At 32.1% G+C, this 57,671-nt stretch carries 47 protein-coding genes and 1 pseudogene; 21 read left to right on the top strand and 27 right to left on the bottom strand.

Features of this window, described 5'->3' with window-relative positions; all coding sequences use genetic code 11:
- Positions 1-70: 70 nt before the first annotated feature.
- Together HMPREF2629_RS08205 and HMPREF2629_RS08200 are read right to left on the bottom strand one after the other, a co-directional pair.
- Positions 71-451 (bottom strand): GtrA family protein, encoded by a 381-nt coding sequence (locus HMPREF2629_RS08205; RefSeq protein WP_017174977.1) that lies wholly within the window; start codon positions 449-451, stop codon positions 71-73.
- 2 nt (positions 452-453) lie between these two features.
- The gene (locus tag HMPREF2629_RS08200; RefSeq protein ID WP_017174978.1) at positions 454-1,950 is read right to left on the bottom strand and encodes a hypothetical protein; all 1,497 of its coding nucleotides are present in this window, start codon (positions 1,948-1,950) and stop codon (positions 454-456) included.
- 150 nt (positions 1,951-2,100) lie between these two features.
- Between HMPREF2629_RS08200 and HMPREF2629_RS08195 the strand changes: the two genes are divergently transcribed.
- From HMPREF2629_RS08195 to HMPREF2629_RS08175, 5 genes are all read left to right on the top strand, one after another.
- Positions 2,101-3,246, top strand: a complete 1,146-nt coding sequence (locus tag HMPREF2629_RS08195) for a glycerate kinase (protein ID WP_070813276.1) — start codon at positions 2,101-2,103, stop codon at positions 3,244-3,246.
- Between the two features lie 15 nt (positions 3,247-3,261).
- Positions 3,262-3,984 (top strand): hypothetical protein, encoded by a 723-nt coding sequence (locus HMPREF2629_RS08190; protein WP_002488783.1) that lies wholly within the window; start codon positions 3,262-3,264, stop codon positions 3,982-3,984.
- A 140-nt stretch (positions 3,985-4,124) separates the two neighbouring features.
- Entirely contained in the window at positions 4,125-5,321 is a 1,197-nt protein-coding gene (locus tag HMPREF2629_RS08185; RefSeq protein WP_070813275.1) for a putative multidrug effflux MFS transporter TcaB, read from the top strand.
- 225 nt (positions 5,322-5,546) lie between these two features.
- Positions 5,547-6,212 (top strand): iron-sulfur cluster repair di-iron protein ScdA, encoded by a 666-nt coding sequence (gene scdA / locus HMPREF2629_RS08180; protein WP_017174980.1) that lies wholly within the window; start codon positions 5,547-5,549, stop codon positions 6,210-6,212.
- 539 nt (positions 6,213-6,751) lie between these two features.
- A complete protein-coding gene (locus HMPREF2629_RS08175; protein WP_017174981.1) occupies positions 6,752-7,363 on the top strand; it encodes a C39 family peptidase in 612 nt (203 codons plus the stop codon).
- Between the two features lie 51 nt (positions 7,364-7,414).
- Here the strand turns inward: HMPREF2629_RS08175 and HMPREF2629_RS08170 are convergent, their stop codons facing one another.
- Positions 7,415-8,227, bottom strand: coding sequence for a metallophosphoesterase (locus HMPREF2629_RS08170; RefSeq protein WP_019834814.1), 813 nt, complete (start codon positions 8,225-8,227; stop codon positions 7,415-7,417).
- Between the two features lie 306 nt (positions 8,228-8,533).
- Here HMPREF2629_RS08170 and HMPREF2629_RS08165 point away from each other — a divergent pair, with 306 nt between their 5' ends.
- Together HMPREF2629_RS08165 and HMPREF2629_RS08160 are read left to right on the top strand one after the other, a co-directional pair.
- Complete coding sequence (locus HMPREF2629_RS08165) at positions 8,534-9,934, top strand: amino acid permease (protein ID WP_017174983.1); 1,401 nt, start codon at positions 8,534-8,536, stop codon at positions 9,932-9,934.
- Between the two features lie 134 nt (positions 9,935-10,068).
- Complete coding sequence (locus tag HMPREF2629_RS08160) at positions 10,069-12,165, top strand: cation:proton antiporter (protein ID WP_049416287.1); 2,097 nt, start codon at positions 10,069-10,071, stop codon at positions 12,163-12,165.
- Positions 12,166-12,218: 53 nt separating this feature from the next.
- On the opposite strand, the gene HMPREF2629_RS08155 is transcribed toward HMPREF2629_RS08160, so the two are convergent.
- Positions 12,219-14,045, bottom strand: coding sequence for an APC family permease (locus HMPREF2629_RS08155; protein WP_070813274.1), 1,827 nt, complete (start codon positions 14,043-14,045; stop codon positions 12,219-12,221).
- A 272-nt stretch (positions 14,046-14,317) separates the two neighbouring features.
- Between HMPREF2629_RS08155 and HMPREF2629_RS08150 the strand changes: the two genes are divergently transcribed.
- Positions 14,318-15,811 (top strand): serine hydrolase domain-containing protein, encoded by a 1,494-nt coding sequence (locus tag HMPREF2629_RS08150; RefSeq protein ID WP_070813273.1) that lies wholly within the window; start codon positions 14,318-14,320, stop codon positions 15,809-15,811.
- 96 nt (positions 15,812-15,907) lie between these two features.
- Positions 15,908-16,750 carry a membrane protein insertase YidC gene (gene yidC / locus HMPREF2629_RS08145; RefSeq protein WP_048762182.1) on the top strand — a complete coding sequence of 281 codons (843 nt, stop codon included), beginning with the start codon at positions 15,908-15,910 and terminating at the stop codon, positions 16,748-16,750.
- 56 nt (positions 16,751-16,806) lie between these two features.
- On the opposite strand, the gene HMPREF2629_RS08140 is transcribed toward yidC, so the two are convergent.
- The 3 genes from HMPREF2629_RS08140 to HMPREF2629_RS08130 form a co-directional block, all read right to left on the bottom strand.
- On the bottom strand, positions 16,807-17,280 hold the full coding sequence (locus HMPREF2629_RS08140) for a DUF1440 domain-containing protein (protein WP_048762183.1): 474 nt from the start codon (positions 17,278-17,280) through the stop codon (positions 16,807-16,809).
- Between the two features lie 100 nt (positions 17,281-17,380).
- The gene (locus tag HMPREF2629_RS08135; RefSeq protein ID WP_017174989.1) at positions 17,381-18,313 is read right to left on the bottom strand and encodes a 2-dehydropantoate 2-reductase; all 933 of its coding nucleotides are present in this window, start codon (positions 18,311-18,313) and stop codon (positions 17,381-17,383) included.
- Positions 18,314-18,569: 256 nt separating this feature from the next.
- The gene (locus HMPREF2629_RS08130) at positions 18,570-19,970 is read right to left on the bottom strand and encodes an MFS transporter (RefSeq protein ID WP_049379311.1); all 1,401 of its coding nucleotides are present in this window, start codon (positions 19,968-19,970) and stop codon (positions 18,570-18,572) included.
- Between the two features lie 264 nt (positions 19,971-20,234).
- Between HMPREF2629_RS08130 and HMPREF2629_RS08125 the strand changes: the two genes are divergently transcribed.
- From HMPREF2629_RS08125 to lrgB, 4 genes are all read left to right on the top strand, one after another.
- Positions 20,235-21,989 carry a sensor histidine kinase gene (locus HMPREF2629_RS08125; protein ID WP_069723821.1) on the top strand — a complete coding sequence of 585 codons (1,755 nt, stop codon included), beginning with the start codon at positions 20,235-20,237 and terminating at the stop codon, positions 21,987-21,989.
- Complete coding sequence (locus tag HMPREF2629_RS08120; protein WP_017174992.1) at positions 21,990-22,760, top strand: response regulator transcription factor LytR; 771 nt, start codon at positions 21,990-21,992, stop codon at positions 22,758-22,760. It begins immediately after the preceding gene.
- A 235-nt stretch (positions 22,761-22,995) separates the two neighbouring features.
- A complete protein-coding gene (gene lrgA / locus HMPREF2629_RS08115; protein ID WP_017174993.1) occupies positions 22,996-23,451 on the top strand; it encodes an antiholin-like murein hydrolase modulator LrgA in 456 nt (151 codons plus the stop codon).
- The gene (lrgB, locus tag HMPREF2629_RS08110) at positions 23,451-24,152 is read left to right on the top strand and encodes an antiholin-like protein LrgB (RefSeq protein WP_002448343.1); all 702 of its coding nucleotides are present in this window, start codon (positions 23,451-23,453) and stop codon (positions 24,150-24,152) included. The genes lrgA and lrgB overlap by 1 nt, the downstream gene beginning before the upstream one ends.
- A gap of 63 nt (positions 24,153-24,215) precedes the next feature.
- On the opposite strand, the gene HMPREF2629_RS08105 is transcribed toward lrgB, so the two are convergent.
- The 4 genes from HMPREF2629_RS08105 to HMPREF2629_RS08090 are packed head-to-tail and all read right to left on the bottom strand — an operon-like array spanning position 24,216 to position 27,792.
- Entirely contained in the window at positions 24,216-24,893 is a 678-nt protein-coding gene (locus HMPREF2629_RS08105; protein WP_049382406.1) for an ABC transporter permease, read from the bottom strand.
- Positions 24,894-24,895: 2 nt separating this feature from the next.
- Positions 24,896-25,834, bottom strand: coding sequence for an osmoprotectant ABC transporter substrate-binding protein (locus HMPREF2629_RS08100; protein WP_049382407.1), 939 nt, complete (start codon positions 25,832-25,834; stop codon positions 24,896-24,898).
- 24 nt (positions 25,835-25,858) lie between these two features.
- Positions 25,859-26,494: an ABC transporter permease gene (locus tag HMPREF2629_RS08095; RefSeq protein ID WP_017174996.1), complete on the bottom strand. Its 636-nt coding sequence runs from the start codon at positions 26,492-26,494 to the stop codon at positions 25,859-25,861.
- On the bottom strand, positions 26,494-27,792 hold the full coding sequence (locus HMPREF2629_RS08090; RefSeq protein ID WP_049382408.1) for a betaine/proline/choline family ABC transporter ATP-binding protein: 1,299 nt from the start codon (positions 27,790-27,792) through the stop codon (positions 26,494-26,496). Before HMPREF2629_RS08090 ends, HMPREF2629_RS08095 begins: the two co-directional genes overlap by 1 nt.
- 447 nt (positions 27,793-28,239) lie before the next feature.
- Here HMPREF2629_RS08090 and HMPREF2629_RS08085 point away from each other — a divergent pair, with 447 nt between their 5' ends.
- From HMPREF2629_RS08085 to HMPREF2629_RS08075, 3 genes are all read left to right on the top strand, one after another.
- Entirely contained in the window at positions 28,240-29,295 is a 1,056-nt protein-coding gene (locus HMPREF2629_RS08085) for a 2,3-butanediol dehydrogenase (protein WP_029376761.1), read from the top strand.
- A gap of 298 nt (positions 29,296-29,593) precedes the next feature.
- Complete coding sequence (locus tag HMPREF2629_RS08080) at positions 29,594-31,237, top strand: APC family permease (RefSeq protein ID WP_049413714.1); 1,644 nt, start codon at positions 29,594-29,596, stop codon at positions 31,235-31,237.
- Between the two features lie 101 nt (positions 31,238-31,338).
- The gene (locus HMPREF2629_RS08075) at positions 31,339-32,688 is read left to right on the top strand and encodes a carboxylesterase family protein (protein WP_049413713.1); all 1,350 of its coding nucleotides are present in this window, start codon (positions 31,339-31,341) and stop codon (positions 32,686-32,688) included.
- A 48-nt stretch (positions 32,689-32,736) separates the two neighbouring features.
- Here HMPREF2629_RS08075 and HMPREF2629_RS08070 read toward each other — a convergent pair whose 3' ends face one another.
- The 5 genes from HMPREF2629_RS08070 to lnsB all read right to left on the bottom strand — a co-directional run bounded on the left by HMPREF2629_RS08070 (position 32,737) and on the right by lnsB (position 37,219).
- Entirely contained in the window at positions 32,737-33,912 is a 1,176-nt protein-coding gene (locus tag HMPREF2629_RS08070; protein WP_070813272.1) for an MFS transporter, read from the bottom strand.
- Positions 33,913-34,043: 131 nt separating this feature from the next.
- Positions 34,044-34,820, bottom strand: coding sequence for an ABC transporter permease (gene fetB, locus HMPREF2629_RS08065; RefSeq protein ID WP_019835004.1), 777 nt, complete (start codon positions 34,818-34,820; stop codon positions 34,044-34,046).
- Complete coding sequence (locus HMPREF2629_RS08060; protein ID WP_019835003.1) at positions 34,813-35,475, bottom strand: ABC transporter ATP-binding protein; 663 nt, start codon at positions 35,473-35,475, stop codon at positions 34,813-34,815. Before HMPREF2629_RS08060 ends, fetB begins: the two co-directional genes overlap by 8 nt.
- 129 nt (positions 35,476-35,604) lie before the next feature.
- Positions 35,605-36,414, bottom strand: coding sequence for a CPBP family intramembrane glutamic endopeptidase (locus HMPREF2629_RS08055; RefSeq protein ID WP_049434362.1), 810 nt, complete (start codon positions 36,412-36,414; stop codon positions 35,605-35,607).
- 22 nt (positions 36,415-36,436) lie between these two features.
- Complete coding sequence (gene lnsB, locus HMPREF2629_RS08050; RefSeq protein WP_049434364.1) at positions 36,437-37,219, bottom strand: CPBP family lipoprotein N-acylation protein LnsB; 783 nt, start codon at positions 37,217-37,219, stop codon at positions 36,437-36,439.
- Positions 37,220-37,402: 183 nt separating this feature from the next.
- Between lnsB and HMPREF2629_RS08045 the strand changes: the two genes are divergently transcribed.
- The gene (locus HMPREF2629_RS08045; protein ID WP_049434366.1) at positions 37,403-38,983 is read left to right on the top strand and encodes an FMN-binding glutamate synthase family protein; all 1,581 of its coding nucleotides are present in this window, start codon (positions 37,403-37,405) and stop codon (positions 38,981-38,983) included.
- A gap of 53 nt (positions 38,984-39,036) precedes the next feature.
- Here the strand turns inward: HMPREF2629_RS08045 and HMPREF2629_RS08040 are convergent, their stop codons facing one another.
- Positions 39,037-39,495, bottom strand: coding sequence for a DUF1307 domain-containing protein (locus HMPREF2629_RS08040; RefSeq protein WP_064617396.1), 459 nt, complete (start codon positions 39,493-39,495; stop codon positions 39,037-39,039).
- 164 nt (positions 39,496-39,659) lie between these two features.
- On the opposite strand from HMPREF2629_RS08040, the gene HMPREF2629_RS08035 reads away from it, so the two are divergent.
- Positions 39,660-40,736 carry a M42 family metallopeptidase gene (locus HMPREF2629_RS08035; RefSeq protein WP_049379304.1) on the top strand — a complete coding sequence of 359 codons (1,077 nt, stop codon included), beginning with the start codon at positions 39,660-39,662 and terminating at the stop codon, positions 40,734-40,736.
- A gap of 387 nt (positions 40,737-41,123) precedes the next feature.
- On the opposite strand, the pseudogene HMPREF2629_RS08030 reads toward HMPREF2629_RS08035, so the two are convergent.
- Positions 41,124-41,943 (bottom strand): annotated as a pseudogene (locus HMPREF2629_RS08030) (SDR family oxidoreductase).
- 215 nt (positions 41,944-42,158) lie between these two features.
- On the opposite strand from HMPREF2629_RS08030, the gene ppx reads away from it, so the two are divergent.
- Positions 42,159-43,700 carry an exopolyphosphatase gene (gene ppx / locus HMPREF2629_RS08025; protein ID WP_070813271.1) on the top strand — a complete coding sequence of 514 codons (1,542 nt, stop codon included), beginning with the start codon at positions 42,159-42,161 and terminating at the stop codon, positions 43,698-43,700.
- A 102-nt stretch (positions 43,701-43,802) separates the two neighbouring features.
- Positions 43,803-45,968, top strand: coding sequence for an RNA degradosome polyphosphate kinase (locus HMPREF2629_RS08020; protein ID WP_017175012.1), 2,166 nt, complete (start codon positions 43,803-43,805; stop codon positions 45,966-45,968).
- A 56-nt stretch (positions 45,969-46,024) separates the two neighbouring features.
- On the opposite strand, the gene HMPREF2629_RS08015 is transcribed toward HMPREF2629_RS08020, so the two are convergent.
- The gene (locus HMPREF2629_RS08015) at positions 46,025-47,257 is read right to left on the bottom strand and encodes an acetylornithine deacetylase (RefSeq protein ID WP_070813270.1); all 1,233 of its coding nucleotides are present in this window, start codon (positions 47,255-47,257) and stop codon (positions 46,025-46,027) included.
- 124 nt (positions 47,258-47,381) lie between these two features.
- Positions 47,382-48,077: an SDR family oxidoreductase gene (locus tag HMPREF2629_RS08010; protein ID WP_070813269.1), complete on the bottom strand. Its 696-nt coding sequence runs from the start codon at positions 48,075-48,077 to the stop codon at positions 47,382-47,384.
- Between the two features lie 156 nt (positions 48,078-48,233).
- Between HMPREF2629_RS08010 and HMPREF2629_RS08005 the strand changes: the two genes are divergently transcribed.
- The gene (locus HMPREF2629_RS08005; protein ID WP_049382416.1) at positions 48,234-48,515 is read left to right on the top strand and encodes a DUF1413 domain-containing protein; all 282 of its coding nucleotides are present in this window, start codon (positions 48,234-48,236) and stop codon (positions 48,513-48,515) included.
- 155 nt (positions 48,516-48,670) lie between these two features.
- On the opposite strand, the gene HMPREF2629_RS08000 is transcribed toward HMPREF2629_RS08005, so the two are convergent.
- The 7 genes from HMPREF2629_RS08000 to HMPREF2629_RS07970 all read right to left on the bottom strand — a co-directional run bounded on the left by HMPREF2629_RS08000 (position 48,671) and on the right by HMPREF2629_RS07970 (position 57,531).
- Complete coding sequence (locus HMPREF2629_RS08000; RefSeq protein ID WP_002448449.1) at positions 48,671-48,862, bottom strand: hypothetical protein; 192 nt, start codon at positions 48,860-48,862, stop codon at positions 48,671-48,673.
- Positions 48,863-49,196: 334 nt separating this feature from the next.
- A complete protein-coding gene (locus HMPREF2629_RS07995; protein ID WP_061544298.1) occupies positions 49,197-52,028 on the bottom strand; it encodes a DEAD/DEAH box helicase in 2,832 nt (943 codons plus the stop codon).
- On the bottom strand, positions 52,028-52,423 hold the full coding sequence (locus tag HMPREF2629_RS07990) for a (deoxy)nucleoside triphosphate pyrophosphohydrolase (RefSeq protein WP_048762213.1): 396 nt from the start codon (positions 52,421-52,423) through the stop codon (positions 52,028-52,030). Before HMPREF2629_RS07990 ends, HMPREF2629_RS07995 begins: the two co-directional genes overlap by 1 nt.
- Before the next feature lie 443 nt (positions 52,424-52,866).
- Positions 52,867-53,733, bottom strand: a complete 867-nt coding sequence (gene galU, locus HMPREF2629_RS07985; protein WP_048680479.1) for a UTP--glucose-1-phosphate uridylyltransferase GalU — start codon at positions 53,731-53,733, stop codon at positions 52,867-52,869.
- A 157-nt stretch (positions 53,734-53,890) separates the two neighbouring features.
- Positions 53,891-55,246, bottom strand: coding sequence for a gluconate:H+ symporter (locus tag HMPREF2629_RS07980; protein WP_070813268.1), 1,356 nt, complete (start codon positions 55,244-55,246; stop codon positions 53,891-53,893).
- A gap of 43 nt (positions 55,247-55,289) precedes the next feature.
- On the bottom strand, positions 55,290-56,828 hold the full coding sequence (gene gntK / locus HMPREF2629_RS07975; RefSeq protein WP_049413701.1) for a gluconokinase: 1,539 nt from the start codon (positions 56,826-56,828) through the stop codon (positions 55,290-55,292).
- Positions 56,829-56,850: 22 nt separating this feature from the next.
- The gene (locus HMPREF2629_RS07970) at positions 56,851-57,531 is read right to left on the bottom strand and encodes a GntR family transcriptional regulator (protein ID WP_049379289.1); all 681 of its coding nucleotides are present in this window, start codon (positions 57,529-57,531) and stop codon (positions 56,851-56,853) included.
- Positions 57,532-57,671: the final 140 nt, after the last annotated feature.

Raw genomic sequence — 57,671 nt, 5'->3', positions numbered from 1 at the left:
TAGTCAAACCTAATTTCCTATTTATAAAAAAAAGAGCTAGAAGTACACAATTCTAGCTCTTTTTTAAATTTTAGTCTTTTAAAATCCATTTAGATAATATAAAAGTAATCGGAATTGTAACGATAAGTCCTACAAACGGTGCAATTTCAGAAGGGAAATTAAACCATCTTACAAAGATATATAAAAACAAAGATTGCATTCCCATATTTACTACTTGTGTTAATGGAAAACTTAAAAATTTCTTAAGGGTTGGTTTAACTCTATAAACGAAATAACAATTTAAATAATAAGAAATAATAAAACTTACTATAAATCCAATAATATGACTCACCATATAGTGAATGTGTAATAATTTTAGTAAAATGAGATACACTAAATAATAATCAAGTGTATTAATCCCACCCACTATGACGAATTTAATTATTTCATAGTGCGTTTGTTTTAACTTCATAGTTAATCTCCTCTGTCTTCTATTACATTAATATCAAACGGCAATATTTTAAGTTGTTTATTATTTGAAATTTGATAGTACTCTTTGAAATTTTCCTTTTCGATTTCTTCAGTTGGAGTCATTTCATAGAAATATGTCTCAAATGGCAAATGTTTTACAATAATTTCATTTCTATGTTGTTGAATTTGAGTTTGAATATTATTTAATCTAGCTTCATATTTAAAATGCACAATCGTAAAAATAGCAATAAATACGAATAATAAACATCCTACACAAATTTTAAGAATATTATCATAGCTTTGTTTTAAAGTATGTAATTCAGTAACTAAAGTAATCAATATCACACACCACATTATATATACAATAAAGAACTGTTGAGACGTTACCTCTGAAATGAAAAAGATAGGTATAGCACTTAAAATAATAGAAATAAAAGCAACTATTAAAATAATACGATAGTAGCTATCTGTAACTATAATAAAACTAGCCATACTTATACTGACGAAAAAGCTAAAACATAATAAGAAATTAATTAGACCATAACTTGTAATCAAAGTTGTTTGATTAAAATTAAAGGGTTCAAAAATAAATATCTTGTATATAGGCAATACAAGTATACCAATCATTAATATCATTTGTCTGATTTTAGAAAACGTTTGAAAGCGAGTATTTTTTATAAGTAACCCAATTATAACAATCGCAATCATAGACACTATGATAATATGATTAAAAAACATATAACGTGGAAGGTCATTTAATATTGTAACTCTTAATTTATGAACATAACCTAAGCCATCAATGTGTGCTCTCATTGCTTGAATGTCACTTAGATAATTAATGTACGTCTGGTTAATCAACATGATTAATGTACCACATAATGATAATAGAAACCCTATTAATAAATTAAAGTTAATTTTACGTTTTAACACAAAATAAGCAATTAATGTCGTGAATAAAGCCAAATTAACGAAAAAAGTTAATGATTCAGCAAATAATTGCCCACTGAAACAACTGATCCAAAATAAAATGACATTGTACATTTTTAGTTCATCTTTTATAAATAAAATTTGACTTATAAAATACAAATTATAGAGAACACATATCATTCCAAAAGCATAACTAAAAAAGTAGCCAAAGCTTCCATAACTCTCTGAAAAAACTGAATTAGGTATAATAAGCAATAACATAGTTGCAAGCATGAGATGACGGATTGAAAATGTTTGGCGTATCAATTTGAGTATTAATAAAATAATGCTTACTGATATTATTGAATACATAATCATACGTAATATTACCGAACGCACTGCTACAAGTTCAATTAAATTACTAATATAACGTCCATTCAAATTATCAAAATGATGATAAAAGGTACTTATGCCTTGATGACTTCCAAAAAACCAATCGATTCCATGTAAAGGAATAATTAAACCTAAGTAACCGTAAAATAATAATAACCCTATGACCCAGATGTAAAATTCGTGTTGTTTAAAGTTAGACATTTACACTACTCCTCCACTACAATAATGTTACATTATAGTGTTTAATCAATTCTATTTAATTAAATACCATTATATACTTTTTTTATATTTTAAACATTAAATCATTTTAATTTAGTTTTTTATTTATAATTTTAATCAGAAGTGATCTCGTTGAACATAAACAAAATGGTTATTGCGCCAGATTCATTTAAAGAGAGTATGTCTGCTAAACAAGCTGGATTAGCTATAGAACAGGGTTTTAAAAATATATTCGGTGATGCGCTTAAAACAGAGGTTATCCCTATGGCAGATGGTGGCGAAGGTACAACCGAAGCTTTAATAGAAGCATTAGATGCGACAATTCATAGCATTAAAGTACATGATCCACTTTTTAGAGAAGTGACTGCATCTTATGCTCGTTCGAGAGATAATCATGTGGCTATTATTGAAATGGCAGCAGCTTCAGGATTAGATTTAATTCGTACAGATGAACGTAATCCTTTAATTACTACAACATTTGGCGTTGGCGAATTAATTAAAGATGCTCTAAACCATAATGTGACTAAAATTATATTAGGCATAGGGGGGAGTGCAACAAATGATGGTGGTAGTGGTATGCTGACCGCTCTTGGCGTAAAATTTCTAAACTCTGATAATGAAGAAATTGAACTTGGTGGTGGCGCTCTTGCTCATTTAACTCATATAGATGCGTCAAAATTAGATTATAGATTAAACGACGTTACCTTTGAAGTGGCATGTGATGTTACAAATCCTTTATTAGGTTCTAATGGTGCAACATATATTTACGGACCACAAAAGGGAGCAACTGAAAAGATGATACCAAAGTTGGATTCCGCACTCGCAAATTATCATGATATGATAGAGAAAGCATATCATATCAGTGTTAAAGATATACCTGGTGCTGGAGCTGCCGGTGGATTAGGAGCTGGTATTCTCACTTTCTTCAATGCGTCATTATCTAATGGCATCGATATTGTCTTAAAAGAAACGCAATTTCTTCAAAGCATTAAAGATGCCGATTTAGTTATTACAGGAGAAGGAAAAATAGATGTACAAACGATTTATGGTAAAACACCTATCGGAGTGGCAAAAGCAGCCAAACAATTCGACTTACCTGTTATTGATATATGCGGTAGTTTAGGAAAAAATTATCAAGCCGTATATCAACATGGAATTGATACTGTGTTTAGCATTATAGAAACGCCATCAGAACTCCCCTATTTATTAGAAAATGGAGAACGATTCTTAACACAAACTGCTGAAAATATTGCTCGATTAATTAAGTTAAATGATTAAAAAGAGGTGAAATCTATGAAACGTACTGAAAAATACAAAGATTCATATCAATACGATGATCAATATCAACAACGTAATCAAAAAAGTCGCGAGTATCAACAACGTCAACAGAGACGTCAAAGTGAAGAAAATTACAGAAGAAATGAACCTCGTCAAGAGTATCATCATCAAAATCAGGGCGATTATGATGAAAATGCTAACCGTTACTATAACGATCGTGACTTTAGACGTGAACAATTACTAGAAGAAGAGAATGAAAAAAATAAAAAATCAAAACGTTGGTTAATCGCTATTATTGCAATTCTTCTTTTAATTATTGGCATTTTTGCGACTAAATCTTATATTGATCATAAAAAGGAATCGGACAATAAACAACATACGTATAATGCAACAAATGATGTATCTAAAAATTATCAACAAGAAGTTCAAAATCAAAGCGATAATATCAAGAAACAAGTTGAAGATGCAAAAAATGATATTAAAGATAAAATAGACACTGAATCACGTCTTAGACAAATACAATCTCAAATTGATAAATTAAAAAATAATGAGATTACTAAAGAAGACTCTAAATTAACTCAATTTTATCAAGACCAAGTTAATAAGTTAAAAGAAGCAAATAATGCACAACAAAACAACGCAAATGAAAACAAAGTGAATGCGCTATTAGATGATGTCAATAATAAAGTAGATGATATCAAGAAAAAACTAAACAGTATTCTTGGTAATAATAATTAATATTCTTATGTATTGTGACAAATTTCAGCTCTAAAAAGATTGATTAAATCAATCTTTTTAGAGCTTTTTATATTTGAAATTACATATTTTCTCAAAAACCTATATAATGTACATTGCAAATCTTTTCAAGGAGTACAATTATGCATAACTCAACACATACTAAATTGCCGATGCTATTACTCATTGTTCTAGGAACAATGACAGCATTTGGTCCAATGATTATAGATATGTATTTACCCGCTTTACCAGCAGTTCAGCAACAATTTAATACATCAACGTCAAGCATACAACTTACCCTATCCTTTGCAATGATTGGCCTAGCACTTGGACAGTTTATATTCGGACCTTTATCAGATGTATTCGGTCGAAAAAAAATTGCACTAATAATTCTTAGTGTATTCGTTTTAGCTTCATGTGGTGCGATATTTATTACAACATTTCCACTATTTTTATTGATACGTTTGGTACAAGGATTAACTGCCGGAGGTATTATTGTTATCGCTAAAGCTTTCGCAGGAGATTATTACCAAGGAAATACTCTAGCTAAATTTCTTGCTTCTCTTATGGTTGTAAATGGTATAGTAACTATTTTAATGCCATTACTTGGAGGTTTATCGCTTTCTCTTGGCTCATGGAGAATTATCTTTGTTATTTTAACAGCTATTAGCATAATCATGTTATGTGGCGTTACTTTCAATATGCCGACCACACATCATTCTGAGCATGTTACTGCCAATTTCAAACATATATTTTCTGACTTTGGACGTTTGCTTAAACGACCAAGATTTATTATTCCAATGTTTTTACAAGGATTAACTTATGTTATGTTATTTAGTTTTTCATCTGCTTCTCCGTTTATCACTCAGAAAATATACCATATGACGCCTCAACAATTTAGCGTAATGATTGCAATCAATGGCATTGGTTTAATTGTTGTGAGTCAAATCGTTGCTTTGCTTGTTGAACGTATACATCGCTTTAAAATCTTAATTTATTTGACTTTCATTCAACTTATTGGTGTACTTCTCATTGTATTTACTTTGATATTACAAGGTCCATTGTGGCTCTTATTAGTCGCTTTCTTTTTAAATGTTTGTCCTGTCACTTCAATCGGCCCCTTAGGATTTTCAATGGCTATGGAAGAACGTACTGGTGGAAGTGGAAATGCTTCTAGTTTACTAGGTTTATTCCAATTTATCCTTGGTGGTCTAGTGTCTCCTTTAGTTGGTCTTAAAGGACAGTATAATGTAATGCCTTATCTCACAGTAATTGTTATCACAGCAATTCTCATAGTTTTACTTCAATTTTTATATTTTAAAAAATATCAACGTATCTAATATATTCTTATATTAATAAACGTAATCTAGCATCCATTTTTAATATAAACATCGACTGCTAATATGTTAAAAAATATTTGAGACAATTATTATATCTCAAGTATTTTTTAACATTCACAAATTTGTAATGACTTTTCAACAAATACATGACAACTTATTCTTCTCTAATTGAAAATGATTATTATTTACTATAATAAACTATAGTTAAATAAGGAGGATTTATTTATGGTCACTAAAGATTCAATTGTTGCTAATGTCGTTACTGATTTTCCATTAAGTTCGGATGTTTTCAGAAAATACGGAATAGATTTTTGTTGTGGTGGAAATATCTCAATTAAAAATGCAGTAAAAAATAAAAAAGTAAATGTCGATACAATTATAGAAGAAATTAATCATTTACCTGTACATTCAACAGGAAATATCAACATTAAATATTTAGATGTCCCTTCCTTAATTCAATATATTCAATCACGTTACCATGAAACAATGCGTGAAGAATTTAAAAACCTTTCACCTTATGTCACTAAAATTGCAAAAGTTCATGGACCAAACCATCCATATTTACTTCAATTACAAGAGTTATATCGCCAGTATCGTGATGGTATGCTTGAACATATGGATAAGGAAGATAATCATGATTTTCCATTACTCATTAAAATTGCACGTGGTGAACAAGTTAAGAATGCGCATCAAGTTATTGAAAGTTTAGTTGAAGATCATACTCAAACTGGACATCTATTAGAAGAAATGAGCGATTTAACAAATCAGTATCAGCCACCTAGTGAAGCATGTAATACTTGGCGTTTAGTCTACACACGCCTTGAACATTTAGAACGTGAAACACATGAACATGTACATCTTGAAAATCACGTATTATTTAATAAATTTTAATTTGTATTAACGATAACATGCATCCTAGAAAAATAAGATTGACTTACTTTTTTAACACAATCAGATTAAATAAGAAGCTATGACATCTTAAGGACTAAACCCATATCTACAGAATCAAAAGAAAGCAGGTCCTTTAATGTTATCTATCGGTATAATGTGCAATAAAGATTTTTGACGCAATAAACATAACATGAATGATATTGTTCATGCCGCAAAATAAAATAATACTTGGGAGTTTGCATATATTCATTTTTAAATGCATAACTCCCAATTTTATTTTATATTAACTGTTCAATCTTTCTGTTGCATATTAAAAATTAGTATATGAATAAGATACATTTTAAGCATGATATCTTTAATCACTTTTGGGTTTGAATTTTTAACATCAATTACTATATCAACATTCTTCTTATTGTCTTAAATATGTTGACCCACATTTTGTTAATACAAAGAATTCAAATGATTATACGCTACTCTAATCAAGGTATATAATAAATTTACTTTAAAACAATGTTTTACTGACATAAAGGAGAACGTTAATGAATAAAAAATTATTATCAGTTACGCCTAAAAGTCAACTTTTTCCAATCCCTATGATTATGGGTTGTGAAGGCGTTTCTGCAGCTATGTTATTACAATATAATCATCATAATATTAAAGCTACTGATATTATGAAACATTGGCCTACGCATCCAAATAATCCCTATAAAGGCTATGTTGGTCATCATTTACTTGTTAAGTTTGGTCATCACCAAACGATTTTCCCTTCTGCTTATGTTCCATATTTACAAACATTTGATTCACGTATCGTAGATGGCACTGGTACGAATTTAGAAGAATTAGAAACTGTGATTGATCAAGGACAACCGATTCTTATGTATCATACAAGCTTAGGTCAAAAACCTTCACGTAAAACGTTTAAATTTGATAACCACACGCGTCAGCTTGTGTCTAACATTCACGTTACATTACTTATTGGATATGACGACACACATTACTATTATATTGATCCTTTATGGAGTCACTTTTTAAGAAAAATAATTGTGCCTGCATTAGTACCTAATCGCTTCCAGATTATAAAAATTAAAAAAGAATTCATGGAGCGTAGCTTTAACGCCCCTGGTAAAAAATGTATCTATGTAAAACCATAAATTAAAAGAGCAAAAAGCGACTGCCTTCTGAACGTCGTTTCTTGCTCTTTTTTATTCTATTACAAAGTCTATTAATGCATGATTCATTTCTGAATATATATCTGCTGTTCGCCATTCTCTTTTATAACCTAAACAAGGACATAAAAAGGTTATATTATTTTCTACTAAAGATTTACGAAAATGAACATGCCCCATAATACTGTATTTAATCGGAAACTGTTGATATAATCGGTCGAAATCTGATGTACCTATAAATGCATTGAAAAAATCAAAAATACGATGAGGGGTAGGTACTACAAATTTAGAATGTGTCACAATATGTGTCATTAAAATAATTTGTTTATCTTGAAGTTGCTCCAATTCTTGTTTAACATGCTTAGCCGCCTTTTTGGATAAAATCGTATCATCTTCATCCCAATCGATTTTCACTTTATCTTGCCAAGTGGCCCCATAATATTTCCCTTTTTTTAATCGAGTTTCTTCAAACTTTTTATCAGCGTAACTGTAATCATACCAAGCAGTATGGCCTACAATAGCCCAATTATCATTAATTACATATGGATGATCCAACAAACACTCTGGCTTTGTTCTATAAAAATCATAAATATCTTGAGATGTCGTTCCATCCTCTACTTTCCAATAATCATGATTTCCTGGAACAAATAATACGGGAATATGTAAAGCAGTTTTTAAATCTTTAATAAATTGATAGCTATCTCTAAAATAATTTGAAATATCTCCTGCAATTAATAGTAAGTCAATCTCTCTATGTTGAACTACTTTAATCAATGTTTCTAGATATACATTTGATTTTAGTTTAGGATGTCTGTCTATATGTAGATCAGAAATCGCTCCAATTCTCATTCCTCTACTCCTCTAATACATTTTTAAATTTTATCTATTATGCCATAGATTATTATAAATATAAATTATTCTGTTTTTCATAGTTGTATACACACATTTGTTTTTTTGAAAATTAAGAGTATAATAAAATTAACTTTTAACAAAGTTACATATTTAACAAAATTTAAAAAAGTAAACTTTTAAAAATCTGAATATTCTAATTAATTACAAATTGATCTTCACTCTTTTCCACTTTGTTAAACAAGTTTTTAAAATTTAAAGAAAGCGCTTACGTAATTATCGTGTGGCTTTCTGAGGGGGAAGTCTATGGCAAGACAGTTAGAAAGAGAATTAAGTAATAGACACATTCAATTAATTGCAATTGGTGGCGCTATTGGCACAGGATTATTTTTAGGTTCTGGACAAACGATTTCGTTAACAGGGCCATCCCTACTAATCACCTATCTAATTATTGGTATAGTGTTATTTGCTTTCATGAGAGCACTTGGAGAATTATTACTTAGTAATACACGTTTCAATTCATTTGTAGATATTGCCAACGAATATTTGGGACCATTCGGTGGTTTTGTCATTGGTTGGACATATTGGTTATCTTGGATTGTTTCAAGTATGTCTGATTTAACGGCAATGGGACAATATTTTAGTTTTTGGTTTCCAAACGTTCCTCACTGGCTAACTGTATTATTTATCGTACTCTTACTTATTTCATTTAATATGCTTGGTGCAAAATTATTTGGAGAGTTAGAATTTTGGTTCTCTATTATAAAAATTATTACTATTATTGCTATGATTATCGTTGGCTTAGTTATGATTTTCTTTTCATTTAAAACGTCGTATGGACATGCGTCTTTTAGTAACCTTGTAAATCATGGCGGTATTTTTCCAAATGGACCAGCTGGATTTTTAATGTCATTCCAAATTGCTGTCTACTCATTTATTGGTATTGAACTAATAGGTGTTACAGCTGGAGAAACTAAAGATCCTCGCACAGTGATTCCAAAAGCAATTAATAATGTACCTGTTAGAATTTTATTATTCTATGTGGGAGGCTTACTTGTGATCATGTCAGTGATTCCTTGGAATAAGATTAACCCTGATGCAAGTCCATTTGTAATGTTATTTAGTATGATTGGCTTACCTTTTGCAGCAGGACTTGTTAACTTTGTCGTATTAACAGCAGCCGCTTCTGCAACGAACAGTGGTATTTATTCAAATAGTCGTATTTTATTTGGATTATCTAAACAAGGACTAGGACCCAAAATGTTAAGTAAGACAAATCATCATAGTGTGCCTTACTTATCAATGCTTGTATCTTCTGGGACATTACTTTTAGCCGCATTATTAAATTTTATCTTTCCAGATGCAATTCAATTATTTATTTATGTCACTACACTCTCAACTGTATTATTTATAGTTGTTTGGGCAATGATTATTATTTCTTATATTATATATGTACGAAAAAATCCTGAAGAACATAAACACAATAAATTTAAACTTCTAGGCGGTAAAGCACTGGCTTATGTTATTCTTGCATTTTTCTTGTTTGTATTTGTGTTATTGTTCTTTAGTGCTGATACGAGAGTAGCCATATTTATTTCACCAGTTTGGTTTATATTCTTATTCTTGTTCTATAAAAAGTATAAGAAAAATGCTGAATATTTAGCTGAAAAAACACGTCAGCAACCTCGAGAATCAATCAATCATTAGATATTTTATTAAGCGGAACTGAATTCAGTTTCGCTTTTTTATGTCTTAATAATGACATATACTAAAATATCTCATTATTTTTTTAATCATGATAAAATATTAAGTATTTAAAAAAGAAAGGAGTCATAATACATATGGAATTGTTAGAAGCTTTTTTATTATTTATACTTGCCGTTATCATTAGTTCTATTATTTATCATCGCTTCCCCAACATTCCAACAGCTTTCATTCAAATTGCCTTAGGTGTAGCGCTATTCATCTTACCCATTCCACTACATTTTAAATTTGAACCAGAAGTTTTTATGATGGCTGTCATTGCCCCACTCTTATTTGTGGAAGGGACACATGTTTCTAGAGAAAAGCTTTTAGAATATCGAAAACCTGTCGTGCTTATGGCCATGGGATTAGTATTTACAACTGTGATTGGGGTTGGCTTTTTCATTCATTGGATTTGGCCTAATTTACCGATGCCAGCTGCTTTTGCTATTGCAGCTATTTTATGTCCGACAGATGCAGTTGCTGTATCAGCCATTACTAAAGGTAAAGTATTACCCAAGGGGTCTATGGCAATTTTAGAAGGAGAGTCTCTATTAAATGATGCTGCAGGTATTATTTCTTTTAAAATTGCAGTCACTGCTCTGGTAACAGGTAGTTTTTCAGCTATGAATGCAATTGGTCAGTTTTTACTCTCAACATTTCTTGGTATTTTAGTAGGTGCAATAATTGGTGCTTTAGTCGTCAGTTTACGTGTTTACCTCACGTCTAATAAAGGTTTAAAAGATAGTAATACATTGACTTTCATCCAATTGCTTACTCCTTTTGTCATTTATTTTATTGCAGAAGAAGTCCATGCTTCTGGGATTATTGCAGTTGTGGTAGCTGGGTTAATTCATGGTTTAGAACGAGATCGTCTCATTCGTGCCCAAACTGAATTACAAATGAACTACAATCAAATTTGGAATACATTAAGTTATGCATTAAATGGCTTTGTCTTCGTCGTTTTAGGATATATTGTGCCAGAAGTTATTTTAGAAATTGTACGTAATGAACCACAAAATTTAGTTTTTCTAATCGTGGTGGCATTTCTCATAGCATTTGCCATCTATATCTTTAGATTTATTTGGGTCTATGTTTGGTTCAAAGATTTTTACTATCCAAAAAACGTTGAAGCATATCTCGATGAAGAAGAAGAAACACAACCACCAAAACGGAGTCGTTATGCATTTATTATGACCTTGTGTGGTATTCATGGAACGATTTCATTGTCAATGGCGTTAACGTTACCATTCATTATTAACGGCAATCAAAACTTTGATCATAGAAATGATTTACTCTTTATTGCTTCAATGATGGTACTTATCAGTTTAATTTTTGCACAAATGATCCTTCCATTCATTACGCCATCCGAACAACAATCACACTTCAAAGGTATGAGTTATCAATCAGCTAAAATTTTCATGATTCAACATGTTATTCGCACATTAAAAGAAAAAGCAGATACACACAAAGATATTGATTATCGACCTATTCTGAATCAATATTTTAATGAATTATCATTTTTAATCGACATGGAAAGTGATGATAAAAATACGAAAGAATTACATCGATTAAGAGACATTGCAGAAGATGTTGAAACTGAGACGCTTCAACAGTTAATTAAACAGGAGCGTATTACTAAAAAAGATTTAAGTGATTATCGCAAAGTAATGGAATTGACACAATCATTTAGAGAAATGTCTTTTATTGAGAAATTGAATCGTTTTAGTAAGTTAATCATACTTAGATTTAAAGCGCGAAAAGATTCACGTAAAAGTGTGAATCAATCATCATTTGAACAACAACGCTATACTGACAGAAAAGAATTAAGACATAACTTTAAAAAAGTACAACACATCATACGTATTGTTAATCGTCAGGTGACTTTAAGACTTCAAGAAGAACAAAATAGCACAAATGTTCTCGAAGTCAGTTTAATTATCAACCAATATTACGCATTATCACGTACGTTAAGACAACATCATAATCGAAAACGTCAACGTGAGGAAAATAAATTCATGTATGAATTAAACACTCAACAACAATATGATGCCAAATTAGATGCATTGTATACTCAACGTCAAATTTTAGATGACTTGATATCTAGAAATAAAGTTACAAATGAAATTGCCACACAATTACGTGAAAATATTAACTATAATGAAATTGTACTTGCCAAGGAATTAAATCATTAATATATAGAAAGAACTCAAGAGACCTGTATCTCTCGAGTTCTTTTTATTTTCTTCTACTTTTGTAATTTATAAGGAACCGTCGCTAAAATAACATTTTTTTGATAGAATAAATGCATTTTTAATCGCAAACTCGTTTGATTGTGTAAAAAGTTATGCCATGGTTTTTTAGGAATAAATTCAGTGACAACCACTGTGATGACATAGTTTTGATCATTCGCTTTTTTATTAATTTTATCGATAAATCGAGAAATCGGACGAATGACACTGCGATATTCTGAGTGTAACGTCACTAGTCTAATATCTGGATATTGTTTATTCCATTTTTCAATAAATAAATTATCAGTTTGATCTCCGAAAGATACATGTACAGCAATCACATCATCTGCAATCATATGTGCATAATAAATAGATTTATTTAATGCTGTAGTGATCGTATTAACGGGTACAATCGCTAGATTTTTATCGACCACTGGCATATCTTGAACAATTTTAGTTGTGCTAAGTTGCTCAGCAATATCCTTGTAATGTCTATTAATACGCGTAAATATATATACAACAATCGGTAAAAAAATTAAGATTGGCCATACTTGGTTAAATTTCGTAATTAAGAAAATCATAAATACGATAAAAGTAATAGTACCCCCTATAGCATTTGCAATAAGTTTAGTAGACCATCCTTTTTCACGACCACGAATCCATTTTAAAACCATTCCATATTGAGCTAGTGTAAATGGAATAAACACACCTACTGCATATAAAGGAATAAGATTTTCAGTTTTACCATGGAAAAAGATAATAAGCAACATTGCACAAATGCCTAATGTAATAATTGAATTTGAATAACCTAAACGGTCTCCTCTTACGTTAAACATACGTGGCATATATTTATCTTTTGACATACTTGCAGCTAACATTGGAAAAGCTGTGAATCCAGTATTAGCTGCAAGGACAAGAATCATGACAGTCGTTACTTGTACAAAATAATATCCTACATTATGCCCTAAAATATTCATTGCAAGTTGAGATAATACAGTTGTTTCAGTCTGTGGCATAATACCATACCAATATGCTAATCCCACAATACCTACAAGTAAGAAAGCTAATATCATTCCCATAGTAATTAACGTTTTAACTGCATTTTTAGATCCAGGATCTTTAAAGTTTGTTACTGCATTCGAAATGGCTTCTACACCTGTTAGAGATGATGCACCTGAAGAAAATGCTTTAAGTAATAAAAATAATGTGACACCTGGCACTGCAGTTCCTACTGTCGCCTGCATATGAGGTTCTGTTTGTCCGGTTGCCACTTGCCATGTTCCAATAACAATCATGACTATTAATCCAATTATAAATAAATAAACTGGATAAGAGAGCACAGTTGCTGACTCTGTTAAACCACGTAAATTCATTATTAGAATAAATAGTACTAATAAACATGCAATGAATACTTTATAGTGATATAACCCTGGAAATGCTGCAACAAAAGCATCCGCACCTGATGAAATGCTTACTGCGACGGTTAAAATATAGTCTACTAATAAAGAGCCACCTGCAAGCAATCCCCATTTTTCTCCTAAATTTGTTTTAGAAACCATATACGCTCCTCCGCCTTTAGGATAAGCATATATAATTTGACGATATGATAGAATCAATGCTGCAAGTAGCACTAAAACAGCAGCCGCAATAGGTAATGTATACCAAGATGCAATAGCGCCAACCATAGATAAAGTAATTAAAATCTGTTCTGGACCATAAGCTACTGAAGATAATGCGTCAGAAGATAAAATTGCTAAAGCCTTAAAGTTACTTATTTTTTCATTTTTTAAGTCTCTATTTTTTTTTGGCTTACCAATAATAAGTCTTTTAAATTGAGTGAACATAATCCATCCTTACCTCTTTTTATATTCATTTTTAATGGATAAAATATACTCCTATTTAGTGAAAAAGTATACATTTACGTGGAAATAATATAGTATAAATTACATTTTAAGTAACTTTTTACAATTATATTTTTAGAGTATATCTTTTTTTAATAGTTATAAAGAGGTATCAACAGTATTTAATATTTGTATAGAGCGGTTTAAGTTTAAACTTGCTATACTATTTTTAGAGGTTTAATTTTAAGGAGTATTAAGTAAGGAAGTAAGGGAAAATGAGAAAAAATTTTATCATGATTGGGATGATTTTATTAGTAGGAATCATTATTCTTTCCATAGCTATTAAATTAAAACCTAGTTATTCAATGTTTAGTCCATCGTCACAAAGTTATATCGATAACATGATTGTTAATAAAATGAAAGACGATCATATTCCAGGAATGTCCATTCTTATTGTAAAAAATAATAAGACGATTCTTAATAAAGGCTATGGTTTTTCAAATATTAAAAAGAAATCCAAAGTCACACCAAATACGCGTTTTGAAATTGCTTCAAATACCAAAGCATTTACGGGTTATGCAATAATGCAACTTGTTGAGGCACATAAAATCAATCTCAATGATAAAGTCAGTCATTATATTCCAAGTTTCTATATGAAATATAATCATAAAAAAGTAGATATCACAGTAGATCAATTGATTGCTCAAACAAGTGGTATTTCAGGAGACATCACAAATGATGACAAAATCACAAAAGACACAAACAGTCTAGAAGGCCTTGTTCATAGTATCAAAGGACGTAACTTAGATGCTAAACCTGGCAAGCAATTTGAATATTCCAATATGAATTATGATATTTTAGGTTTGATTGTTCAAAAGGTTTCACATCAATCATATGCGACTTACTTAAGCACACATCTTTTCACTCCATTACATATGACACAATCAACTGTAAAGGAAAGTAATATGAAAAAGAACAATGATGCTCAAGGGTATGTAATCAAAAAAGGAAAAGCTTATGCTGATAGTCCTGAATTTAATTTAGGAGATAATCCAGCTGCCTATATGATGACTAACACGAAAGATTTAGCCTCTTGGTTGAAGTTTCAACTTAATCCGCCAAAAAAGGTAGCATCATTAGTTCAACTAACACATCAACCTAAAGTTAAAGCAATAGATAATTCTCAAGACGTTCACTATGCAACAGGTTGGTTTATTGATGATAATCATTCAGAAACAATTGTATATCATCCTGGTACACTTGAAAACTATTCTTCATATATTATTTTAAATCCAAAAAAAGATTATGGCATTGTAGTCCTTGCTAATAGCTATTCAAAAAATGTAGCCGAACTTGCACAGCATCTCAATACACAAATGAGTAATGGTCAACATATTAAAACGTTACAATATCTTATTAATCAGTGGAATATCCTATTTATCATCATCACTATTATTTTGCTAATAGCTGTAGCAAGTGTTTTCCTAATAATCTATCGTTTAATTTTTAAATTTAAGTCTATTCATTTTAAAACGATGTCTCGTGGATTACTCATCAAAATAAGTATGATGATGTTAACTTTTACACTTATTTTAGCGATACTCCACTTACTTCCAACACTTTTATTATCAAATTCTGATTGGCGTTTTATGATGTCATGGTTACCATTACAAGCGAAAATAACATTATTTAGCTTCGTCTTATTACTGACAAGTCTATGGAGTTATTTTATCCTAAACATCATAACGCGATCCAAACGACCAATATAATCTATTAAAACATGTATTTCTTCTTTTCTTCATTATTATGTTAAGCTTATATCACTAAGACTAAGATTATTAAAGACAGTGTATAGGAGTTTAAATATGAAAAAGAAATGGTTCTTATTACCGATGGCCTTAATAATGCTTGCAGGTTGTGACTATTCTCATAAAGAAGAACAACACGGCCTATTTTATACTATATTTGTAAAACCGATGGATGCTTTACTTCATGTCTTAGGACATGCATTCAATGAAAACTATGGTTTAGCTATTATCGTCATTGTATTTATATTGCGTTTAATACTGATGCCACTCATGTGTATTCAAGTAAAAAATATTCATGTTATTCGTGGCAAAACAGAGGTCGTAAAACCAGAAATTAATAAAATTCAAGAAAAAATTAAAGAAGCTCAATCGCCTGAAGAACGACGTGCAGCAAATAAATTATTAATGAAAAAATATAATGAGTATGGAATCAATCCTTTTAAAAATTTAATTGGTACATTTCCAATTTTAATTCAAATTCCAATTCTTCTCGGACTATATACGTCAATTAAATATCCAACAAGTGGTGGTATTACTCAGCATCCTCATTTTTTATGGTTTAATTTAATGCATACTGATATAATCATGACCATCATTGCAGCTGTGATGTATTTTATACAACCCCTTGTCAACTCAATCCATTATCCCAAAAATGAACGTCGATCTTATTATGTCATGATGGTGTTATCCCCTTTATTTATTACTTATGCATCATTACATTCAGCATCAGCGTTAAGTGTATATTGGGCTATAAGTGCAACTTTTTTAATTATTCAAATGCATTTCGCTCATAGTCATTATGCGAAAGTGGGTAAAATTGAGGGAGAAAAATTAAGACAACGTATAGAAACAAAGCGTCAAACTACTTCAGAAACATCTTTAAGCACTTCTAACCATTGATAAGATCAATTATATAAAAAAGGAAGCGCGTGACTCTCACGCGCTTCCTTTTTTATTTATCGATGACTATTTCGTATTAAATCAATCGTATTCATCCAAACAATATGACCTAATAATTCTGAAATGCGTTCTTCTTTAGGTAAATCTTTAACTTGTGGTGTTAGATTTAATTTAGGCAGTATATATTCATGAAAAGCAATATGAATCAAAATACCGAAGAATGTACCTCTTAATGTCGTTACTTTTGGACACTTTTCAGCAAGTAATCCATATACCATAGCATTTGCAATTGAAAAACCATAATGAATACCCATGACAGTTATAGGTATATCGTTCTCGTTATAACGGTACGTAGCATGTTTAACATTATCAGGTAAATTCAATTTATGCAGTAATGTCATTGGTGGTGGTTCTTCTTCACGTTGTGGCGTTCTAGGAGGGATGAGTGCTTCCCATCCCATTTTAACTGCACCACTTAATAATCCGCCAATAACGCCTGTCATGATAACTCTTTTCGTTGATTGTTTCATTATTTTCACAACTCCTTATCTCACTATATATTGTATTTACCCTTAATAATTAAAAATTAAAAAGTGAGTTAATCACTTTTAACTCACTTTTACACTCTATTTACTTAGCTTGACGTTGCTCTTCTTTGGCATGTACCATATTCGCTACAAATTGATTAATTGGCGCATCGATATGATGTTCTGAACCTAAGCGAGCCACTGCTCCGTTAATATAATCAATTTCAGTACGTCGATTATTATTAATCAAATCTTGATACATTGATGGGAAATGTGGACCTACTTTATCATTTAAATCGATAAGATAATGATAGACTTCATCTGCATTTAAATGTACACCATCAACAGTAGCAACTTCTACTATCTCTTTAGTAATGTCATATACAAGTTTTCTTGCATATTCACTTTCATTTAATGTTGATAAACGACATTCTAAAATTGTACATAGCGCATTTGCTGTCCCATTTACACAAATCTTCTTCCAAATAGATTGTTGCAAGTCTTCACTTTTATGTGGATTGAGCTTCGCTTGTTCTAATAGATTATATATCACTTCAACATTATTCTGTCCCTCTGGCACAAGAGAACCTATCTCTACTGGACCACTACCCATTAAATGAGTATGTCCAGGTGATTCTAAGCCGGCCGTCCACGTAGTTACACCACGAACAATACGTGATTTATCTACATAATTTACAATACGTTCTTCATGTTTTAGACCATTCATTGTACAAACCATAATTGTTGTATCATGAATATGTGGCTGGATATGTGTTAGCATGCTCTCAAGTTGCATAGCTTTTGTAAATAAAAATACAATATCAAATTGAAGATCACTTGGTATTTTTGTATCTTGATACATAGGAATATTTAAATGATAGTCTTCTCCATTTATATCAATATGTAAACCTTCATGTTTTACAGCTGTTGCTTGTGGCTCCCAACCATCAATGAGTGTCACATCATTACCTTGGCGATATAACATTGCACCGAAACCACTTCCCAACGCTCCTGAACCAGCAATTGCTATTTTCATAATATTCGACTCCTTCTTTTAATATTATTTTTAAAATACTACTTTAATAAAGTATCGTCAATAATATAAACAGAATATTCTAAATAATTTGATAAATTTAGAACTTTTTTTATTTTTCAATAATTGACGTAGAAGTCATTATCCCCCTGTATAAGGACTCATTATTATGTTTACATTTATTCTTTTATTCAATATAAAAAATCTGAGGTACTCTATTCGCACCTCAGATTTAAATTTTATTAATATCCAGTTTTAATTAAGCACGTTTAGCTTTATTTGGAATTAAGAAGAAAATGACAAAGAAAGCAGTTAAAACGATGATGGCATTAAAGAGTACGCCCGCTAAACCACCAAGTTCTAAATTCATTTTCGCTGCACAAACACCATAAATCGTACTTGATAAAGCTACACCAAATGCATTTCCTAGTGATGAAGCCATTTTATACAATCCAGAGGCAACACCCACTTTATCATCTGGCGCTTGATCAACTGCTGTATCTGTAGATGGTGTGGCATACATACCAAGCCCAATACCAAATAGTAGGTAACCAATAATACTTGAAATAATATAAAACAAATTAGGTAAGAAGGTTAGTGATAAAAGTAGTAACCCTAAAAATGTAAATCCACTACCTATAAGCAATGGCTTTTTAGCACCTAATTTTTGTAATAGTTTTTCACCTACACGAATCATTACAAGCACTGCTACTAAATAAGTGATAGAGATTAAACCTGCTTGTAATGAAGTGAAACCTAAATGACTTTGGTAATATGTATTTACTACGATAAGCGTACCACCTGCTACTCCATTTAGCATGAAGTTTGAAAGTGTAGCACCACTATATCCTTTATTCTTAAATAAACTAAAATCAACAAGTGGGTTCTCAGTTTTAAATTCACGAAGAACAAAGAATATACCAGCAATTAAAAATATTCCAAATAACGATAGAATGACAGGTGATAATAATCCACGATCAGAAGCTTGTGTTACCATCACATTGACACTTAATAATGTAATAACTAATAAAATCAAACCTATAAAATCAAATTTTGAACCGCTATTGTCTGTATCCGTATCTGGTTCATTTTTTGTTTCTGGCGTGTGTTTAATTAAGAAAAATGAAAGTATTGACAAAGCAATAGAAATAATAAAAATCCATTGCCATCCTATTGTTGAAGCGATAAATCCACCAAACAATGAACATATTCCACTTCCGCCCCATGAGCCAATAGACCAAAAACTTAATGCACGTTGTCTTTCTTTTCCCATGTAATATTCATTAATTATCGCAAGAGTTGATGGCATAATGAATGCACCTGATAAACCTTGCAAAGCACGTCCAATCAGTAATAACCATGGAACTGGTGTAATAATCAATAATAATGAACCAATGATATTTAAGCCTAGTCCCAAATAAGTCATTTTGACACGACCAAATTTATCAGCAACATCTCCAGCACCTACAATAAACAAACCAGAAAATAAGGCAGATAAGCTCACTGCAATATTAATAGTACCCAAATCGGTATTAAATGATGATTGTAGTGTTGGCACAATATTAAGTAACGATTGCGCAAACAACCAAAATGTTAATACACTAATAATAATTCCAACGAGTAACCGATTATCTCCCTTAAATTCTTTTGAAGACTCCATTATAAAAAAATTCCTCCTACTTTGCCCAAAAACTATATAATTTTAAACTACATTAAAATTTTATCATAGCTTACTATAATGGGATATAAAAATCTTTTTTTCTTTTTAAATATTATTTTCCAAAATAAATTATCATTTAATATAAATTAAGTGCTAAGTATTTATAAGTAAACATTTTAAACTATCAACTTTAAATTTTCCATACTATAATAAAAAGTGTAGTAAAAATTTTGAATTTTATTAATATACTTAATAGGTGCAAAAATGTTTAATTTATTTATTTTATTACTTGAACGTGTAGGCTTAATTATTATTATTGCTTACATTTTAATGAATATTAATCACTTCAAGACGATTATGAGTGCACGTGAAAAATTACGTGCTCAAATAGAACTCACCATCTTATTTTCATTATTCGCAATTATTTCTAACTTTACTGGAATTGAAATTGAGCATGGCAAAATTATTTCTAGTAATATTTACTATCATCTAAATAATGAAACGTCACTTGCGAATACACGGGTATTAACGATTGGAATGTCTGGTTTAATTGGTGGTCCTTTTGTAGCGATTATCGTTGGTATTATCTCGGGCTTATCACGAATCCTCATTGGTGGCGCAAATGCTTATATTTACCTATTTTCATCAGTCATCATTGCATTAATTTCTGGATTTTATGGATATCGCACCATGAGACATAATCGCTATCCAACTGTTTTAATAGGTGCCATGATTGGATTAATAAACGAAAGTATTCAGATGGCTTGTATTTTAATTTTTGCTGATGATGTTTCTAATGCTTGGGCATTGGTAAAATTTATTGCTTTACCGATGATATTAATTAATAGTATTGGAACTGCGTTATTTTTATCTATTATTCTGTCTACTTTAAAACAAGAAGAGCAAACACGTGCAATTCAAACTCATGACGTCCTTGAATTAGCAAACAAAACACTACCTTATTTTCGTTCAGGATTAAATGAAAAATCTGCTCGTCCTGTAGCTGAAATTATACTGAGGCTAATGAAAGTATCTGCTGTGGCAATTACCAATAAAACCGATATTTTAACACACGTAGGCGCGGGTAGTGATCATCATGTCGCTAAAAAAGAAATCATTACTAATTTATCTAAAGAAGTCATACGTACAGGCCAATTAAAAGAAGCCAATTCAAAAGAGGACATTGGATGTAATAATCCGAATTGTCCGCTTCGAGAAGCTATCGTTGTGCCCTTAATGACGAATGGAAACGTCGCAGGTACTTTAAAATTTTATTTTACAGACTATAACCATATTACGACATCAACTAAACAACTTGCTCGGGGTTTAGCAGATATTTTTTCAAGTCAATTAGAACTGGGACTGGCCGAAACGCAAAGTAAATTATTACGAGATGCTGAAATTAAGTCTCTACAAGCTCAAGTTAATCCACACTTTTTCTTTAATGCGATTAACACCATTTCAGCACTTGTACGTATTGACAGTGAAAAAGCACGCAAGTTACTTTTGCAATTGAGTCAATTTTTCAGATCAAACTTACAAGGTGCGCGTAATAGCACGATTACTTTAGAAAAAGAATTACAACAAGTCAAAGCATATTTATCATTAGAGCAAGCACGTTTTCCAGATCGATTTACAATTAAATATCATATTGATGATGCCTATAAACAAGTATTAATTCCACCATTCATCATTCAAATTTTGGTGGAAAATGCAATTAAACACGCATTCAAACATCGACGAAAAGATAACATTGTTTGTGTAGACGTTCAATACAAAGAAGCCTCATTAAAACTATCAGTTAGTGATAATGGACATGGTATAGCGCCTGAAAAATTACCCTCACTTGGACAAATCAGTGTGGCTTCAGAAACTGGAACTGGTAGTGCACTAGAAAATTTAAATCGCCGTCTCACTGGTTTATATGGTTCTAATGCAAAATTACACTTTGATACATCTAATTACGGAACAACAGTATCCTGTAAGATTCCATATCATTTAATCAAGGAGGAACGTTAAATGAGGACACTTATTGTTGACGATGAGCCATTAGCACGTAATGAATTACATTACTTATTAAATGAAATATCTGATTTCGAAATAATCGATGAAGCTGAAAATATTGAAGACACTTTAGAAAAACTGCTCTGTCACACCTATGATTTAGTGTTTTTAGATATTAATTTAATGGATGAAAATGGGATTGATTTAGCTCATAAAATTCGAAAAATGAAACAACCCCCTTATATCATTTTTGCTACGGCACATGATACGTTTGCAGTCAAAGCATTTGAATTAGATGCAGTTGATTATATATTAAAACCTTTTGAATTAGAACGAATTGAACAAGCAGTTCAAAAAGTAAAACGATTATTAAACGCTAAACAACAGATTCAAACATTGTCAGACCCTATCCACTCTCCACAATCACAAACGAATACTTCTTCTTATACTAATCATCAAAGTGTACTTCCTATCGAAGTGGATGAGCGTATTTATGTCATCAATTTAGACGATATTGTTGCGATTTCTGTGAACAATGGAATTTCGACTATTACGACTTTAAAAAAAACATATGAAACGACAGAACCGCTCAATTATTATGAGAAGAAATTACCTAAGCAGTTGTTTATAAAAATTCATAGAGCTACGATTATTAACAAGCAGTATATCGAAAGTGTCGAACACTGGTTTAATTATACGTATCAAGTGACAATGACAACGAATGTTAAATTTCAAGTTAGTCGTTCATTTATGAAATCATTTAAACAAGAAATTGGTCTTGCTTAATATATATTCTAAGTTAGCTTTTAACCTAACACTTCATATGATCAAGTGTTAGATTAAAAGCTTTTTTAATGACATCACAGTTCATTTATTGTTCTATAAACACTTTCTGATTTTCAACTGGAAAATACTGCAACTCACCTATTAATTTTCGTAACTCACTTCTAAATCTAACTCAAGAAAGCGGTTTCATTTTATACTAACATCAAGAGAAAAGAAAAAGAGGGAGAGTATCAATATGGCGAAAAACAATTCAACTACCGCTAATACTCAAGGAAATAAGAAAGCAGGTAAAACTTACAATTTCTTTATCCAAGTATTAACTATTGTTGCTGTATTATTTGTTTCAAAAATTATTGAATCATTTATTCCGTTTCCAATGCCTGCATCGGTAATCGGACTCGTATTATTATTTATTTTATTAAGTTCAGGAGTCGTAAAATTACGTCAAGTAGAGGGTGTGGGAACCGCTCTAACAAATAATATCGGCTTCTTATTCGTACCAGCCGGTGTATCAGTTATTAATTCGTTACCACTTTTAAGTCAACATCCAATTTTAATTATTCTATTAATTATTATTTCAACATTATTATTATTAGTCAGTGTGGGCTATGTATCACAATTATTTGTAACAAAAACATTATTCCCTACTGAAGAACAAAATGAAAAAACACGACTTAAGGAGGAAAACTAATGGCTGATCACTTAGGTATTACAACACCTTATTTTGGTATTTTAGTCTCATTAATTCCATATATTATTGCACAATATTTCTATAAAAAAACAAATGGCTTTTTCCTACTGGCACCTTTATTTGTAGCGATGGTGGCAGGAATTGTCTTTTTAAAAGTAACAGGTATTAGTTATGATAACTATAAAATTGGTGGAGATATTATCAACTTCTTCTTAGAAGCTGCAACAATTAGTTTCGCGATTCCACTTTATAAAAAACGTCAAGTACTTAGAAAATATTGGTTACAAATTTTTGGTGGTATTGCTGTGGGTACACTAGTAGCTTTAATCTTAATCTATTTAGTTGCAACATTATTCCACTTAGGTGATCAAATTAGTGCGTCTATGTTACCTCAAGCTGCAACAACTGCGATTGCCTTACCAGTATCTGACGGTATCGGTGGTGTAAAAGAATTAACATCATTAGCAGTTATCCTTAACGCTGTCGTTATTTCAGCATTAGGTGGAAAAATTGTAAAAATGTTTAAAATTTCAAATCCAATTGCACGTGGTTTAGCTCTTGGTACAAGTGGACACACACTTGGTGTTGCCGCTGCTAAAGAACTAGGAGAAACAGAAGAATCAATGGGAAGTATTGCAGTAGTGATTGTAGGTGTGATTATTGTTGTAATCGTACCACCACTTGCTTCACTATTATTCTAATAAAAAAAGCGTTGCTGACGAACTAAGTAACAACTTAGTCATCGTCTAAGCAACGCTTTTAATTTATCTTAAACTTTGTACTTGTTTACTAGAACGATGTGTGGGATCTAATTTTTTCTCTAATAAACGTAGACCAATATCAATTAAAATAGCAATTAATGCAATTGGAATCGCACCTGCAAGAATAAAGACTGTACCATCAGTAGAATTGGTTCCACGAATAATAATGTCTCCTAACGTCGGTGCGCCAATAAACGAACCAATAGCAACAATTCCTATTGCTACAACAAGTGCAATACGAATACCACCGATGATCACAGATAACGATAGTGGAAGCTCAATCATACGCATAACTTGATTATTAGTCATTCCCATACCTTTACCTGCGTCTTTAATATTGTAGTCAACCTCTGTCATACCTGTGTAGGTGTTTTTAATAATCGGTAGCAAGGAATATAAAAACACTGCAAATACAACTGTTGATGGACCGAGCCCTAACGCCAACATCAGTATAGCAAGCATTGCAATGGCTGGCACGGTTTGAATAACATTAGCAATAGTAATCACTGGCCATGCTATTTTTGAATAACGTGCAATTAAAATACCAATTGGAATGCCAATAATACATGCAAACAATACTCCATATATAGACATTAATAAATGTTTAAAAAAGAGTTCCATCAGATAGCCAAAATTCAAAGTGTAATATTCATAAAGCGAACTTAACAAATTCCCTTTCACTGTTATTGACCACCTTTCTTATCTTCAAAATAGTTATGTTTTTTAATAAATTCTTCTGCAATGACGGCTGGTTCTTTTCCTTTTCCATCTGCTTCATAATTCAGTTTTTGCATTTCTTTTGTACTTATTGTATTTTCTAATTTTGTTAAAGCTTTATCAATCTCTGGATGGTCTTTAATTAATTCTTCTGTGGCTAATGGACTGCCATCATATGGAGGGAAAAAGTTACGGTCATCTTTTAAGATTTTCAAATTATATGCCGCAATACGTCCGTCTGTGGAGTAACCAACGGCAATATCTAATTTTTTGTTTTTAAGTGCATCATACACTAAACCAATTTGCATTGGACGTGCACTTTTGAACTTAAAGCCATACTCTTTTTGGAAAGCTGGGTATCCATCTCCGGCACGATTCATCCATTGAGTATCCATACCCAAGCGTAACTGATCTTTATATTTTTCTAAGTCTGATACTTTTTCTAAGTGATATTTATCAGCAGTTTCTTTTGTTACCATAAACGCATACGTGTTTTCAAAGCCAAGTGAATGATAATATTTTTGATCATATTTCTTTTTAAATAATCGCTGTGACTCATCCATGGCTTTATTCGCATCTCTAGTTGGGGGTGCATCGAGTACACTGGTTAACTCTGTTCCTGTAAAACGCACCGCTGACATATTAGCATCTCCACGCATAAGTGCATTATGTTGAACAATACTTGAACCTAAATTTCCAATAATGATTGGTTTGATATCTCCATTTGTATAATGTTCAATCATTAATTTCTCAATATTTGCTACTATTTTGGTTTCACTACTTTCAGTCGCTGTAATTTTCACACTGTCTTTCGAATTACTGTCACCTAAACCGGGTAAGCCGCATCCAGATAATACGATGAGAGACAATGCAAGAACGATAAATATATATTTAATATTTTTCATAGCTGTTCATTCCTCCCTTTTAAACTATCTAGATACTTTAAGACCTTTAGGTACAGCCCATTTTTCAACTAAAGATAATAAGAAATCCACAATTAGTGCTAAACAAGTCACTAAAATTGTAGCACTAATAATCATTGGTGGTTCATAGAGAGTTAAGCCATTAAATACTAAATCACCTAGACCACCTGCACCAATATAACTCGCAAGTGTAGCCCAGCTAATGACATATACACTTGCAAGACGTATACCACTAATAATTAATGGCAAGGCAAGGGGTAATTCCACATCTTTCATTAATTGAAGTTTTGTCATCCCCATACTTGTTCCAGCTTCAATAATGTTTTTATCAATATTTTGAACTCCTAATACTGTATTATTTAAGATAGGTAATAATACATAGATAAATAAAGCTACAATTGCTGGTGTCTTACCTACACCAAAAATTGGAATCATAAGCGCTAAAATGGCAAGTGTTGGTACCGTTTGAAGTACACCTGCAATAGTCAATACAACATTCGCCGTACGTTTTGTTTTTGATAATAAAATACCAAGTGGTACAGCTACGACAATAGCAATAAGTAACGAAATAATAGAAATATAGAAATGTTCTATCGTTTTCGATACGAGTTCTTCTCCGTATTGTGCAAAAAAGTCTCTCATTAACGATCCACTCCCGTATCATCCGTATTATGGGTATGTTCTCTATCTGTTCCGTTCATAATATCTTCATGATAACGTTGTGTACCTTGCGATGTTAAACGTTGTTGTGTTTCATTTTGACGTTCATTCTCTCGCTCAACTTCATTTGAATAGGTTTTAGAAGAGTGACTCGTTTCATTATCTTCACCCCAAATGGAGTCATACACAATATCTACTAAGTTTGCGCGTGTAATCAGTCCAATTAATGTATGATGATCATCTACTACAGGCACATTACGTACATTACGCTTTAAAATAGTTCGTACTGAATCTTGTAGTTTTGAATCGATATGTACTTTATAAACATCACGCTGCATCGTATCAATTAATTCTTTACCTTGACGTAATCCTTGGTTTATATCTTCAATATCTAAAAAACCTAAAAGACGATGTTTATTATTCACTACAAAAATAGTGTCTATACGATGTTTTCTCATAATATTGACTGCATCATTAAGAGAATCGTCAGCTTGAATAGTGATAGGTTTGATCATTGCATCTTCAACCGTTCTCATGTTTGGTCGATCTTGAATCAGTCTATTTTGTCCAATAAATTCTCTAACAAAATCATTTGCTGGATATCTTAAAATATTGTCCGGTGTATCATATTGAACAATTTGGCCTTTCGACATAATACAAATTTTGTCTGCTAGCTTAATCGCTTCATCCATATCATGAGTTACAAAAATAAATGTTTTTCCTAACTTTTTTTGTAAATCTTTAACTAAATCTTGTAATGTATCTCTAGTTATAGGATCTAATGCACCGAACGGTTCGTCCATCAAAATAATGTCTTGTTCTGCTGCAAGCGCTCTAACTACACCAATACGTTGTTGTTGTCCACCCGACAATTCAGACGGATAACGATCTAAGTAATCCTCAGGTAAATCGACTAATTTAATCAACTCTTTTGCTTTAGCATCTTTCTTTTCTTTAGACCATTTTAAAAGTTTTGGAACGAGCACAATATTTTCTCTGATAGTCATATGTGGCATTAATCCAATTTGTTGAATCACGTATCCAATACTACGACGTAATTCTACTGGATTCATGTTACGTACATCTTTACCATTCATTTCAATTGAACCCTCTGTAGGTTCAATCATGCGATTAATCATTCTTAATGCTGTTGTTTTACCACTACCACTTGTTCCAATAAATGCAACAAATTCTCCAGCTTCAATATTTAAAGAAATATTATCGACTGCTTTCTTATTTCCAGAATAAATTTTAGTAAGGTTCTTTATACTAAGCGTCATAGGATGTCCCCTTCTATCGTATTAATGATGGAATATTTTAAATACAAAAAAGCCAAAGTATTCTATTTTTGATTGTCTCAATCAAGAACCATATGGCCATTACGTAATAAAGTTTTAAAAAATTGAATTTTAATAGAAATCGTTAAAATTCCACCACCTATACTTATATACCCTTTATAATTTTTTGAAACATTATTTATATGTAATAATTAATTTTTTTACCTAATTATTTTTTTAAGTTTTTAAATTTAACATTACTTATATACAACTATTCTTTGTAAATAGTACATTCCAACTTTTTTATATTGTCTACAATTAAAGTTCGAAAAATTGTCAAATTTTTCTAAAGTGTTTAACAATTCATTTATATATATTTGAATTTCTGAGTTCCTCGTATTAATCTATAATTACAAAGTGTTTTTTATTATGAAAGGGATGTTATATATCATGAAAGCAGCAGTATGGTATGGTCAAAAAGATGTTCGCGTTGAAGATCGTGAACCAAAAGAATTAAAAGATAACGAAGTAAAAGTTAAAGTATCTTGGGCTGGTATTTGTGGTACTGACTTACACGAATATTTAGAAGGTCCAGTATTTATTTCCACTGACAAACCTGATCCATTCTTAGGTCAAAAAGCACCTGTAACTTTAGGACATGAATTCTCAGGTATCGTTGAAGAAGTGGGGAAAGACGTTACAAAATATAAAAAAGGTGACCGTGTCGTTGTAAACCCAACTGTTTCTGCACGTGAAAAAGAAGAAAATTTAGATTTATATGATGGGTATACATTCATCGGATTGGGTTCAGATGGTGGTTTCGCTGAATTTACTAATGCACCTGAAGACAATGTGTATCACTTACCTGAAAATGTGTCTGCTCAAGAAGGTGCATTAGTTGAACCAACAGCAGTAGCAGTGCAAGCTGTTAAAGAAGGTAACTTATTATTTGGTGATACAGTGGCTATCTTTGGTGCAGGTCCAATTGGTTTATTAACAGTCGTTGCAGCTAAAGCAGCTGGTGCTAGTAAAATCTTTGTATTTGATTTATCAGAAGAACGTTTAGCTAAAGCTAAAGAAGTGGGCGCAACTCACGTTGTAAACTCTGGTAATACTGACCCATTAGAATTCGTAAACGAACATACTGAAAACGGTGTAGATGTAACCTTTGAAGTAGCTGGTGTTGGCGTAACATTAGCACAATCTGTAAAAGTAACACGCCCAAGAGGTAGTGTTGTCATTGTTTCAATCTTTGCACACGAAGTTAACTTTGATCCAATGTTATTGACAAACTCTGGTGTTAAATTAACGTCTACTATTGCTTATACACCAACAACATTCCAACAAACAATTGATTTAATCGCAAATGGCAGCTTAGATGTTAAGAGCGTTGTCACAGATAAAATTGAATTAGCTGACATCGTTGAATCAGGATTCAATCAATTAGTTAATGATAAATCACAAGCTAAAATCCTAGTTAAATTAAATGGTGACCAAAAATATTAATTAAATGTTTTAACCCTGTAAAGAAAACTTCTTTACAGGGTTTTTTGTATTATTTCAAATCATACGATTCTATGCCTATCATCTCTATTTTTATTTATCATTTATTCCCTTTCTACATCGGTTTCACTACATACTTTTTCATAACATTATCATCATTATATTATAGAAAAAATTTAATAAACTCCTTTTAATAATATTTTGAAATCTCTTAAATATTTAGTTTGACTAATTAAATGATAAGCGTATAATTATATCGTGTTTTTTTTATAAAAAATAAAATAAATTAAAAGGAGTATTTATGGGAAAGAATAAAAACGATAATAAAATTAGCTTGACGCAACTCGTGTTACTCGGTTTAGGTTCGTTAATTGGTTCTGGTTGGCTCTTTGGAGCTTGGGAAGCATCTTCAGTTGCTGGACCAGCAGCCATTATCTCATGGGTCATAGGCTTCATAGTTATTGGAACGATTTCTTATAACTATATTGAAATAGGAACAATGTTTCCACAATCTGGTGGCATGAGTAACTATGCTCAATATACACATGGTTCATTACTTGGCTTCATTGCTGCATGGGCAAATTGGGTCTCACTCGTAACGATTATTCCAATTGAAGCAGTATCTGCAGTCCAATATATCAGCTCTTGGCCTTGGGACTGGGCTAAGCCAACTCAGGCATTGATGCATAATGGTTCTATAAGTACAGTTGGTTTATTTGTTGTTTACATTATCATCATTGTCTTTTCATTATTAAATTATTGGTCTGTAAAATTATTAACCTCATTTACAAGTTTAATTTCTGTATTTAAATTAGGGGTGCCACTCCTAACAATTATTATGTTAACGATCTCAGGGTTTGATTCAGGAAACTATGGTCATTCCTTGAATACATTTATGCCATATGGTAGTGCTCCTATCTTTGCAGCAACAACAACATCAGGTATTATCTTCTCATTTAATGCATTCCAAACGATCATTAATATGGGCTCAGAAATTAAAAATCCTGAGAAAAACATTGCACGTGGTATCGGCATTTCACTAATATTAAGTGCAATTTTATATATTATCTTACAAAGTACATTTATCACTTCAATGCCACAATCAATGATTCATTCACATGGTTGGCACGGTATTAACTTTAATTCACCATTTGCAGACATGGCAATTTTATTAAGTATTAATTGGTTAGCCATTTTACTTTATATTGAAGCCGTAGTATCTCCATTTGGTACTGGTGTATCATTTGTAGCCATTACTGGTCGCGTATTAAGCGCTATGGAAAAAAATGGTCATATTCCTAAATTCTTAGGAAAAATTAATTCAAAATATAATATTCCACGTGTTGCGATTGCATTTAATGCTGTCATGAGTATGATCATGGTAACGTTATTCCGCGATTGGGGGGTACTTGCAGCTGTTATTTCAACTGCAACATTAGTAGCCTATCTTACAGGCCCTACTACCGTTATTGCGTTACGTAAAATGGGGCCTAAATTGCATCGTCCCTTCCGTGGTAAATTATTAAAAATCATGGCACCTTTATCATTCGTATTAGCATCATTGGCCATTTATTGGGCAATGTGGCCTACTACAGCAGAAGTTATTTTAATTATTATTTTAGGGTTACCAATTTACTTCTTCTATGAATATAAAATGAATTGGAAAAATACTAAAAAACAAATTGGCGGTAGCTTATGGATTATTGTCTATCTTATTTTATTAGCTGCTATGTCATTTGTAGGTAGTAAGGAATTTAAAGGTATGAACTGGATTCACTACCCATATGACTTTATTGCTATTATTGTGTTGTCACTCATTTTTTATAAAATTGGTTCTTCAAGTCACTTCAATAGTATTTACTTCAAACGTGCTAAGAAAATCAATAAAAAAATGAAAGACGGCTCACCAGAAGAAGCTGAAGCAGCTGCTAAAGGTAACGAATAATCATTCAAACGTCTGAAACAAGTTAGAGAATAGTCTCAACTTGTTTCAGACGTTTTTTTTAATGTTATATTAGACATAAGATAAGTATGGAGATGATACTATTGACTTTAATTAAAACACATGGCGGAGATATTAAAGGCTATACTAAAAAGAAAATTAATTACTTTCTCGGGATTCCTTATGCTGATAAACCTATCAATGAACATCGATTTAAACACTCGAAATGCTTAAAAACTTGGGATAAGACCATTGAGGCAACATCGTTTAAATCTATACCACCACAACCATACAACAAACTCGAAACCTTCTTCTCATCACATGCTCAATTATTTAACCAAAGTGAAGACTGCTTATATTTAAATATTTGGTGTCAAAACAATCAATATAACAATAAGCCTGTCATTATCTATTTTTATGGTGGTGGCTTTGTGAACGGACATGGTTCTCAGGAACTTTATACACCTGAACATATTGTTGCTCGACATGATGTCATTGTAATTACGTTTAATTATCGTTTAGGTGCTTTAGGGTTTTTAGACTGGTCTTACTTCAATAGCGATTATAATAAAAACAATGGTTTGTCTGATCAAATTAATGCACTCAAATGGGTACATACGTTTATTAAATATTTCGGTGGAGATTCAAACAATATAACATTAATGGGACAGTCTGCTGGTAGTATGAGTATTATGGCATTAATGCAACGACCAGAATTAGACAAATACTATCATCAAGTGATGTTATTAAGCGGAACGCTACGTCTTGATTCTCATTTATTAGGACAAAAGAAAGCAGCCCATTTTGCCTATCTGAAAGATGCCTATTGTCCTAAAAAAAGTATTACTCACTTAACAACTTTAGATATATTATCATTAATGGCTTATGATGAAGCATCACGTGGGAAATCAAAAGGTCTTGAATTGATTTATGCACCTATTCAAGAGTCAAACATGTCTCGTCCTCTTTCTCAATTTACTAAACCAGTTGTTATAGGTACTACGAAAGAGGAAGGCAATATCTATATTCGTAATGAATCTAGAAAACTATCATCTGAACGCTTTGTAGAAGTTATGAAATTAAATGATATACACCTTCACATTTCTCAAGTTCAAACTGGTAAAGACCAAGCCCTTATGGTGACAACTCATTATTTTGAAACACCTGCGATTTCATTTTTAAATCAACTTGAAAACAATCGCCATTGTTGGAAATTACGTTTTGACTGGTGCCTTTCTAATGTATCACCGTTTCAATCTGCTTATCATATTTTAGATTTAGTGTTTTGGTTTGGAAAATTAGAGATTTTAAAAGCGCATGGTGTGAACTCATTAGAACATGAACGTCATCTCAGTAAACATATGATAGATGATTTAATCTATTTTGCAACATACCACACTATGCCGTGGTCATCTTATTCTCCTCAAACACCTTATTGTTATATATATAAATAAAAAGAAGCGGAACGATGAATTCAAAATGAATTCTGTTCCACTTCCTACTTAATTTTTTATATAAGACATATTTTTTAAACTTATGACAATAATAAGACCCATAGTTCCAACTATTGCGCTCACAATCGTGACTGCTTGAACAGAGATATTTGAAACAACGAGTCCTCCAATAATGCCTCCAAATCCTATTCCCGCATTCAGACTCGACATATTCCAACTCATCACTTGACTCGTATCACCTTCAACATGTTCAATTATACCACTTTGAATTGCTGGATTGGTACTCCACTGTACAATATTCCATATAAACAATCCAATTAATAATAAGGTAACAGTATGCAAAATAAGATTCATCATCAACATCATAACTATAAAAATAGAAAAGGCAATGATTAGCCAACGTTTACTACTAAGTTTATCTGCTAATATGCCACCTAACGACGTACCAATCACTCCTGCAATCCCATTCACTAATAACGCCAATGATACAAATCCCATTTGATGACCATGATTCAAAATAAGAGGATTAATATAAACAAATGTCACAGAATTGGCTACTAAAATTAAAAAAGTAATCGCTAAATATTTGACTACCTCTGCTGGTCTTAAAATTTTAGATGTATTTGGCTGTTTATTTGAAGTTGAACCCCATTGACGTTGAACTTGATTTAATTCTGATGTTGATGGTAAATATACCATCATCAGTACACCAGCTATCACACTCACAATAATAATAAATAAGAACGTAAATCTCCAACCTATTGCATCCCCAATCATCGTACCGATTGGGACGCCAAATACATTAGCCCCACTAAATCCAGTATAAACGACACCAATCATTTTCCCTCTATTTTTAGGTATCGTTAACATCGCTGTTAAAGCTAAGACTTTAACGATAATGAGTGAAGCGGCTGCTGAAGATAAGATACGTCCAATCACTAAAATAGTAAAGTTAGGCGCCATCGCAATCATTGCATTTCCAATGATAAATGCAACGAGTGTCCATAATAAGACCGGTCGTACTGCAAAGCGATTCGTAAGCTTAACAAGTATGGGTCCACAAATAGCGAAGGTTAATGCATATAAAGTCACAAGCTGACCAATAATCGCTTCAGAGACACCGAGGTCTTCACTCATTAAATTCATAATTCCTGCAACCATCATCTCAACCATACCGACGATAAACACACTAATAATGAAGGTTGCCACTCGCATGACAGACATGCATAGGACTCCTTTCTTTCTATATTTTGGCATAAAAAAACAGTTACGCAATGGTAACCTTTATCATTCGTAACTGTTTCATTATATAATAATTTCTTAAACTTTTGTGCGAAAAAATATGTCATTGAGATTTAGTTATTGTCTTTTATATTAGTTGTACGTGCTACGAGTTGATGACGTGCATTAAAGAATTGACCATAACTTAAATACGTTGCAATCAATGCAGACATAATCGTTGCAGTAGTATGAATAAACACAACAAGTAATTGGAATTTGATGGCTTGTAATGGTGCCATACCTCCAATAATTAATCCTGTCATCATACCCGGAATAGACACTAACCCATATGTTTTTACAGAATCAATTGTTGGAACAATCGCTAAACGAATACTTTCACGAATCGCCCCTTTAGACGCAAGCTTTGGCGTTGCTGCTAATGTTAACTTAGATTCAATATCGTCTACATCTCGAACGAACGCACGATCTAAATTTTGATATGCCAAATTAATGGCAATTAAACCATTATTTGCAAGCATACCGCCGATAGGAATGACATCATTTGCTTTAAAATCGATGGCACCAGCAAGCACTGCACATGCTAATGGAATTGCTGTTGATATAAATATAGAAACAAAAGAAATCCAAAACACATGATGCATAACAGGCGATGCACGATTAATGGTATTCCAAGAAGCGTTAATAATAATGACTAATACTGCAATCAATAATATCCATACTTGATCAATTTTAAAAATATATTCTAATATCAATCCTAAAATTAATAATTGAACCACCGCTCTAATCGAAGCGACGACTAAATCTTTGATAATATGTAAGCCTTCTTTATATGAAATAATAATAGGAATTAATAATAATAATGCTGTTAAACAAAGCGCTGTATTACTCATTATGATTTAACACCTCCTCATTTGTAATCTGACCATCTTTAATAGTAATCCTTCTTTGAAAGTTTCTCATACTTTGATCATTACTATGGGTAATCCATAATATAGCGACGCCTTCATCTGCTAATTTAAAGATAATATCTTCAATTTTTTCTTTATTTTGCGTATCAAGTGCACTCGTTGATTCATCTAGGAGTAATATCTCTGGTTGATACATTAACTGGCGTGCAATAGCAATACGTTGACGTTCTCCCCCAGACATATGTTCTATTTTAGAATCTAGACTATAATTTGATAAGCCGACTTTATTAAGTAAATCATTCGCTTTATCTTCATCAAATTGATCATAATGCGTTAATGCTGGGAAAGCCATATTGTCGCCTACTGTCGTTCCAAATAATTCACTTTGTTGCATCATGTAACTAATTTTAGAACGTAATTCTTCAGGACGATACTCATCATATGGTTTTCCTTTAAATAATAATTCTCCTTCAGTCGGACTAATTAAATTGTTGAGTTGCTTTAAGAATGTACTTTTTCCGCTTCCAGAAGGACCAACTACTGCAACGGTTTCACCTTGATCTAATTTAAAATTAATATTATTGAGTATCGTTCGTTGATCTGCTTTATAGGTCAGATGTTTTACTTCTAATAACACAAGCGTTTCCTCCTTATCTTTACTCTTTAATGGGATGACATATTCTTTTTTATCATAACAAAAAAAGAGGCAAAGTAATGAAATTCAATGTTACTATTTTTTGAATTTCAATGACTCTACCTCTTACTCTTAACCCCAAATGATACTCATAATAATCGCTATAAAAGAAACAAAATTATTTATCATATGAAGGGTAATCGTCATCGCTAAATTTCGACCACTTAAGTGATATGCCACAACAAATCCTGTAGCCATAATTAAATAAGGGCCAACTTCAAATGGTGATGATGCACTTGTCATATGTAATCCTGCAAACCCGAGCACTGACACGACATACATCACACCATACGTTAATTTTTTACCTAACTCATGAATTAACAAATGTCTAAATAATAATTCTTCTACAACAGGTGTAATAATCACAATATCTAAAAATAAAACAGGCCAAAGCCAATTGATTTCAAACATTTTAATAATCATTTTGTTATTTTCTGTATCATCAAACTGATATTGTTTCGGTAAAAATTCCATTAAATAACCATATGCGCCTTGCAACACATAAAGGGCCACCATCACAATGATAATGAGTGGAATATGTTTTTTTAAAGCTTTGAAACGTGAGATGGCAATAGGAATAATGGTTTTGCGATGCATTAAATAAAAGACTACTAATACAAGACATTGACCAATTAACGTAAAGACTTGCGCATATCCTAAATAATATTTTGTAAACTTACTTTCCGATATATGACCTCCTGTGATGCCTGAAATTATTCCCATCACAATAAATGTAAGAATCAACGGAAAAACAATATTCATGACTAAATATGTAGGTATGAGCCAAAAATCACGTTTAACAATACGTTTTGAATCAAATTCATTTCTTATCGGTCGCTGCTCTGAGGTTTGGTAGTATGTATCATTATGTTCCGAAGTCATATAACTCTCCTATTCTTTCTATTTAAACAAGCTTATCAATCATTGTAATAATAAATATGATGAGTTGTACAGTACTATGATAAAGATAGGAAGCTGCTAAATTTTTCCCACTTTTCATATATACAATCACTGCACCTATTGAAATAATCATGTAAGGGATGGCTTCCAATATTGAAATTAAATCATATACTTGGACAATAGTTTCTATTAACACACTAACAATCATCATTACTAAAAGATTAAATTTTTTACCTAATTCATGAATCAATAGATGACGAAATAGTAACTCATCAATTAAGGGGCGTAATAATACTACTGAAATAAAAGTGAATATCAGTGCACTTGGATGAATAAACAATCCTTCTAAACGACGTTGTGCTTGTGTATCTACATAGCCAAAAGGATGCGGTAATATGTGTGCCAATGCATTAAAACCATAATATAACATCACACTAACGATTACGGTGATTATAATCAATTTCAAATACTGATGAATCGCAATACGATATTGTCGTCGTACAACACTCGCAATATAAAACTTATGTAATGTGAAAAATAATCCTAACACAATAAATTGAGCAATCACAAAACTTAAACTTAGCATCACATTATATAAATAAGATGGCGGTGGTTGTTGGGTAACCATAGCCGTCACACCTAATACACCAAAAACAATAATAATAGGCGTTAAAATTTGGAAAAAGATAAACAAAGGAATGAGTAGAAAATCTTTTTTTATTATTTCAGGATTACCCCATCGATTTTTTGATACCACTTGTGTGATCACATCTTTTTCTTTTTTCATATATCACCTCAACGATCTACGTATATAGTACTTTATCATTTAAAAACATTATTGTCATAAGAGATCCTAACTTTTTCATTATTTGATATTTAAAGATAAATATTAAATCTATTTATTTTTATTTGTAAATACAATTTTTTGATGTAAGATTTACAATATAAAGGGGATGAAGGGGGGATGGGCATGACAACATTACTTACTGTCATGCAATTTATAGTTAATATTCTTATTATTATGGTGTTACTGTCTATATTAATGGTTGGGTTATATCTTTTATTCAAAGATAAAAGACAAGAACAACATAGTGTGTTACGTAACTTTCCTGTATTAGGCAGAATACGTTACTTTTCAGAGAAAATAGGACCAGAATTACGTCAATATTTATTTGCAAATGATACCGAAGGAAAACCATTTTCAAGAAATCAATATACTGATATCGTTTTAGCAGGTAAATATCATTCAAGAATGACTAGTTTTGGTACAGAAAAAAACTATGAAGAAGGTTTTTATATTCGAAACACTATGTTTCCATTACAAAAGTCAGAACTTCAAATTGATAACCATTCAATGATTTCAACATTTATTTATTCAATCGATAATGAACGATTGTTTAAACGTGAAGAGCATCGTGAGAACAAAAACATTGATCCTTATTATTTATCAGATGATCATGCAGTTATTATAGGCGAAGAATTAGCACACCCCTTTAAAGTCAAACGTTTAGTAGGTCAATCTGGTATGAGTTATGGCTCATTAGGTGGTCGTGCGATTACTGCATTATCTCAAGGACTTGCACGTGCTGGCTCATGGATGAATACAGGAGAAGGCGGATTATCTGAATATCATCTTAAAGGTGGCTGCGATATTATTTATCAAATTGGACCAGGTTTATTCGGCGTGAGAGATAAAGACGGTGGTTTTAGTGAAGAAGCTTTCTTAAATGTGGCAAACCATAAAGAAGTTAAAGCATTTGAAATTAAGCTTGCACAAGGTGCTAAGACACGTGGTGGTCATATGGAGGGCAATAAAGTTACAGAAGAAATTGCTAAAATTCGTAATATCGAACCCTATAAGACAATCAATTCACCTAACCGCTTCGATTTCATTAATAATCCGAAAGAGTTATTAGAATTTGTAGCTAAGTTGCAAAAACTCGGTCAGAAACCTGTGGGATTTAAAATTGTGGTAAGCAGAGTTGATGAAATTGAGGCCCTTGTTCAAGAAATGATTAACCTAGATATTTATCCAAACTTTATTACTGTTGATGGTGGTGAAGGTGGAACAGGGGCAACTTTCCAAGAATTACAAGATGGTGTTGGCCTCCCACTTTTTACTGCCCTTCCAATCGTTACTGGTGTTTTAGAACGTTATGATGCACGCAAATATATGAAGATATTCGCATCTGGAAAACTTATTACACCAGATAAAATAGCCATTGCACTTGGACTTGGTGCTGATTTATGTAATATTGCAAGAGGTATGATGATCAGCATTGGTTGCATTATGAGCCAACAATGTCATTTAAATACTTGCCCAGTTGGCGTCGCAACAACGGATCCTAAAAAAGAAAAGGCTTTAATTGTTGAAGAAAAGCAATATCGTGTCACAAACTATGTGACGAGTTTACATGAGGGATTATTTAATGTTGCAGCTGCAGTAGGTGTTAAAAGTCCAAATGAAATTACAGGAGATCATATTGTGATTAAAAGAAAAAATGGACATATTGAAGATATCGCAAGTTATAAATTAAAACTTATTCAATAGTCAACAAAAAAGTGAGAGAATCCATCTAAGCCAATGGTTGTCTCACTTTTATATTATTCTTCATTCATATTGCTTTTTTTCTGGAATCCAATTTTTTTAAGTTCTTTGACCGTACCATCCATTGTCACTTTTTTATAGTTTTTAGAATAATGTGCTAATGCAAAGTAACGACTAACATCTTTTAAGTTTGCTTTGTTATAATCAATATCTATGTTTTCAACTATTTTTTGATGCTTACTACTTAGCGTATATGTTACACCCTTTTCCCCTTTTAATGGACGATAGTCTTTAAAAGATTTTTCACCTTCTTGTTTAGACATTCCCAGATCATCATATTTTAAAGTACTGACAGTTGATTGTTTAATCACTTTATTTTTTTTATAAGTTAATGTTGTAAGAACATGCTTACCATCAATATCACCTTCGTATGTTTTTGAACGTGATTGACTACAAGCCCCTAATATACAAACACTTAACACTGACAACACAAATAATGTTAAGACTTTTTTCATTATGCTCATCTACTTCCCCATATTTAATTTTAAACAAATTATATCACTTACCAACTATGAATGGGATACATTTAATTTGCATAGATATGATAAACTATTGTTCATAAAATTCATTTTATCCATGCTACAATACACTTAACAACGTTTTTAGGAGGACTCAATGTATGAAAGAATCTATCGAATTGCTCAAAACATTAACAGATGTTAATGGTATCGCTGGTTATGAATACCAAGTTAAAGAAAAAATGCGAGACTATTTAACACCTATTAGTGATGAGATTATCGAAGATGGTTTGGGTGGTATCTTCGGTAAAAAGGAAAGTAAAACGGGATCTAAATCATTAATGTTAGCTGGTCATTTAGATGAAATTGGATTCATCGTCACTAAAATTGACAATAATGGGTTTATTAAATTCCAACCTATTGGCGGTTGGTGGAGCCAAGTGATGTTATCTCAAAAAGTAACCATCACGACTGACGATGGTAAAGAAATACGAGGTATTATTGGTTCTAAACCTCCACATGTACTTGAACCAGAAGCACGCAAAAAGTCTATCGATATCAAAGACATGTTTATTGATATTGGTATTAGAAGTAAAGCAGATGCTGAACAATACGGTATTGAAATTGGAAATATGATTACACCTTATAGTGAGTTTGAACAACTTGCAAATGGTAAATATTTAACTGCCAAAGCATTTGATAATCGATACGGTTGTGCACTTGCTATTGACGTACTTAACAATCTTAAAGATGAATCGATCGGTATTAATTTATATGCAGGTGGCACTGTACAAGAAGAAGTTGGTTTACGTGGCGCTAAAGTCGCAGCAAATAAAATCAACCCCGATTTAGCTATCGCAGTCGACGTTGCGGTCGCATACGATACACCTGGAATGGCACAATATGGTAGTGATACAGCCATTGGTGACGGCCCAGTAATTATTTTAATGGATGCTTCAAATGTGGCACATCAAGGCTTACGTCAACATATTAAAGAAGTGGCAAAAAAACATTATATTACGGTTCAATGGGATACTACACCACGCGGTGGTACAGATGCTGGTAGTATCCATGTTGCTAACGATGGTATTCCAACAATTGCTATTGGTGTGGCATTACGCTATATGCACTCAAATGTATCTGTTCTTCATACCGATGATTATGAAAATTCAGTACGATTAATCACTGAAATTGTACGTTCTTTAAATGATCAAACGTATAATCAAATCAAATGGTAATTTGAATATTGAAATGTTACATCTACTTATGTTAACATTATATTAACGAGTATTAACGTCATAACGATACGAACCCCTAGTCTATTGCCCTAGACTAGGGGTTCTTTGTGTATTGGATTATCTGCCGTCTTTTTTATTCTTATATTGTTCAAACCAATAATCAAACAATATATTGAGCCACCTATTTAATATAGGTGCAATAACGAGTACAAATATTAACGTCATAACTTCACCTCCTTTAAACGTACTACCGTCTAAAGGAAAGACGACAACAACATTATAACATTTTTATAAAATAGAATAATTTATCTAAATACATAAAAAGCGAGAGACAGCCTCATACTGAAGCCATCTCTCACACTTAAACGCTAATATATCCACTATGATTTATTCTACAGAATGTTTCCATTTATCTTCACTTAACATTTCACCAGGCCAAGTGTATGCCATCACACCACCATCAATACGAATCGTTTCACCTGTAATAAATGAACTATCATCTGATGCTAGGAAAGCAACCAATTTACCTACTTCTTCAGGTTGTCCTAAACGACCAAGTGGAGTGACCCATTTCTGATTATCGCGGAATGTTTTACCCGCTTCATCTTCAGATGTACCAGCTAAATGATCTACAAGCGGTGTTTCAATGGTACCTGGTGCAATCGCGTTCGCACGAATATTTTCACGGCCATATTCAATCGCAATCGATTTAGTGAAATTAATGACGCCACCTTTAGCGGCATTATAACCAGAACGATACAAGTCTGCTGCTTGTCCTGAGAATGAAGCTGTATTAATGATTGAACCTCCATTATCGAACATTAATGGTAATAAGAATTTCGTTACTAAGAATGTACCTCTCATATCGACAGACATAATTTTATCAAATACTTCAACTGGATATTCATGAATACGTCCTGCCCCATTATCTACACCTGCATTGTTGAAGATAATGTCAATGTGACCATAGTCTTGTTTAACTTTCTCAGCAAAATCTTTCACTTGTTGATCTTGAGAGATATCAACTTTATAAGCTGTCGCTTTACCGCCCTCTTGATTAATGTCATCTACAGTTTTTTTCTAATTCATCTGAAATATCAAGTGCTAAGACATGTGCTCCTTCTTGCGCTAACACTTTTGCCGATGCTTGTCCAATACCTGTACTTGCACCTGTGATGACTGCAATTTTATTTTCTAAACGTCTCATCTTGTCACACTCCTAGTGAACTTGTTTTCTAATACAACCTTATTCTTCCACTAAATAGTTCAGATTAAACGTGATACTAAAAATGAAATCGTTTTACAATTGAATTCTTTTCTATATCCAAAGAAATGTAAATATGATTCGTATCTTTTTCTATTAATAAAATTCATGTAAAATAAAACTATAATAGGAAGTATTGAAAGACTTAGGAGGCCATGATGGAAGAACGTATAGGATTAATAGATATTGGCTCGAATACGATTAGATTAGTTATCTTTAAATTTAGCAAAGAGGCAGGATTAAATGAATTGCTCAACATTAAAACGCCTGCTCGCTTGAGTCAATATTTGACAAAAGAAAATAAAATGAGTCAAGAAGGTATTAAAGTGCTCATTGAAGCATTACGCAGTTTTAAATCTGTATCTGAAAAATTTGAAGTAAAAGAATTGCATCCTATCGCAACAGCAGCGATTCGTCAATCTGAGAACAAGGATGACATTGTTAAAAAAGTGAAAGATGAACTTGATATTGAAATTTCAATTATTCCTGAAAAAGACGAAGCATATTATGGTTACTATGCTATTACTCATACTACGGAAATTGAAAATGGTGTATCTGTAGACATCGGTGGTGGTTCAACTGAAGTTACTTTATTTAAGGATAAAGAATTATTTGAATCACATAGTTTTCCTTTCGGTGTAGTAACGTTAAAACGTAAATTCTTTGATGGCAAAGACCACAATGATAAAGGCGCGATCAAAGATATGGAGAAATTCTTATCTCAACAATTTAGTACATTAGATTGGCTTAAAGATCAAGACGTTGCATTAGTCGGTGTCGGTGGTTCTGCACGTAACGTAGCACGTATCCATCAATCTGAACACACTTATCCTATAAGTGGCGTACACAATTATACAATGTCAGATAAAGATATTGATGAAGTGTACGATATTATACGTAAAAGTTCACGTGATGAGTTAAATAACCTAGATGGATTAAGTCGCGATCGTGCAGATATTATTCTTCCAGCGGTGTCAGTATTTAAGACACTTTATAAAAAAATAGATGCGAAGCAATTCACATTTTCAAGAAATGGTTTACGTGAAGGCTATATTATTAAACAAATTCGCTCACGCTATCCAGATGTATTTGACAAAAATAATGTGCGTAAAGAATCGATTTATTTCTTAGCACATGACTATCACATCGAAGAACGTAGCTCACAAGGTCGTCTAAAATTAGCGCAATCTTTATTAAAACAATTAATGGATTTAGGTGATTTAAAGATTAATGACACAGAGCAACGTCTCTTTGAAGAAGCGACCTATATTTATTATTTAGGTAGATTTATTGATTCAGATTCAAGTTCTCCACATACGTATTATATTATTGCGAACTCAATGATTAATGGTTATACACATAAAGATCGCGTTAAACTCGCCCTTTTAGCAAGTTTTAAAAATAAATCTTTACTTAAGTTCTATTGTAAAGAAACAGATTGGTTCAGTAATAAGGAAATTGAAACCATTCAAGCATTAGGTGGCATTATTAAATTTGTGAATGCTTTAAATATTTCACAAACTAGCTTTGTTGAAGACGTGACTTTAAAAGAAACGAAAAAAGGCAATGACGATTATGAACTGACCGTACATTATACTGAAGGCGAACCGATTGCTGAGAAATATCAAGCATTAAGACAGAAAAAGCATATCGAAAAGATTCTTAAAGGATCAGTATCCATTGTCTTTACAAAATCTTAAAATTTGTATGTTATATTATAGGTAGATAGTTCTGTCATAGACTATATATGTTTACAAATAGAAAGATTGATAATCGAAGAAATGACGAGGTGTATTTTGAATATGCAAACTCAATTGGGAGACTATGATATTAGCTTGCCGAAGTACTATAATAATCGCGAACTCAGTTGGTTAGATTTCAACTATCGTGTATTACAAGAAGCTTATGATAACAACAATCCACTATTAGAAAAATTAAATTTTGTATCTATCTTTAGTTCGAACTTAGATGAATTCTTCATGGTGCGTGTGGCTGGTTTAAAAGACCAAGTAAAAATGGGATTCGATAAACCTGAAAATAAAACACAAATGACACCACAAGAACAAGTAGATGCGATTCAAGAAAAAGCTAAAAAATATGTCAATATGCAATATGAACGCTATAACGAACTTATCGAAGAATTACGCAATTATGACATTGTTATGTGTAAACCAGAAAACTTATCTGACTCTATTTTAAGCAAGTTAGAAAGAGATTTTAAACTAACTATTTTACCAACGTTAACACCACTTGGTATAGATGCATACCATCCTTTCCCAAAACTAAATAATAAAAGTCTAAATATCTTCGTAGACATCGATACAGATGATGCCATTAACTCAGCGATTGTTCAAATTCCATCTCTTATCCCTAGATTTTTAACTTATAATGAAGGTTCAAAACAATATGTAGTCATGGTAGAAGATGTCATTACACACTTCATCAATCACTTATTTACAGGCTATGAAGTATTAAATACCTTTACATTTAGAATTACTCGAAATGCTGATTTAACGATTCATGAAGATGGCGCTGAAGACTTACTTATCGAAATTGAACGCTTCTTAAAAGAACGTAAAAGTGGTTCTGCTGTACGCTTAGAAGTCGACAATCGTACAGCGTCTATCGAAGATTTAGGATGGTTAACAGACACTTTAGAAGTAGATGAACAAGACGTTTACTTACTTAATGGACCTTTAGATTTAACATTTATCTTTGGCTTAGTTGACCATCTATCCCATAAATTGAAATATTTAACATATGATAAATATACACCACAAATTCCACGTTCATTAGGTAACAATAATGTGTATGATCTTGCATTAAAACGTGATGTCTTTTTCCATCACCCGTACGAATCATTTGAGCCTATCGTAGACTTTATTCGTGAAGCAGCTGAAGATCCTAACACGATTGCGATTAAACAAACGCTTTATCGTGTAAGTAAAGATTCACCCATTATTAAAAGCTTAAAAGAAGCGGCTGAAAATGGTAAACAAGTGACTGTACTTGTAGAATTAAAAGCACGTTTCGACGAAGAAAATAACGTTCATTGGGCACGTATGTTAGAAGATGCAGGTTGTCACGTTATTTATGGTATGACCCATTTAAAAACGCATAGTAAAATTGCTCTTGTCGTTAAACGTATCGGTGGCGAATTAACTTCATTCGTACACTTAGGTACAGGTAACTATAACGATAAAACTGCAAAACTATACACAGATATGGGTGTCATTACGACAGATACATTAATTGCTGAAGATGCCATTAATTTCTTTAACTATTTAAGTGGTTACTCAGTTAAACCTGAATATAATAAATTAATTGTCGCACCATTCGATATTCGTGACGTCTTTATTGATCGCATTGATAAAGAAATTGCAAGTCATCGTCAACATGGTAACGGTAAAATTATGATGAAAATGAACTCCTTAACTGATAAGGCCATCATTGAAAAATTATTTGAAGCATCTCAAGCAGGTGTTAAAATTCAACTCATTATTCGCGGTATCTGTTGCCTAAAACCAGGCATTCCAGGGGTCAGCGAAAATATTGAAGTTGTCAGTATTGTAGGTCGTCTATTAGAACACTCTCGTATTTACTACTTCTACAATAATGGTGACGAACGTATTTATTTATCATCTGCAGACGTCATGACACGTAACATGATTAAACGTGTTGAAATCTTATTCCCTGTAGAAGATAAAGAAATCGGTAAACGTCTTGTAGACTTTATGAATTTACAATTATCTGATAATCAAAAAGGACGTTATCAAGATCAATATGGTGATTATCATTACGTTCAAAATGATTTATCACCATTAAATTCACAAGCTTACTTGATGAAAGAAGCAGTTAAATATGGTAAAAAGCTAAAAAAGGAGACAACCCAGCCTTCAGGAATGCCCGTCGTTTCCAAAAGAAGAGCTAGCTGGGTCAATCGTCTTCGAAAAACATTAAAAAAATAATATGACTATAAAATAGCCAAGTCGTGTCATTCATAAGCACGACTTGGCTTTTTAATTTATTTCTCAGGATGTTCATACCAGTGTTTTAAGAATGTATATAACACATCACTATAAGTTTGAAGTTCTTGTGCTTCTATCTTTTCATCCACACTATGAGCTTCTTCTAAACTACCTGGACCATATAAAATGGTTGGAATATCAAAATGAGCTGTCCAACCTCCATCTGTCACTGTGGTACTCATACCATGTTTCATTTCGCTATGATGAACGTGATAATGCGCATCTTGTAATTGTTTAAAGCCGGGATGTTCTAATGGAATCGTAAAACTTGGGAAAATTTCTCCTTTATCTTCTATCATTGATTCACCGCCCCATTCGAACTGTAACGGGTTCTCTCTCAACCAAATGTCTGCATCTGCAACACGATTTAAATACGCTTCTATCTCTTTTGTAACGTCTTCATAACTTTCATTCGGTAAATAATGAACCGTAATCCATAAACGACATTCATCAGCAATAAAAGCAGGATGGCGTCCCCCTTCAATCACTGCTGGATTAATCGTATTCGCACCTGGTGGCATACCAGGACTATGTTTCATCACTGCCCAGTGTTGTTCGAGTTCATTCAGTGCTTGAATGATTTTGGTCATTTTTTCAATTGCACTCGCACCAAATAAACCTCCACCTGCATGAATCGTTTGACTACGTGCGCCATCATGAATGGTATTCTTACTTTTAACCGTAATCCATCCTGTAATGACCCCACCTTGTCCAAGTGCCATATTTTCACTTGTATCTAATACTAATGCCAAATCTGCTTGAGGACCGATTTCACATGCGCGTTTCGTCCCCGCTTCACCCACTTCTTCTCCTACTACAGATTGCACGACAATATCTCCTTTAGGTCGTCGTCCTTCTTGATGTAACTTTTCAAGCACATAAAACAGCGAGGCCATACCGCCTTTCATATCACTCACACCACGACCATATAGCCATCCCTCTTTTTCAGTCAGTTGAAACGGTGGATATTGCCAATTAGAATCATCGTCCACATTCGCCACATCTACATGACCATTGAGAATTAATTTAGGTGCATCCTCATCTTCCCCTTTTAATGTTGCGACGATAACACTATCATTTTCATATAAATGTTCACGTTGAATATCAAAATTTAGTGTTTTTAATAAATGTTCAATGTCATCTTGTAAAGGATCCGTATTACGTCCAGGAGGACTCTCCGTATTATATTTAACTAATCCATCTAACAATTCAAATAAACGTTGTTCCATCACTTTATCACCCTTTTAAGTTATATGATCTTTCAATATAAGTGTAACATTTCAACACTAATATTGAAGGGTAAAAAGGAGCGTTTCCTACCATAGGCAAGAAACGCTCTTATTCTCATTAGATTTAAACTGGACGAACGACGACTTCATTAACGTTTACATGTGCAGGTTGCGTCACTGCATAGATTACCGCATCAGCTATATTCTCAGGATCTAATTTCTTTCTATCACCAAAGTCATATCCTTCTGTCATAGGTGTATCTACCATTCCTGGTAAAATACTGGTTGATTTAATACCCGTTCGCGCAAGCTCTTTTTCTAAAGCTTCTACAATACGTAATACAGCAGATTTCGTTGCACTGTATAATGCACTCGTCTTATTAACTTCAAAGCCTGAAATAGATGCCATATTGACAATATGACCACTAGATTGTTCTTCAAAATGAGGAAGTACAGCATTCAGACCATATAACAATCCTTTAATATTCGTATCAACCATTTTATCCCAATCGTCTACTTTGTAATCTGTGATTTTAGAAGATAAGTTAATGCCTGCACAATTGACAAAGATATCAATTTTTCCAAATTTAGCAATCGCATTTTCTACAAGAGCATCCACATCATCACGATACATCACATTGGTTGGCGTAATAAGATAGTCTCCTTCATTCAAATGTTCTGCAACACGTTGTAACTTCTCATCATTACGACCAGCTAGCACAACTTTAGCACCTTCTTCAGCAAGTCGTTTGGCTGTTGCTTCACCAATTCCACTACTCGCACCTGTAATAATCGCAACTTTATCTGTTAATTTAGCCATATTCATCATCCTTTATTGTTATTTATTCATTCAATTTCCATAATTCTCTATAAATAAACGTCTGTATCAATTTAAAGTCTCAATTATAGATTGTAATTTAAAAGTAAACGTAATAAAGTGAAGATATATATGACTATAAATAAAGGGGAATAGAATATGTCTGTGATTGCGAAAGATTTTAGTCCATTAGTTCAAGCATTACGTCAAAAAGTAGGCCGCACAAGTTTTTCATTTCGTTTCGAAGATTTATTTACTAAAGAAGAATGGTTAAACATGAGTGTCAAAGAACGCACACGTCAAGAAAGAGAATTTATTGCACGAATGGATCACATTCCAAATATTCGAATGCCTTTTTCTAGTGAAGATGGCTATAAGTTCAAATTGTATAATCAAGAGTATCAATATAACGAAGTGAAGAACAACTTTAAATCTTTATAATAAAAAACCCACATCAAGGGAAGTGAGATGTGGGTTTTAACACATTATCCAAAAATGATTGGGGGTATATTTAGGGTATGCCCTCGATTGCTCACCAACGAGGGCATGACATTATACGTTCATGAATGTTATAGGAGGTCATTCAATTCTGTATTTTAATTTGTAACTAGTGTTTTACGTTCGAGACCATAGAAGTATAAACGTTCAGCATCTAAATACGACATTGAATCAATTGTCATATATCCATCTTTTATATCACTAATTAATCCTTGGTTTACGCCTGTTTTTAAATAAATATCGTAGCTACCTTCTTCAGAAAAAATAACGCCTTCTATTACCTTTCTCATTAGTATCACTCCAATTACTTATTCCTTACAATTCTTATCATACACGCTTTTTTTTATTTTAAAAGGGGTATGTGATGATTTTCACAAATAGTTCAATAATTTAAAAATTTGTTTGTTCATTTTTTCACATGTAAGTTGAATTTAAATGATAAGTATGTTAGGGAATAGAAGAAATTTCAATTCTTTCAAATTCTTTGCTAATTAATTAAAAAAAGAAGCATAAAATCATTAAATCTTATGCTTCTTTTCTAAAAAATATTTAGTGATAAAATAAGTTTAAATACATATTCACTCAATTTATTTAATTTAATTAAAACTAACGATAAATCGCTATTTAATTTACTAAATATCTATAAATATCATCCCTAATTGGAGTTTTCATTATAAAATTCATAGTTACAATCTTATCTTCTGTGACATTAGTTGTCTCATTTGCGCTACCTTTCATATACTCAGCTTCTCCTAAGTAATAGTGCTGCGAGCCTTCAGAGTCATTTTTCTTAACAAAAATATATATTGTCTTTCCATCCTCTTTATGATTAATAATTTGATTTATTTCTTTATTCTTTAAAGATACATTTTTTCTTGAAACCCAAGCCAACTCTTCTTGATTTAAGAAATGATCTTCATATTTTATACTATCATCTATATCTTCTGATTTATGATAAGTAATAAATAATGGTATATATTCATCAAGCACTCTATATCCATATATATTATTTGCCATGTTTTTTTTATCGTTTCTCCAATTGACTAATTTAAGAAAGTCTAAGCGCGTATATTGATTATATAAAATTAAGTCATTCCCTGAATTTTGAATTTTTTCATTATAATATTTTGCCAAATTTAAAATATCAAAAACAAATGATCGATAATCTTTGTCTTTAAGATATTCAGAAAAAGTTTTACTTAGTCTTTTTGTATTAGGATCTACAATTGGACTTCCATACCTTTCTTTTTCATTTTTACCAAAGTAATTTAACGACAAAATATTTAAAGAAGTTTTCATATCATCCTCAGATTTTAGCGAATAATCATTTCCTTTTATCATATTCTCTAAGACTTCATAATCAGATTTTTTCAAGCCTGGTAGTAATTCTTTTGATAAAAAAGTTAGATTTTTTACAGCATCTTTCCTAAAAATTTTCCCAATATAATTATACTTTTTCAAAAATAAATAATAATTATTAAATTTAGATATAATGACTTTCGGATCAATAGAATTTTGAGTAATGAAATCCATAAGCATAGGTCTTCTACCTATTCTTTCTTTTACGTTTTCAAATGCTTCTTTTATTATTTTAATACTATTTAAATTAGCATGATCAATTGATTTGAAAATTTTCTTTTTAGCTATTTCCTCAAAGTTAATAGTTGACACACCACTTAATTCATTAGGTTCAGTCAGAAATTTTCGATAGTCATCTTTGTTATGAGATTGATTATCTGATAAAGCAATAGGAATTAAATAATTATTTTCATAATTTCCAATAAAGTCGATAATCGTTACAAACTCTTTTTCCGAACTTTTTCTTAAGCCTCTTCCAAGTTGTTGAGTAAATATAATGCTGGATTGAGTACTTCTTAGCATCACTATTTGATTAACTTCTGGAATGTCTATTCCTTCATTAAATAAATTAACAGTGACAATATAATTGATTTTTCCATTAATCAATTCATTTATTACTTTTGTTCTCTTATTCTGAGTATCTGAACCTATTAAAGCTTTACTCGGAATATTATTAAGAGATAATTTTTCAGCTATTTCAATCGCTTCTTCTTTTCGACTTACAAAAATAAGTCCTTTTAACTGACTACCTGAGTATCCATAATAATTTGTTTTTTCAATAATATGTTTTATTCTTTTATCTGAAGTCAAATCTTTTAATTCAGTATAATCATCACTTGTTACACCATTATGAATGTAATCAGTTACTCCAAAATAATGAAATGGACATAAAATATCACTTTCTAAAGCTTTAGGTAGCCTAATTTCATAAGCAACGTTATTATCAAATAACTCAAAAATATTTCCCTCATCAGTTCTTTCAGGTGTAGCAGTCATACCAAGCATAAAATTAGGTCGGAAATAATTCATTATAATCTGATAGGTCGACGCATCTGTTCTATGAGCTTCATCAAAAACAATATAATCAAATTCTTTTTTATCAAAAATCTCATAATTATTATTGTTAGACAATGTTTGAATTGTTGCAAAAAGATATTTTGCTTCGATATCTTTATATTTACCAGTATAAAAACCAAAATCTGTTTCTTGATTAAACGGAAAAACTTTTTTAAATTCTTTCATTGCCTTTTTCAAAATACCTTCATTATGAACAATAAATAAAAATTTTTGAGGATTATAGTTTCTAACATCTAAGGCACATAAAATCGTTTTACCTGTTCCAGTTGCTGAAATTACTAATCCTTTCTTCTCTCCAGAATTTCTAAGTTTTTTTAAAGACATTAATGCTTCTTCTTGCATAATGTTAGGTTGGATTTCATTAGATTTTTTAAAACGATTAACCAGATGATTTTGTTCTCTATTTATTTTCAGAAAATCTTTATATAATTTAGACTCAAATGTTTCTTCATAATCATTAACCCATTGAGAATTTAGACTTATACTATTTTCCCAAAGCACTTCAAATTGATTTTTTAAATTATAAATTAACTCTCCATTTTTATGAGTAGATAATAAAATATTATGTTCATAATTTATTTTCATAGCAGTCGATGTTAAATTGGAACTTCCTATAATCATTGAAGAGTAATCTTTATGGTCAAATATGTATCCTTTAGCGTGAAAGCCTTCTACATCAGTTAATCGAACTTCTATATTTTCTAGTTTTAATAATTCTCTATACATTTTAGGTGTATTAAAACCTAAATAATTAGAAGTGATTAACTTACCTTTGATCCCTTTACGATTTAAATCATTGAATATAGTTTTTAAACTTGCCAAACCACTTTCTGTTATAAATGCTACAGATATAAAAAAAGAATAACATTTTTCTAATTCATTAATAATAGAAGTAAGCACGTTTTGATTTTTATTATTTACAAGTAACTTAGGAGTTAAATTACTTTCATTTGTCAGGTTTTTATCAATAAATCCTTTTTTTAAGGACTGATTTAGATTTAATATTAGTTTGTCTTCCATTAATTTTTACCTTTAACGATTATTTCTACAGTTGGGATATCAGCAGGCGCCCAATCTAATTTAGCAAGTTCATCGGGTTCTAACCATTTTATTTCTTTATGTTCTGTTAAAGTTGGCATTTCATTATTTAATGTACATTTATAAGTTGTAAGGTTAACAATCCCAAAGTCATATTCATATTCAGCTGCTATTATTTTATTTTCTACAGTTAAATCGCATTTCATTTCTTCGTTTATTTCTCTAATTAAAGCTTCTTCTTCTGTTTCTCCCTTTTCTATTTTTCCCCCTGGAAATTCCCATTTTAGAGGTAAACTCATATTTTCATTACGTTGTGCACATAGGATTTTATTTTCTGAATAAATGACTGCACCAACAACGTTAATATTTTTTTTCATAAATAACACCTCTGTTTTAGTTTATTTATTATAATTTTATCAAACTTCGCTTTTTCATCAATAATCTACTAGAATTGAGTTTCTTTAAAAATAAAATATCACTTATCCAAGAAAATCTTAATTTTCTCGAAAAGTGATATTATTAGTCGAATTATTGCTATTGCAACATCTATGATATTCAAATTTTATATTATATAATAAAAATGTCTTAGGAGAAGTCCTAAGACGCTGAGGAAAAGTTTCTCAGAAAAAAATTTTCTGGGATGTTGAGGATTTATGATTAGAGAAGTGTTTGTCGACAATTTATATCTTCTCTAATCAGGGCACGCCTTAGCGGAAAATAGGGTGTGTCCTGTTTTTAGGTTTAGTTTTGATGAGATTGAAGTGTCTAAGAAGATTGAAGAATAACCACTTGTTCTTCAATGTCTTAGGCACTTTAATTATTATAATCCTAAATGTTTAATAAAAGTTACAAGTTCTTCTTTCATTTTAGGATCTTTTAACGCATATTCTATTGTCGTTTTAACGAATCCTAATTTTTCTCCAACATCATAACGATCACCATCAAAGTCATATGCATACACTGGAACCGCACTATTCATACGTTCAATTGCGTCGGTTAATTGAATCTCATTACCGGCGCCTTCTTTTTGTGTTTTTAAATAATCGAAAATTTCTGGCGTTAAAATATAACGTCCCATAATCGCTAAATTAGAAGGTGCTGTACCTTGTTCAGGCTTTTCAACAAATTGTTTCACCTCATAGCGGCGACCTTGTTTCTCTAATGGATCAATAATGCCATAACGGTGAGTCACATTTTCAGGCACTTCTTGCACCCCAATAACAGAATGTCCTGTTTCTTCATATACATTCATTAATTGTTTAATTGCTGGCTCTTCAGATTCTACGATATCATCACCTAATAATACTGCAAACGGTTCGTTACCAATGAATTGACGTGCAGTATAAATGGCATGTCCTAATCCTTTTTGTTCTTTTTGGCGTACATAGAAGATATTCGCTAAATCTGTAGAATAATGTACTTTTTCTAATAAGTCTGTTTTACCTTTTTCTTCAAGGACCATTTCTAATTCTTTTTGATTATCGAAGTGATCTTCAATCGCACGTTTATGTTTACCAGTCACAATAATAATATCTTCAATGCCCGCACGTGCCGCTTCTTCAACAATATATTGAATCGTTGGCTTATCTAAAATAGGAAGCATTTCCTTAGGCATGGCTTTTGTCGCTGGTAAAAAACGTGTCCCTAAACCAGCCGCAGGTATGATGGCTTTCTTTATCTGTTTCAAACTCGAATATCTCCTTTGCGCATTCTGTCTTTTATATTATAAGTAAGTTTATCATTCTTTTATTGTCATTCATAGCGATTGACTGTATTCTTCCATGATATAAAAAATAAGAAGCAAGATTGAAATTCAATGATTTCTCTCTCACTTCTTTGATAAGTTATACAAATAAACTAATGAATAAGATAAAGATGATGCCCGATACTGAAATGATGGTTTCAAGTAATGACCAAGTTAAGAATGTTTCTTTCACAGTCAATCCGAAATATTCTTTGAACATCCAGAATCCAGCATCATTAACATGTGATAAGATAACGCTCCCTGCACCAATGGCAAGTACGACAAGTGCCACATTGGCATCTGAATGTTGTAATAATGGTAAGACGATACCTGTTGTTGAAATCGCTGCGACTGTTGCTGAACCTAGTGCAATACGTAATACTGCAGCGACAATCCATGCTAGTAAGATAGGTGACATAGTTGAACCTTCGAATAGCTTAGCAATCGTATCCCCTACACCACCATCAATGAGAACTTGTTTAAATGTACCGCCACCACCAATAATTAAAATCATCATCCCAATTGGGTAAATAGCATTCGTTACAGATTTCATAATGTCATCCATTTTTCTTCCTCTATGTAAGCCCATTGAAAAAATAGCAAAGATGACTGAAATTAACATCGCTGTACCTGCTGTACCGATAAAGTAAATGATTTGTTCAAACAGACTTTTAGCATTTTCATGTCCAGTCACTAATTGAACAACCGTTGATAATAACATTAAAATAACAGGTAATACAGCAGTGAGAATACTTAAACCAAAACTTGGCATTTCAGATGCTTTAAATTCTTTTTGTGAACCAAGTGCTGAAATATCCCCTTCACGTGTATAAGCAGATGGGATGAGTTTTTGTGCAAATTTATTAAAGATTGGACCTGCAATGAGTGTCACTGGAATGGCAATAATAATCCCATATAGTAACACATGTCCAATATTCGCTTTTAATTCTTTTGCTATAACTACTGGACCAGGATGTGGTGGTAAAAAACCATGTGTCACAGATAATGCTGTTACCATAGGTAATCCTAGTTTCAGTGGTGACACTTTCGCACGTTTAGCAATTGTAAAAACAAGTGGAATGAGTAATACTAATCCTACTTCAAAGAATAATGCAATACCAACGATGAAAGCTGCAATCAACATTGCCCATTGAACATGTTTTGGTCCAAATTTATCAATCAGTGTATCCGCAATACGGTTGGCGCCTCCACCATCTGCCAGTAATTTACCAAGTATTGCGCCTAATCCAAAAATCAATGCAATATGACCTAGGGTGCCGCCCATACCTGCTTCTATCGTTTCCATTACTTTATTTAAAGGCATACCTAATAAGATGGCCGTTACAATAGATGTAATAATTAATGAAATAAATGTGTTGAGTTTTAAGAAAATAATCAATGTTAATAGTAATACGATTCCAATGACCACACTTGCTAGTGTCCATATTGTTCCCATTTGTCTTCTCCCCTTTAATGTTTCATTTATTTAAATACGTCGATTAATTCATATGTTTACGTTGAAAATCTGCAATTTCTTCATAGCGATCTTCAAGCGTACGACTTAAGTTTATGAATATCGTTACAAGTTGTTGATACATATTTACTGTATCTTGGTTCGGTTGATGTGCATAAGTCGTACCAACCATATTTTCGATAATTGAATAATCTTCAATATCTCCCAATGCTTTTAAACCAAGGACACACGCACCTAGACAAGAACTTTCATAACTTTCTGGTACGATGACATCCGTATCAAAAATATCTGCCATCATTTGACGCCATACTTCACTTTTCGCAAAGCCACCTGTTGCTTTAATCGTATTTGGTGTTTCATTCATTACTTCGATAAGTGCTAAATAGACGGTATAAAGGTTATACAACACCCCTTCAAGTGCAGCGCGTATCATGTGTTCTTTTTGATGTGACAATGTTAAGCCAAAGAATGAGCCACGCGCATTCGCATTCCATAAGGGTGCACGTTCTCCTGCAAGATACGGATGGAAAATTAAGCCATCTGCACCTGGCTTAACACGACTCGCTATTTTAGTAAGCACATCGTAAGGATCCACTCCCAAGCGTTTTGCTGTTTCAACTTCACTGGCGAGTAATTCATCTCTTAACCATCGAAGAATGACACCCCCGTTGTTGACCGGTCCACCAATCACATAATGGTCTTCATCTAAGACATAACAGAAAATGCGACCTTTATAATCTGTACGCGGCTTATCAATAACTGTACGAATCGCACCTGATGTCCCAATTGTGACTGCAACTTCCCCTTTTTTATAACTATTGACGCCTAAATTTGATAACACGCCATCGCTTGCGCCAACTACAACCGGTGTATTTTCATCAATACCCATCAATGTGGCATAACGTTTTTTCATCCCTTTTAAAATATGTGTCGTTGGTACAAGCTGAGGTAATTGAGATGCTGAAATACCAAGTAATTCAAGTGCTTCTTGATCCCAATCTAACTGTTGTAAGTTAAACATACCTGTTGCTGAAGCCATAGAGTGATCAATCACGTATTTTCCATAAAGTTGATAGAAAATATATGTTTTAATATCCGCAAACATTGCAGTATTTTGATAAATATCTGGTTGTTCATGTTTCATCCAAAAGATTTTAGAGAGTGGTGACATAGGATGAATGGGTGTACCTGTGCGTTTATAAATGTCATGTCCCCCATATTGCTCATTTATCAAGTCAGCATATCGATTCGCACGGTTATCCGCCCAAATCATGCTTTCAGTTAAGCGCTCGTGTTGGCTATCTAATGCAATTAAGCTATGCATTTGCGCACTAAAAGAAATGAATTTAATATCTTCTTTATGCACCCCAGATTCGCGAATCACATGTTTGACTGTCATTAATACGGCATCGAATAATTCGTCAGGATTTTCTTCTGAAACATCAACATTTGGCGTATGTAATGGATAGCCAATATGATGCTTTGTAATAAATTGACCTTGTTCATCATAAAGTACTGACTTTGTACTTGTTGTTCCAATATCTACTCCAATCATGTATTTCATATGTATTCCTTCTTCCTTCTATTTATTGTAACCAAAAGCTTTCAATATCCTTACCTACATCGTCAAAGTTTAAATGAAACGCTTCTCTTAACGTATCCGTATCATAACGTTCTACCGCTTCTATAAATATCGAATGATTACGGTGTATTCTATCAAAATCTTCTTTATTTGTTCTCATTCGCTCTCTCATTGAACATAATACAAGTACTTCTACAATGGGTTTCAAATGATTCCAAAATGTTTGAAGATAATGATGTTGAGAGGCATGAATCAATGCTTCATGAAATTGAAGATCATGTTGCGTAAAGGATTCAGCATCTTCAAATTGAACAGCGACTTTCATCATTTCTAAATGTTTTTTCATTTCTTTAATCACTTTTTTTCTATCAATATGCTTTAATTTTGAAAATGCAAAGGATTCAAGCATTAATCTCAAATCATATAATTCTTTCTTTTCTTGTTCACCAAATTCAAGAACCCTTGCACCCATACGTTCGAGGTGAATGAGTTGATTCGTTTGCAGCAATTTAAATGCATCTCTAACTGGAGAGCGACTGACATCGAATTGTTTAGCCACTTGATTTTCAGTTAGTAATGTATCGGGTTCAAGCGTACTATTAACAATCTGAAACCTAAGTTCCGCAGCGATACTTTCCCCTGTAGTCATTCTGTTTTTCCATTGTTTCGGATAATGTTGTTCCATCTTTTCACCTCAATACGTTAACTTGTATACAAGTATAGTAATACACCATTTCAAATTTTGCAAGCGCTTACTTTTTTGTAATTTAAAACACCTAGCTCATTATAAGGGCTCTATAATAAATTGGACTGATGACTAAAAAT

The sequence above is a fragment of the Staphylococcus sp. HMSC034C12 genome, assembly GCF_001835895.1.
GTDB lineage: Bacteria > Bacillota > Bacilli > Staphylococcales > Staphylococcaceae > Staphylococcus > Staphylococcus hominis.
The sequence above is the reverse complement of the archived record's forward strand: the minus strand, read 5'-3'. Positions and strand labels throughout refer to the sequence as shown.

Bases quoted from the DNA above. Each gene is read 5' to 3' on its own strand.
- HMPREF2629_RS08205 (WP_017174977.1), bottom strand. From the start codon at position 451: ATGAAGTTAAAACAAACGCACTATGAAATAATTAAATTCGTCATAGTG.
- HMPREF2629_RS08200 (WP_017174978.1), bottom strand. From the start codon at position 1,950: ATGTCTAACTTTAAACAACACGAATTTTACATCTGGGTCATAGGGTTA.
- HMPREF2629_RS08190 (WP_002488783.1), top strand. From the start codon at position 3,262: ATGAAACGTACTGAAAAATACAAAGATTCATATCAATACGATGATCAA.
- HMPREF2629_RS08185 (WP_070813275.1), top strand. From the start codon at position 4,125: ATGCATAACTCAACACATACTAAATTGCCGATGCTATTACTCATTGTT.
- scdA (WP_017174980.1), top strand. From the start codon at position 5,547: ATGGTCACTAAAGATTCAATTGTTGCTAATGTCGTTACTGATTTTCCA.
- HMPREF2629_RS08175 (WP_017174981.1), top strand. From the start codon at position 6,752: ATGAATAAAAAATTATTATCAGTTACGCCTAAAAGTCAACTTTTTCCA.
- HMPREF2629_RS08170 (WP_019834814.1), bottom strand. From the start codon at position 8,227: ATGAGAATTGGAGCGATTTCTGATCTACATATAGACAGACATCCTAAA.
- HMPREF2629_RS08165 (WP_017174983.1), top strand. From the start codon at position 8,534: ATGGCAAGACAGTTAGAAAGAGAATTAAGTAATAGACACATTCAATTA.
- HMPREF2629_RS08160 (WP_049416287.1), top strand. From the start codon at position 10,069: ATGGAATTGTTAGAAGCTTTTTTATTATTTATACTTGCCGTTATCATT.
- HMPREF2629_RS08155 (WP_070813274.1), bottom strand. From the start codon at position 14,045: ATGTTCACTCAATTTAAAAGACTTATTATTGGTAAGCCAAAAAAAAAT.
- HMPREF2629_RS08150 (WP_070813273.1), top strand. From the start codon at position 14,318: ATGAGAAAAAATTTTATCATGATTGGGATGATTTTATTAGTAGGAATC.
- yidC (WP_048762182.1), top strand. From the start codon at position 15,908: ATGAAAAAGAAATGGTTCTTATTACCGATGGCCTTAATAATGCTTGCA.
- HMPREF2629_RS08140 (WP_048762183.1), bottom strand. From the start codon at position 17,280: ATGAAACAATCAACGAAAAGAGTTATCATGACAGGCGTTATTGGCGGA.
- HMPREF2629_RS08135 (WP_017174989.1), bottom strand. From the start codon at position 18,313: ATGAAAATAGCAATTGCTGGTTCAGGAGCGTTGGGAAGTGGTTTCGGT.
- HMPREF2629_RS08130 (WP_049379311.1), bottom strand. From the start codon at position 19,970: ATGGAGTCTTCAAAAGAATTTAAGGGAGATAATCGGTTACTCGTTGGA.
- HMPREF2629_RS08125 (WP_069723821.1), top strand. From the start codon at position 20,235: ATGTTTAATTTATTTATTTTATTACTTGAACGTGTAGGCTTAATTATT.
- HMPREF2629_RS08120 (WP_017174992.1), top strand. From the start codon at position 21,990: ATGAGGACACTTATTGTTGACGATGAGCCATTAGCACGTAATGAATTA.
- lrgA (WP_017174993.1), top strand. From the start codon at position 22,996: ATGGCGAAAAACAATTCAACTACCGCTAATACTCAAGGAAATAAGAAA.
- lrgB (WP_002448343.1), top strand. From the start codon at position 23,451: ATGGCTGATCACTTAGGTATTACAACACCTTATTTTGGTATTTTAGTC.
- HMPREF2629_RS08100 (WP_049382407.1), bottom strand. From the start codon at position 25,834: ATGAAAAATATTAAATATATATTTATCGTTCTTGCATTGTCTCTCATC.
- HMPREF2629_RS08095 (WP_017174996.1), bottom strand. From the start codon at position 26,494: ATGAGAGACTTTTTTGCACAATACGGAGAAGAACTCGTATCGAAAACG.
- HMPREF2629_RS08090 (WP_049382408.1), bottom strand. From the start codon at position 27,792: ATGACGCTTAGTATAAAGAACCTTACTAAAATTTATTCTGGAAATAAG.
- HMPREF2629_RS08085 (WP_029376761.1), top strand. From the start codon at position 28,240: ATGAAAGCAGCAGTATGGTATGGTCAAAAAGATGTTCGCGTTGAAGAT.
- HMPREF2629_RS08080 (WP_049413714.1), top strand. From the start codon at position 29,594: ATGGGAAAGAATAAAAACGATAATAAAATTAGCTTGACGCAACTCGTG.
- HMPREF2629_RS08070 (WP_070813272.1), bottom strand. From the start codon at position 33,912: ATGTCTGTCATGCGAGTGGCAACCTTCATTATTAGTGTGTTTATCGTC.
- fetB (WP_019835004.1), bottom strand. From the start codon at position 34,820: ATGAGTAATACAGCGCTTTGTTTAACAGCATTATTATTATTAATTCCT.
- HMPREF2629_RS08055 (WP_049434362.1), bottom strand. From the start codon at position 36,414: ATGACTTCGGAACATAATGATACATACTACCAAACCTCAGAGCAGCGA.
- lnsB (WP_049434364.1), bottom strand. From the start codon at position 37,219: ATGAAAAAAGAAAAAGATGTGATCACACAAGTGGTATCAAAAAATCGA.
- HMPREF2629_RS08045 (WP_049434366.1), top strand. From the start codon at position 37,403: ATGACAACATTACTTACTGTCATGCAATTTATAGTTAATATTCTTATT.
- HMPREF2629_RS08040 (WP_064617396.1), bottom strand. From the start codon at position 39,495: ATGAAAAAAGTCTTAACATTATTTGTGTTGTCAGTGTTAAGTGTTTGT.
- HMPREF2629_RS08035 (WP_049379304.1), top strand. From the start codon at position 39,660: ATGAAAGAATCTATCGAATTGCTCAAAACATTAACAGATGTTAATGGT.
- ppx (WP_070813271.1), top strand. From the start codon at position 42,159: ATGGAAGAACGTATAGGATTAATAGATATTGGCTCGAATACGATTAGA.
- HMPREF2629_RS08020 (WP_017175012.1), top strand. From the start codon at position 43,803: ATGCAAACTCAATTGGGAGACTATGATATTAGCTTGCCGAAGTACTAT.
- HMPREF2629_RS08015 (WP_070813270.1), bottom strand. From the start codon at position 47,257: ATGGAACAACGTTTATTTGAATTGTTAGATGGATTAGTTAAATATAAT.
- HMPREF2629_RS08010 (WP_070813269.1), bottom strand. From the start codon at position 48,077: ATGGCTAAATTAACAGATAAAGTTGCGATTATTACAGGTGCGAGTAGT.
- HMPREF2629_RS08005 (WP_049382416.1), top strand. From the start codon at position 48,234: ATGTCTGTGATTGCGAAAGATTTTAGTCCATTAGTTCAAGCATTACGT.
- HMPREF2629_RS08000 (WP_002448449.1), bottom strand. From the start codon at position 48,862: ATGAGAAAGGTAATAGAAGGCGTTATTTTTTCTGAAGAAGGTAGCTAC.
- HMPREF2629_RS07995 (WP_061544298.1), bottom strand. From the start codon at position 52,028: ATGGAAGACAAACTAATATTAAATCTAAATCAGTCCTTAAAAAAAGGA.
- HMPREF2629_RS07990 (WP_048762213.1), bottom strand. From the start codon at position 52,423: ATGAAAAAAAATATTAACGTTGTTGGTGCAGTCATTTATTCAGAAAAT.
- HMPREF2629_RS07980 (WP_070813268.1), bottom strand. From the start codon at position 55,246: ATGGGAACAATATGGACACTAGCAAGTGTGGTCATTGGAATCGTATTA.
- gntK (WP_049413701.1), bottom strand. From the start codon at position 56,828: ATGAAATACATGATTGGAGTAGATATTGGAACAACAAGTACAAAGTCA.
- HMPREF2629_RS07970 (WP_049379289.1), bottom strand. From the start codon at position 57,531: ATGGAACAACATTATCCGAAACAATGGAAAAACAGAATGACTACAGGG.